The 56,508-nt window shown below is 69.9% G+C and carries 55 protein-coding genes and 1 riboswitch (1 of these 56 only partly in view); of the genes, 33 read left to right on the top strand and 22 right to left on the bottom strand.

Annotated features, from left to right (window positions below; translation table 11 throughout):
* Positions 1–123: the start of an iron-sulfur cluster insertion protein ErpA gene (erpA, locus tag LDL49_RS36995; protein WP_214637841.1), read on the bottom strand. It extends 231 nt beyond the left edge of the window; 123 of the gene's 354 nt are visible here — the first part of the coding sequence; its start codon is at positions 121–123; its stop codon lies off the left edge, out of view.
* Between the two features lie 157 nt (positions 124–280).
* Here erpA and nadA point away from each other — a divergent pair, with 157 nt between their 5' ends.
* A complete protein-coding gene (gene nadA / locus LDL49_RS36990; RefSeq protein ID WP_225298421.1) occupies positions 281–1,438 on the top strand; it encodes a quinolinate synthase NadA in 1,158 nt (385 codons plus the stop codon).
* A gap of 194 nt (positions 1,439–1,632) precedes the next feature.
* Here nadA and LDL49_RS36985 read toward each other — a convergent pair whose 3' ends face one another.
* From LDL49_RS36985 to LDL49_RS36955, 7 genes are all read right to left on the bottom strand, one after another.
* The gene (locus LDL49_RS36985) at positions 1,633–2,250 is read right to left on the bottom strand and encodes an SIMPL domain-containing protein (protein WP_225298419.1); all 618 of its coding nucleotides are present in this window, start codon (positions 2,248–2,250) and stop codon (positions 1,633–1,635) included.
* A 36-nt stretch (positions 2,251–2,286) separates the two neighbouring features.
* Entirely contained in the window at positions 2,287–4,443 is a 2,157-nt protein-coding gene (locus tag LDL49_RS36980; protein WP_225298417.1) for a serine/threonine-protein kinase, read from the bottom strand.
* Positions 4,444–4,551: 108 nt separating this feature from the next.
* A complete protein-coding gene (locus LDL49_RS36975; RefSeq protein ID WP_225298414.1) occupies positions 4,552–5,934 on the bottom strand; it encodes an alpha/beta fold hydrolase in 1,383 nt (460 codons plus the stop codon).
* 25 nt (positions 5,935–5,959) lie between these two features.
* Positions 5,960–6,517 carry a PspA-associated protein PspAB gene (gene pspAB, locus LDL49_RS36970; protein WP_225298413.1) on the bottom strand — a complete coding sequence of 186 codons (558 nt, stop codon included), beginning with the start codon at positions 6,515–6,517 and terminating at the stop codon, positions 5,960–5,962.
* Between the two features lie 4 nt (positions 6,518–6,521).
* Entirely contained in the window at positions 6,522–7,418 is an 897-nt protein-coding gene (gene htpX, locus LDL49_RS36965) for a zinc metalloprotease HtpX (RefSeq protein ID WP_225298411.1), read from the bottom strand.
* Positions 7,419–7,420: 2 nt separating this feature from the next.
* Positions 7,421–7,699 (bottom strand): PspA-associated protein PspAA, encoded by a 279-nt coding sequence (gene pspAA, locus LDL49_RS36960; RefSeq protein WP_225298409.1) that lies wholly within the window; start codon positions 7,697–7,699, stop codon positions 7,421–7,423.
* Positions 7,696–8,502, bottom strand: a complete 807-nt coding sequence (locus tag LDL49_RS36955; protein ID WP_225298407.1) for a PspA/IM30 family protein — start codon at positions 8,500–8,502, stop codon at positions 7,696–7,698. Before LDL49_RS36955 ends, pspAA begins: the two co-directional genes overlap by 4 nt.
* Positions 8,503–8,655: 153 nt before the next feature.
* On the opposite strand from LDL49_RS36955, the gene LDL49_RS36950 reads away from it, so the two are divergent.
* Positions 8,656–9,240, top strand: coding sequence for a DUF3043 domain-containing protein (locus LDL49_RS36950; RefSeq protein ID WP_225298405.1), 585 nt, complete (start codon positions 8,656–8,658; stop codon positions 9,238–9,240).
* 6 nt (positions 9,241–9,246) lie between these two features.
* Here the strand turns inward: LDL49_RS36950 and LDL49_RS57460 are convergent, their stop codons facing one another.
* Positions 9,247–10,284: an SMI1/KNR4 family protein gene (locus LDL49_RS57460; RefSeq protein WP_263655973.1), complete on the bottom strand. Its 1,038-nt coding sequence runs from the start codon at positions 10,282–10,284 to the stop codon at positions 9,247–9,249.
* Positions 10,285–10,341: 57 nt separating this feature from the next.
* Between LDL49_RS57460 and LDL49_RS36935 the strand changes: the two genes are divergently transcribed.
* Positions 10,342–11,343 carry an aldo/keto reductase family protein gene (locus tag LDL49_RS36935; protein WP_225298402.1) on the top strand — a complete coding sequence of 334 codons (1,002 nt, stop codon included), beginning with the start codon at positions 10,342–10,344 and terminating at the stop codon, positions 11,341–11,343.
* A 66-nt stretch (positions 11,344–11,409) separates the two neighbouring features.
* Here the strand turns inward: LDL49_RS36935 and LDL49_RS36930 are convergent, their stop codons facing one another.
* Positions 11,410–11,616, bottom strand: a complete 207-nt coding sequence (locus LDL49_RS36930; RefSeq protein WP_214637851.1) for a hypothetical protein — start codon at positions 11,614–11,616, stop codon at positions 11,410–11,412.
* Between the two features lie 82 nt (positions 11,617–11,698).
* Here LDL49_RS36930 and LDL49_RS36925 point away from each other — a divergent pair, with 82 nt between their 5' ends.
* Positions 11,699–12,325, top strand: a complete 627-nt coding sequence (locus LDL49_RS36925) for an SCO2322-related protein (protein ID WP_225298399.1) — start codon at positions 11,699–11,701, stop codon at positions 12,323–12,325.
* A gap of 152 nt (positions 12,326–12,477) precedes the next feature.
* Positions 12,478–13,563: a bifunctional adenosylcobinamide kinase/adenosylcobinamide-phosphate guanylyltransferase gene (locus tag LDL49_RS36920; RefSeq protein ID WP_225298398.1), complete on the top strand. Its 1,086-nt coding sequence runs from the start codon at positions 12,478–12,480 to the stop codon at positions 13,561–13,563.
* 143 nt (positions 13,564–13,706) lie between these two features.
* On the opposite strand, the gene LDL49_RS36915 is transcribed toward LDL49_RS36920, so the two are convergent.
* The gene (locus tag LDL49_RS36915; RefSeq protein WP_225298396.1) at positions 13,707–14,507 is read right to left on the bottom strand and encodes an ABC transporter ATP-binding protein; all 801 of its coding nucleotides are present in this window, start codon (positions 14,505–14,507) and stop codon (positions 13,707–13,709) included.
* Between the two features lie 291 nt (positions 14,508–14,798).
* On the opposite strand from LDL49_RS36915, the gene LDL49_RS36910 reads away from it, so the two are divergent.
* The gene (locus LDL49_RS36910) at positions 14,799–15,605 is read left to right on the top strand and encodes an adenosylcobinamide-GDP ribazoletransferase (RefSeq protein WP_225298394.1); all 807 of its coding nucleotides are present in this window, start codon (positions 14,799–14,801) and stop codon (positions 15,603–15,605) included.
* A gap of 263 nt (positions 15,606–15,868) precedes the next feature.
* Here the strand turns inward: LDL49_RS36910 and LDL49_RS36905 are convergent, their stop codons facing one another.
* Positions 15,869–16,216 (bottom strand): GntR family transcriptional regulator, encoded by a 348-nt coding sequence (locus LDL49_RS36905; RefSeq protein ID WP_225298392.1) that lies wholly within the window; start codon positions 16,214–16,216, stop codon positions 15,869–15,871.
* 105 nt (positions 16,217–16,321) lie between these two features.
* Here LDL49_RS36905 and LDL49_RS36900 point away from each other — a divergent pair, with 105 nt between their 5' ends.
* From LDL49_RS36900 to sucB, 3 genes are read left to right on the top strand one after another with little or no spacing between them, the layout of a single operon-like run.
* On the top strand, positions 16,322–17,821 hold the full coding sequence (locus LDL49_RS36900) for a leucyl aminopeptidase (protein ID WP_225298390.1): 1,500 nt from the start codon (positions 16,322–16,324) through the stop codon (positions 17,819–17,821).
* 51 nt (positions 17,822–17,872) lie between these two features.
* Positions 17,873–19,237 carry a dihydrolipoyl dehydrogenase gene (gene lpdA, locus LDL49_RS36895; RefSeq protein WP_225298388.1) on the top strand — a complete coding sequence of 455 codons (1,365 nt, stop codon included), beginning with the start codon at positions 17,873–17,875 and terminating at the stop codon, positions 19,235–19,237.
* A gap of 38 nt (positions 19,238–19,275) precedes the next feature.
* Complete coding sequence (gene sucB, locus LDL49_RS36890; RefSeq protein WP_225298386.1) at positions 19,276–20,754, top strand: 2-oxoglutarate dehydrogenase, E2 component, dihydrolipoamide succinyltransferase; 1,479 nt, start codon at positions 19,276–19,278, stop codon at positions 20,752–20,754.
* 52 nt (positions 20,755–20,806) lie between these two features.
* Here sucB and LDL49_RS36885 read toward each other — a convergent pair whose 3' ends face one another.
* A complete protein-coding gene (locus LDL49_RS36885; RefSeq protein WP_225298385.1) occupies positions 20,807–21,607 on the bottom strand; it encodes an NsdA family TPR-like regulatory protein in 801 nt (266 codons plus the stop codon).
* A gap of 560 nt (positions 21,608–22,167) precedes the next feature.
* Here LDL49_RS36885 and LDL49_RS36880 point away from each other — a divergent pair.
* The 3 genes from LDL49_RS36880 to LDL49_RS36870 are packed head-to-tail and all read left to right on the top strand — an operon-like array spanning position 22,168 to position 25,413.
* A complete protein-coding gene (locus tag LDL49_RS36880) occupies positions 22,168–22,836 on the top strand; it encodes a neutral zinc metallopeptidase (protein WP_225298383.1) in 669 nt (222 codons plus the stop codon).
* A gap of 54 nt (positions 22,837–22,890) precedes the next feature.
* Complete coding sequence (locus LDL49_RS36875) at positions 22,891–23,703, top strand: hypothetical protein (RefSeq protein ID WP_225298381.1); 813 nt, start codon at positions 22,891–22,893, stop codon at positions 23,701–23,703.
* A gap of 21 nt (positions 23,704–23,724) precedes the next feature.
* The gene (locus LDL49_RS36870) at positions 23,725–25,413 is read left to right on the top strand and encodes an outer membrane protein assembly factor BamB family protein (protein WP_225298705.1); all 1,689 of its coding nucleotides are present in this window, start codon (positions 23,725–23,727) and stop codon (positions 25,411–25,413) included.
* A gap of 39 nt (positions 25,414–25,452) precedes the next feature.
* On the opposite strand, the gene LDL49_RS36865 is transcribed toward LDL49_RS36870, so the two are convergent.
* Positions 25,453–25,683: a hypothetical protein gene (locus tag LDL49_RS36865; protein ID WP_225298379.1), complete on the bottom strand. Its 231-nt coding sequence runs from the start codon at positions 25,681–25,683 to the stop codon at positions 25,453–25,455.
* A 337-nt stretch (positions 25,684–26,020) separates the two neighbouring features.
* A riboswitch (cyclic di-AMP (ydaO/yuaA leader) is annotated at positions 26,021–26,162 on the top strand.
* Between the two features lie 27 nt (positions 26,163–26,189).
* Between LDL49_RS36865 and LDL49_RS36860 the strand changes: the two genes are divergently transcribed.
* The 8 genes from LDL49_RS36860 (at position 26,190) to LDL49_RS36825 (ending at position 34,410) form a co-directional block, all read left to right on the top strand.
* Positions 26,190–26,846 (top strand): CHAP domain-containing protein, encoded by a 657-nt coding sequence (locus LDL49_RS36860; RefSeq protein ID WP_225298377.1) that lies wholly within the window; start codon positions 26,190–26,192, stop codon positions 26,844–26,846.
* An 82-nt stretch (positions 26,847–26,928) separates the two neighbouring features.
* A complete protein-coding gene (locus LDL49_RS36855) occupies positions 26,929–27,558 on the top strand; it encodes a LysE family translocator (RefSeq protein WP_225298375.1) in 630 nt (209 codons plus the stop codon).
* Between the two features lie 176 nt (positions 27,559–27,734).
* Complete coding sequence (locus tag LDL49_RS36850) at positions 27,735–28,892, top strand: ROK family transcriptional regulator (RefSeq protein ID WP_225298371.1); 1,158 nt, start codon at positions 27,735–27,737, stop codon at positions 28,890–28,892.
* A gap of 67 nt (positions 28,893–28,959) precedes the next feature.
* Complete coding sequence (locus LDL49_RS36845; RefSeq protein ID WP_225298369.1) at positions 28,960–30,279, top strand: ABC transporter substrate-binding protein; 1,320 nt, start codon at positions 28,960–28,962, stop codon at positions 30,277–30,279.
* Positions 30,280–30,285: 6 nt separating this feature from the next.
* Positions 30,286–31,269 (top strand): carbohydrate ABC transporter permease, encoded by a 984-nt coding sequence (locus LDL49_RS36840; RefSeq protein WP_225298367.1) that lies wholly within the window; start codon positions 30,286–30,288, stop codon positions 31,267–31,269.
* Entirely contained in the window at positions 31,269–32,168 is a 900-nt protein-coding gene (locus tag LDL49_RS36835) for a carbohydrate ABC transporter permease (RefSeq protein WP_225298703.1), read from the top strand. Before LDL49_RS36840 ends, LDL49_RS36835 begins: the two co-directional genes overlap by 1 nt.
* Entirely contained in the window at positions 32,165–33,424 is a 1,260-nt protein-coding gene (locus tag LDL49_RS36830; RefSeq protein ID WP_225298365.1) for a 6-phospho-beta-glucosidase, read from the top strand. Before LDL49_RS36835 ends, LDL49_RS36830 begins: the two co-directional genes overlap by 4 nt.
* A complete protein-coding gene (locus LDL49_RS36825) occupies positions 33,421–34,410 on the top strand; it encodes an N-acetylglucosamine kinase (RefSeq protein WP_225298362.1) in 990 nt (329 codons plus the stop codon). The genes LDL49_RS36830 and LDL49_RS36825 overlap by 4 nt, the downstream gene beginning before the upstream one ends.
* A gap of 223 nt (positions 34,411–34,633) precedes the next feature.
* Here the strand turns inward: LDL49_RS36825 and LDL49_RS36815 are convergent, their stop codons facing one another.
* Entirely contained in the window at positions 34,634–35,962 is a 1,329-nt protein-coding gene (locus tag LDL49_RS36815) for an alpha/beta hydrolase (protein ID WP_225298360.1), read from the bottom strand.
* A 68-nt stretch (positions 35,963–36,030) separates the two neighbouring features.
* Between LDL49_RS36815 and LDL49_RS36810 the strand changes: the two genes are divergently transcribed.
* Positions 36,031–36,606: a TetR/AcrR family transcriptional regulator gene (locus LDL49_RS36810; protein WP_225298358.1), complete on the top strand. Its 576-nt coding sequence runs from the start codon at positions 36,031–36,033 to the stop codon at positions 36,604–36,606.
* 122 nt (positions 36,607–36,728) lie between these two features.
* On the opposite strand, the gene LDL49_RS36805 is transcribed toward LDL49_RS36810, so the two are convergent.
* On the bottom strand, positions 36,729–37,346 hold the full coding sequence (locus LDL49_RS36805) for a dihydrofolate reductase family protein (protein WP_225298356.1): 618 nt from the start codon (positions 37,344–37,346) through the stop codon (positions 36,729–36,731).
* Between the two features lie 648 nt (positions 37,347–37,994).
* Positions 37,995–38,282, bottom strand: a complete 288-nt coding sequence (locus LDL49_RS36800) for a type II toxin-antitoxin system Phd/YefM family antitoxin (RefSeq protein WP_225298354.1) — start codon at positions 38,280–38,282, stop codon at positions 37,995–37,997.
* Positions 38,283–38,577: 295 nt separating this feature from the next.
* Between LDL49_RS36800 and LDL49_RS36795 the strand changes: the two genes are divergently transcribed.
* From LDL49_RS36795 to LDL49_RS36765, 7 genes are all read left to right on the top strand, one after another.
* Positions 38,578–39,471, top strand: coding sequence for a TIGR01777 family oxidoreductase (locus LDL49_RS36795; RefSeq protein WP_225298352.1), 894 nt, complete (start codon positions 38,578–38,580; stop codon positions 39,469–39,471).
* A 50-nt stretch (positions 39,472–39,521) separates the two neighbouring features.
* On the top strand, positions 39,522–40,259 hold the full coding sequence (locus LDL49_RS36790; protein ID WP_225298350.1) for a Type 1 glutamine amidotransferase-like domain-containing protein: 738 nt from the start codon (positions 39,522–39,524) through the stop codon (positions 40,257–40,259).
* A gap of 38 nt (positions 40,260–40,297) precedes the next feature.
* Entirely contained in the window at positions 40,298–40,990 is a 693-nt protein-coding gene (gene lipB, locus LDL49_RS36785) for a lipoyl(octanoyl) transferase LipB (protein WP_225298348.1), read from the top strand.
* Positions 40,991–41,049: 59 nt separating this feature from the next.
* Positions 41,050–42,102, top strand: a complete 1,053-nt coding sequence (locus LDL49_RS36780; protein WP_225298346.1) for a hypothetical protein — start codon at positions 41,050–41,052, stop codon at positions 42,100–42,102.
* An 88-nt stretch (positions 42,103–42,190) separates the two neighbouring features.
* A complete protein-coding gene (gene lipA / locus LDL49_RS36775) occupies positions 42,191–43,120 on the top strand; it encodes a lipoyl synthase (protein WP_225298344.1) in 930 nt (309 codons plus the stop codon).
* Positions 43,121–43,393: 273 nt separating this feature from the next.
* A complete protein-coding gene (locus LDL49_RS36770; RefSeq protein ID WP_225298342.1) occupies positions 43,394–44,074 on the top strand; it encodes a DUF4191 domain-containing protein in 681 nt (226 codons plus the stop codon).
* On the top strand, positions 44,074–44,853 hold the full coding sequence (locus LDL49_RS36765; protein WP_225298340.1) for a class I SAM-dependent methyltransferase: 780 nt from the start codon (positions 44,074–44,076) through the stop codon (positions 44,851–44,853). The genes LDL49_RS36770 and LDL49_RS36765 overlap by 1 nt, the downstream gene beginning before the upstream one ends.
* A 97-nt stretch (positions 44,854–44,950) precedes the next feature.
* Here the strand turns inward: LDL49_RS36765 and LDL49_RS36760 are convergent, their stop codons facing one another.
* The 5 genes from LDL49_RS36760 to LDL49_RS36740 form a co-directional block, all read right to left on the bottom strand.
* Positions 44,951–45,283: a glycoside hydrolase family 113 protein gene (locus tag LDL49_RS36760; protein ID WP_225298338.1), complete on the bottom strand. Its 333-nt coding sequence runs from the start codon at positions 45,281–45,283 to the stop codon at positions 44,951–44,953.
* Positions 45,244–45,888, bottom strand: a complete 645-nt coding sequence (locus LDL49_RS36755) for a hypothetical protein (RefSeq protein ID WP_225298336.1) — start codon at positions 45,886–45,888, stop codon at positions 45,244–45,246. The genes LDL49_RS36760 and LDL49_RS36755 overlap by 40 nt, the downstream gene beginning before the upstream one ends.
* A gap of 11 nt (positions 45,889–45,899) precedes the next feature.
* The gene (locus tag LDL49_RS36750) at positions 45,900–46,520 is read right to left on the bottom strand and encodes a TetR/AcrR family transcriptional regulator (RefSeq protein ID WP_225298334.1); all 621 of its coding nucleotides are present in this window, start codon (positions 46,518–46,520) and stop codon (positions 45,900–45,902) included.
* Positions 46,521–46,579: 59 nt separating this feature from the next.
* Entirely contained in the window at positions 46,580–50,797 is a 4,218-nt protein-coding gene (locus tag LDL49_RS36745) for a GH92 family glycosyl hydrolase (RefSeq protein ID WP_225298332.1), read from the bottom strand.
* Positions 50,798–50,959: 162 nt separating this feature from the next.
* Positions 50,960–51,421, bottom strand: a complete 462-nt coding sequence (locus tag LDL49_RS36740; protein ID WP_225298330.1) for an RDD family protein — start codon at positions 51,419–51,421, stop codon at positions 50,960–50,962.
* A gap of 88 nt (positions 51,422–51,509) precedes the next feature.
* On the opposite strand from LDL49_RS36740, the gene LDL49_RS36735 reads away from it, so the two are divergent.
* From LDL49_RS36735 to LDL49_RS36715, 5 genes are all read left to right on the top strand, one after another.
* Entirely contained in the window at positions 51,510–52,595 is a 1,086-nt protein-coding gene (locus LDL49_RS36735; protein ID WP_225298328.1) for a hypothetical protein, read from the top strand.
* A 95-nt stretch (positions 52,596–52,690) separates the two neighbouring features.
* Positions 52,691–54,115 (top strand): type I glutamate--ammonia ligase, encoded by a 1,425-nt coding sequence (gene glnA, locus LDL49_RS36730; protein ID WP_225298326.1) that lies wholly within the window; start codon positions 52,691–52,693, stop codon positions 54,113–54,115.
* A 142-nt stretch (positions 54,116–54,257) separates the two neighbouring features.
* Positions 54,258–55,127 (top strand): RNA polymerase sigma-70 factor, encoded by an 870-nt coding sequence (locus LDL49_RS36725; RefSeq protein WP_225298324.1) that lies wholly within the window; start codon positions 54,258–54,260, stop codon positions 55,125–55,127.
* Between the two features lie 84 nt (positions 55,128–55,211).
* Positions 55,212–55,958: an SDR family oxidoreductase gene (locus LDL49_RS36720; protein WP_225298322.1), complete on the top strand. Its 747-nt coding sequence runs from the start codon at positions 55,212–55,214 to the stop codon at positions 55,956–55,958.
* The gene (locus LDL49_RS36715) at positions 55,955–56,353 is read left to right on the top strand and encodes a hypothetical protein (protein ID WP_225298320.1); all 399 of its coding nucleotides are present in this window, start codon (positions 55,955–55,957) and stop codon (positions 56,351–56,353) included. The genes LDL49_RS36720 and LDL49_RS36715 overlap by 4 nt, the downstream gene beginning before the upstream one ends.
* The last annotated feature ends 155 nt before the right edge of the window (positions 56,354–56,508 follow it).

The following is a 56,508-nucleotide window of genomic DNA, read 5'->3' as shown; positions in this document are numbered from 1 at the left end:
CACGGCCACGCGCAGCTGCAGGCCCTCTTCGCCCTGCTGCTCAAGCAGGGCCTTGACCTTGGCGGCGGCCGCGTCAGTCAGGATCAGGCCCTGCGTCGTGGTCTCGCTGCTCTCAACCGTCATCTGCTGACTCCCTAACCCGGCTGTCTGTTTACGACGTCCTACTTAGACGCTACCAACACATCCCCCGTGCTACACATTCCCAGCCCTCCGGACCCCCGGAATAAGTGCTACGGGCGATATGTCATGATGAGTATCGTCAGTTCGACGATAAGGGGGTATGGCCATGGCCACCCAGACTGGGCTGCCGCTCTTCGTACTCGGCCGGGACGCCGATCCGCACAGCGAGAAGGGGGTCGACTGCCCTGGTGAGCTGCCACCCGCCTCCGATCCGGACCTGGTGGAGCGGGCGCGCACGGCCAAGAAGGCGCTCGGTGACCGGCTGTTCGTGCTGGGCCACCACTATCAGCGTGACGAGGTCATCCAGTTCGCCGACGTCACCGGCGACTCCTTCAAACTCGCGCAGCAGGCCGCGGCCAGGCCGGAGGCGGAGTTCATCGTCTTCTGCGGCGTGCACTTCATGGCCGAGTCCGCCGACATCCTGACCGGCCAGGCGCAGAAGGTGATCCTGCCCGACCTGGCGGCGGGCTGCTCGATGGCGGACATGGCCACCTTCGACCAGGTGGAGGAGTGCTGGGAGTCGCTGGAGGACGCCGGTCTCGCCGATCAGGTGATTCCCGTCACGTACATGAACTCCAGCGCCGACATCAAGGCCTTCTGCGGCCGCAACGGCGGCGCTGTCTGCACCTCCTCCAACGCCAAGAGGGCCCTGGACTGGGCCTTCGAGCAGGGCGAGAAGGTGCTGTTCCTGCCCGATCAGCACCTGGGCCGCAACACCGCGGTGCTGGAGATGGGCATGTCGCTGGACGACTGCGTCGTCTGGAACCCCCACCGCCCGAACGGCGGCCTCACCCGCGAGCAGCTCGACCGCGCCAAGATGATCCTGTGGAAGGGCCACTGCTCGGTGCACGGCCGTTTCACGGCCGAGTCGGTCGATGACGTACGGCGGCGCATCCCGGGCGTCAACGTGCTCGTGCACCCGGAGTGCAAGCACGAGGTGGTGCTCAAGGCCGACCACGTCGGCTCGACCGAGCACATCATCAAGACGCTGGAGGCGGCTCCGGCGGGTTCGAGCTGGGCGATCGGCACCGAACTGAACCTGGTCAAGCGGCTCGCCGCGCAGTTCCCCGACAAGAACGTCTCTTTCCTGGACAGGACGGTCTGCTACTGCTCGACGATGAACCGGATCGACCTGCCGCACCTGGTGTGGGCACTGGAGTCACTGGCACTCGGGGAGGTCGTCAACCAGATCACGGTCGACGCCGACACCACCCACTGGGCCAAGGTCGCCCTGGACCGGATGCTGGCCCTCCCCTGACACCTCACGACCCCTGGGCTCCCCTGCCACGACGGACCGCCCTTATCCGCTCCCCCGCAGGGGGTATCCCTCCCAAGGGCCCCAGCCACAACGGACCGCCCTCATCCACTCCCCCGCAGGGGGTAATCCCCCCGAAGGACCCCAGCCCACAAGCGACCGTCACAGGGATCGAGACGGTCGCGTGACGAACCGAACTAGTCGCCGAAGGCGTACACGACCCGGACGCCGATCGACAAGGTCTGGCGTCCGGGGCTGATCGACGCCTTCTCCTCCGCCGCCAGCGCGGCGAACGCCATCGGCTGCGGGCCGCCCACCGACTCCTCGGTCACCGAGACGACCCCGCCCAGCGGGCGCCCGGCGAGTTCGGCGTACTGGGCGGCCTTGGCGGCGGCATCGCGGAACGCCCGTACCCTCGCCTCCGCCAGAGCCCTGGTGGGGTCGGACAGCTCGAACGAAACCCCGTTCAACCGCGCCTCCTCCCCCACCGCCGCCACGGTGTCGATCACCCGGTCGGCCCGCGAGAGGTCACGGACCAGCGCCTCGACGCCCTGCGCGGCTCTGTAGGCGGCCACCTTGGGATAGACCTCGTACTCGGGGCCGAGGGACAACTCGCTGGTACGCAGGTCCTCCGGGGCGATGCCGGCCCCGGTCAGGGCCTCCGTGAGCCGGACGGCGGCGGCCCTGACGGCGGCGAAGGCTTCGGCGGCCGAGGTTCTGCGCACCTCCACGCCCGCGTTCAGACGCATGACGTCGGGCGCGGCCGAGACCGCCCCCTCGCCGGCGACGGCGATCTGCTCGTGCTCCGTTTCCACGCGCACCCCCTTGGGTCCGTAGGATCGGCGGGTTGGTCAGGGCGTACCGCGGCTGAAGCGCATGCCCATCTTGTCGAACTCGGCCCGCTTGGCCGCGGTGGCCAGCACTCTGATGACCTGCCCCTTCAGATCGATCACAACCGCCTCGTATCCGGCACCCTTGACCCGCCACACGGCCAGATGCCGGTCATCCCACCAGCCGATGAGCCGGTTGGTGGCGAACGGGATGGTGACGGGCGTGCTCCCACTACCCGTCGTGGACCTGGCGCAGAGCGTGCCGCCCGCCGCGGTGCAGTGGGACAGGAACAACCCGCCCGACGGGGAGAGGTCGTCGCCCTCCACCCAGACGGGCGAGCCCGCGCCGGACAGCGTACGCAGCGCGTTGCCGTCCAGGTCGTAGAACTTCATCCGGCCGCCCACCCACGTGCCGACGGCCTGCCCGCCGGCGTCCCAGAAGAAGCGCCACTCGCCCGCGCCCTTCTCCTTGACCTGGTAGACCTTGCCCGTGCCCCGCGCGACGTCGATGACGCCGTAGCCGTACTCGACGCTCTCCCCACCCTTTCCCTTGAAGCCCGTGTCCTTGAAGAGCGTGACCAGGCCGAGCTTGCCGTCCGGCGACCAGCGCGGCGTCGTCGGGAACACCGGCTTGGTGCTGAGTTTCACCGTGCGCTTGGCGCCGGTCCGGTGGTCGATGATCGACACGAGGGCGTAGCCGTCGCTGCTGTAGTCGACGTCGGTGGCCAGCGCGCGGGTGCCGTCGGCGGCCAGGGCGTACTCGAAGTAGTGGTTGTCGAGCGTGAAGTCGTCGGACGCGGCCCGCCGGACGTAGACGCCCTTGCCGCCGTTCAGGCTGTAGGAGGCCAGCTTGATCGGGTCGGAGCCGTTCTCCCGGATCTCGACGGAGGTGCCGGGCAGCGCGATCGTCCGGGTGCTCTGGTCCGGGGTCGGGGTCGGGGTTGGGGTCGGGGTCGGGGTGTACGAGGCATCCGTGCTGTTCGTGTCCTCCGGTGTCGGCGAGGAGGCGCCGATCGGGCCGGGCAGGGACGCGAGCCGTACCGCGACGATGCCGCCGACCGTGGCCAGCGCCAGCGTGCACGCGACCGCTATGGCGACGATCCACCCGATGCCCCGCCTGCCACCCGTCCGGGCGGGCGGCTGGGTCAGCAGGAGTTGCTGTTGGTATAACGGCCGCGCGTACGGGGGCGGCGGAGGCTGCTGGTACGGCAGGTGCGTCGATGGCACCGGCCCGGAGCCCCCCGGCGCCCGAGGCGTGGAGCCCATCGCCGGGACCGGCCCTGAGGCGGCCACGGCGGTGCCCTGGCGCAGGAGGCTGGGTGCCGCGCCGCCGGGCTGGTCCAGGAGGCGGGGTGGGGCGCCGCCGGGCCCGTGGCCGAGCAGCCGCATCAGCGCCTCACTCGCCGTCGGCCGCCGCCCGGGATCCTTGGCCAGGCAGTCCGTCACCAGCGAGCGCAGCGCCGGATCCTGAATCGGTGTGACGTCGGCGTCGGTATGGATGATCCGGTTGACCACCGCCGGCAGGCTGTCCTGCCCGAACGGCGGCTGCCCGGAAGCGGCGAACAGCAGCGTGCACGCCCACGCGAACATGTCCGACTGAGGCCCGGGAGCCGCCTCCGTGAGCTGTTCGGGCGCCATGAACGACGGCGTGCCGATGGCGCTGGCCGTCAGCGACGAGGTCAGGTCGAGCGCCCTGGCGATGCCGAAGTCGATCACCCGGGGGCCGTCGGAGGCGAGCACGACGTTCGACGGCTTGAAGTCGCGGTGCACGATGCCGGCCTGGTGGATGGCGACGAGCGCGGTCACCGTACCGATCGCCAGGCGGTGCAGGGACGTCCCCGAGCGCGGGCCGTCCGTGCGCACCACGTCATCGAGCGTCGGGCCGTCGATGTACTCGCTGACGATGTACGGCAGGCCGCCGAACAACCCGGTCTCCATGACCTGAGCGGTACAGAAAGGGGCGACCCGCCGGGCCATCGCCACCTCGCGGACGAACCGTTCCGACGCCTCGTGATCCCCGGCCAGGTCCGCGCGGAGCAGCTTCACCGCGACCTGCGCGCCGTTGGCGGCGGTCGCGAGGTAGACGGTCCCCTGCCCGCCCTCGCCCAGCCGCCCCGACAGGGTGTACGCCCCCACCGACGCGGGATCCCCTGGCCTGAGGGCCACGAGGTCCGGCATTACAACCCCCATATATGGCGTCTTTTCCGCCATTCTGGTGGGTTACGCGGCTCCGCGTCAGCACATCGACGCACACACCAGCCAGAACAGGCCACGGGCGCGTCGTGATCACAGGCCGCGGACGGCGTCGATGATCACGCCAGCGGCGGCGAGATGGATGCGGCGGGTCGAGGAGGTCATGCGGACGAGGTCGGCGTTCAGGTCGCCGGCCAGCCGCTCCTGGCGCCGCGCCCTCCCGCCCGTGCCGATCACGGTCACCGGGCTGATCACGGTCACCGGTACGTCCGGGAAGGCGTGCCGCGCCCGCACGCGGCGCAGGTCGGCCGTCATCTCCCGCCGGGCCAGAAACTCCCCCACCGCCGCGGCGAGCACCCGGCCGGTACGGTACGCGCGCCCCCGGTCCGGCAGGCCGCTGACCAGCCGGTGGACGACCGGACCCGTCAGGAGGGCGAGCGCGGCGGCACCCCAGGCGCCGCCCAGCGCGGGCAGCCATCGGCCGACGGACCTGCCGAGCGACGAGGCGCGCCGGTGCCGGTCGGCCCGGCTCGGGTCGACCAGCACCAGCCGGGCCACGCACATCGGATGCAGCCTGACGAACGCCTCCGCGTGCCAGGCGGCCACCGAGTGGGCCACCACGGTGACCTGTTCGGGATGGGCGGGGGCCAGGGCGGCCAGGCGGGCCGCCTCCCCGTACAGAGTGGGTGGCGCCGGCGAGGCGGGACTGCGGCCGAGACCGGGCCGGTCGAAGCGGATCACCCGGTGGCTCCGGGCGAGTTCGGCGGCCACCCCGTCCCAGTGAGAGGACACACCGCCCAGCCCCGCGCTGATGAGCACGACCGGCCCCAAGCCCTGAACGACCACATGCGGCCCCGCACCCGGCACCAGCGGACGGTCGTCGGCCTCCAGCAGCCGTAGCGCGACGTACACCAGCCAAACCGCCACAAGCGTCGCCTGCCCCCGCTGCGCCAGCCCGGCCGGGTATCCGCCCGCGATGGCCGCCAGCGTCAGCGCGGTGACGCCCAGGGCCGCGCCGGTGATGAGCCAGGCGACGCAGGTGTCCCAGCATCGGCTCAGCAGGGCCATCGCGGCCAGCACGGCGGCCGTGGCCAGCACACCGGTCACGGCGTGGACGCGGTGCGAGAGCGACAGCGGGCCGAGCTCGCAGACGGGATCGCCCAGCGCGGCGCAGTCGAGCGGGAACAGCCCACCGGCGAGCACGAGAGCGCCGAAGGCCGCCACCCCGAGCCAGGCGAACCGCTCTCGCCGCACCCTGGGCGTCAGCGCCACCCCGAGCACGATCGCCAGGCCCGCCAGCACGTCGGCGGCCCTGAACAGGCGCGTGGCGGGCTGGTCGCGCGCCGCCAGCTCGCCGACCAGGCCGTCGGTCCGGTCGACCAGCGGGCTGGTGAACTGGCCGGGCATCCAGGCGCTGTACAGCACGGCCGCCACGACGAGGGCGGTGGCCGCGAGCACCAGCAGTCTTCGCTCCACGTGATCATTAGATCACCCGGTGCGATCAGAGGCCGGGGGCGCCCCATACCGGGAACCAGCGGCCGAGATCCTGTTCGAGCGGCAGCTCGCTCTCCAGCGCGCCTCTGGCCTGGAGTTCGAGCGCGTTGTCGCGGTGCTGGCCGGACAGCGGCGCGAACGGGTAGAACGTGCCACGTTTGTACAGGTAGACGACCGCCAGCCGCCGGCCGTTGGGATCGGTGAACGACACCAGCGAGCAGAGCAGCGAGGGGCCGAACCCGGCGCCCTCCAGCGAGGCGTTGACCGCGTGGAGCTCGGTGACCAGGTCGCTGACGTCGTCGGGCGATCGGCGCACCAGGAGCCAGGTGTAGCCGTAACTGTCGGACGACTTGTCGACGCGCTCGCCGAGCAGCGCCTGCACGTCGCTTTCCAGGGTGGCGAACGCGCCGCCCTCCGCCGCGCGGAAGGACACCGAGCCGAGACCGGTGGGAACGAGACCGGTGGCGGCCTGCAGCGTCACCGCCGCGGACGGCAGCGCGAACAGTGCGTCGAGGTTGGGCGGTGCAGGCTTCGACCGGCCTAGCAGGGTGTCGAGCCAGCCCATGCGGTCAGCCCCTTCCGAGTTGGGCGGAGATCCTGGCCAGCTGCTCCAGGCGGCGCTCCAGCGGTGGGTGAGTGGAGAACAGGGTGGCGATGGAGGTGCCCTTGGCCAGCGCGGGGGCGAAGTAGAAGGCGTTGAACGGCGCCGCCTCGCGCAGGTCCTGGTTCGGGATCCTGGCCATGTCGCCGGTGACCTTGGTCAGCGCGCTGGCCAGGGCCGACGGCCGCTGGGTGAGCAACGCGCCCGCCCGGTCCGCGGCCAGTTCGCGGTAGCGCGACAGGGCCCGGGTGAGCAGGAAGCTGATCGCGTACACGACGATCGAGACCAGCATGATGATCAGCCCGATCGGCAGGCCGCCGTTGTTGTCGCGGCTGCGGCCCAGACCCGTGTACAGGGCGAACCTGGTCATCAGACCGGCCACGATGCCGAGGAACGAGGCGATCGTCATGACCGCGACGTCACGGTGGGCAACGTGCGACAGCTCGTGTGCCAGCACGCCCTCCAGCTCCTGGGGCTCCAGGCGGCGCAGGATGCCGGTCGTCACGCAGAGGACGGAGTTGTTCTGGTTGCGGCCGGTGGCGAAGGCGTTGGGGACGTCGGAATCCGCTATCGCCACCCGCGGCTTGGGCATGTCGGCCATCGCGCACAGGCGGTCGACCATGCCGTGGAGCTCGGGAGCCTCTTGCGGCGAGACCTCCCGGCCGTGCATCGCGAACAGCGCGATGCGATCGGACAGGAAATACTGCGCGAGCAGCAGGCCCCCGGCGAGCACCAGCACGACCAGTCCTTGAACGCCCACGGCGATGAGGACACCCATGAAGGCCACATAGAGCAGCCCCAGCAGGAACATCGTCACGACCATGCGGGTGGTCAGACCGCGATCGGGCGCGAACCGCGTGTTCATGGCTAGCCCGGGATGAGGCCCTGGTCGCCCAGCATCTCCCGGACCTCCTCGATCGAGGCGTCCGCGGGGGGAAGGATCAGCTCTGACGGCTCAAGGCTGTCGTCGGGAAGCGACTTGCCCACGTGGCGCACCTTGTCGAGCAGGGCGTGCAACTTGACCCGGAAGCTCGCCTCGTCGTCGGACTCGATGGCCGACTCGAGCTCGCTGTCGAGCTGGTTGAGCACGGAGATGTCGTCGGCCGAGATCTCGACCTGCCCCTCGCCCATGATTCTGACGATCATGCGCCCTCCCCAGGCTGGCGCAGCTGCTGGGTGTTCTGAGGCTGAGCCTGCTGGGGCGCAGCCTGGCCCTGGCCCGGCTCGATGGCGCTCTTGGGCGCGGGACCCTGGCCGAGCTCGGCCTTCATCCGGGCCAGCTCCAGCTCCACGTCCATGCCGCCGCCCATGCGGTCGAGCTCGGCCTGGATGTCGTCGCCGCGGGTGCCGCTGTAGTCATCGAGCGCGCCGCTGGCGAGCAGCTCGTCGATGGCGCCGGCGCGGGCCTGCATCTGCGCGGTCTTGTCCTCGGCGCGCTGGATCGCGAGACCGACGTCGCCCATCTCCTCGGAGATGCCGGAGAAGGCCTCGTTGATGCGCGTCTGGGCCTCGGCCGCGGTGTAGGTGGCCTTGATCGTCTCCTTCTTCGTACGGAAGGAGTCGACCTTCGCCTGCAGCCGCTGGGAAGCCGTGGTCAGCTTCTCCTCCTCGGCCTGCAGGTTCTCATGCTGAATCTTCAGGTCGGCCATCTGCGACTGCAGATTGGACCGGCGCTGGAGAGCCTCACGTGCCAGGTCCTCGCGCCCGACGGACAGCGCCTTGCGGCCCTGCTCCTCATAACGCCTGGCCTGCTGTTCGAGGCCGTTGACCTGCAACTCCACCCGCTTGCGCGAGGTGGCGACGTCCGCCACGCCCCGGCGTACCTTCTGCAGCAACTCCAGTTGCCGCTGGTAGGAATAGTCGAGGGTCTCGCGCGGATCCTCCATTTTGTCCAGGGCCTTGTTGGCCTTGGACTTGAAGATCATCGAAAGTCTCTTCATCACGCTCATGCGCGTCGGCCGTCCCCTTCTTAGGTCGTGCTGGTGTTCACCCAGTGCAGCGCAGCCGCCTTGGGATTACCCTACGCATAACGCACGGGGGCGTCACTAAGTTGCCATCCAGGTAGGGTTGAGGTCGTGTTGCGACGCCGTTCCCAAACCTCCGTGGACGACACCCCCGTCCCCATTGACGATCCTAAGCCCCAGGGCAAGGGTCGTCCCACACCCAAGCGCCGGGACGCGGAAGGCAGACGGCGCCAGCCGGTCACCGCGCCCAAGGACCGCAAAGAGGCCTATCGACAGGCCCGCGCCAAGCAGACTGTCGAGCGCGAGCGGGCCCGTAAGGGCATGCTCGCGGGCGACGAACGCTATTTCCCGGCCCGCGACAAGGGCCCGGCGCGCAAGTTCGCGCGCGACTGGGTCGACTCGCGGCGGCTGCCGAGCCAATACTTCCTGCCGTTCTCGCTGGTGATCCTGCTGGCGACGTGGATCCCGTGGCCCGCCGACATCCGTCCGCTGGTGCTCGGCTACGTGATCACGATCGGCTGGCCGATCATGATGATCGGCGTGCTCTTCACCTCGATCTTCGTGGCCTGGCGGATCAAGAAGCTGGTGGCGGAGAAGTATCCCAAAGAGAACCTGCGCGGCGTCGGCTTCTATGCCGCGATGCGGGCTCTGCAGATCCGCAAGCTGCGCTTCCCGCCGCCCGCGGTCCTGCCGGGCGGCAAGCCGGTTCCGCCCAAGAAGTAGACCCGTTCATTCCGGCTTCTCCCAGCGCAGCACCCCTCGCGTGACCGTGGGCCGCCAGCCGTCGAACTCCGTACGGTTCTCCAGGCTGTCGGCGACGGTCCGCATCAGCGCGTAGTAGGAGGGCGGGCGCGGGCTCATGCCGGAGATCGTGCCGTCCCAGCCGACCTTGCCGCCGATGGAGTCGACCACGGCGTACTCGCCGTCCCCTCCCTCACGCTGACCGAAGGAGAGGAAGGGGATCGTCCGGCCGCTCCACCACTCGATCGCGGGGTCTCTGCCGTCGTTTGCGCAGAGAGTCCGCCAGGTGTCCCTGATGTCGCGGATGCCGAGGTTGACGGCGCCGTCGGACGAGGCGCCGAAGCCGAAGGCGCCGGCCCCTCTGGAGCCGTTGTGGCGCAGCAGCGAGGCGCGCAGGCTGTCGGGGAAGTCCACGCCCATCTGTGCTTCGGCGACGGCGATCGTCCTGGCGCGGCCCGGACGGCCCAGCGTCGCGTAGGTCTTGGGCGCGTTGGCCTTCAGCCACCGCTCGACGCGCCGCCACTGGCGGTCGACCGCGCGTTTCACCTTCGGGTCCAGCGGGCGGACGGTGACCGGCCGCGGCTCGGGGTGGCAGAACGGATCGGGTGCGGCGGGCGAAGGCGTCGAGGACACGTCGTCGATGGCGGTTTCGGCGGGCGTGGGCTCGCCGGTGGCGGGCTGGGCGGGAGCGGGGTCGGCGGTGGCGGCCATGGCCGAGCGCCTCGCGGCGTCACGGAACATCTCGCCGAGCGGGTCTTCCTCCCGGTCGTGGATCGGCATCCCCATGAGGGCGAACACCCCGAAGACGACCGCCGTCAGCGCGCCCACCCCGAGCAGCGCCACCACCGGCCGGGCCTTGCCACGCACCCGGTAACGCGCCAAGTTCGGCCTGGTGGGGCGGCCCGGGATCGGCTCGGGGCCGGTCGGCTCCGGCCCTTGCTCCGGCCCTCGGGCCCGGCGGCGCAGCCGTAGCGCTATCGCGGTCAGGATGGCCGCTGTCAGCGCGAACCGTACGAGCTTCAGCACGTCGCGCACCCTATCCCGATTTAGATCACCCCATGAGACGGGCCTAAGGTCGGATCTATGGAATTCCGTACCCTCGGTCGCAGCGGTCTCAAGGTCAGCGAGATCAGCTACGGCAACTGGCTCACCCATGGCTCCCAGGTCGAGGAGGACGCCGCCAAGCAGTGCGTGCAGGCGGCACTCGACGAGGGCATCACGACGTTCGACACCGCCGATGTCTATGCCGGCACCAAGGCCGAGTCGGTGCTCGGCCGGGCCCTGAAGGGCGTACGCAGGGAATCGCTGGAGATCTTCACCAAGGTCTACTGGCCGACGGGCCCCGGGCCGAACGACCGCGGCCTGTCCCGCAAGCACATCACCGAGTCCATCCACGGGTCGCTGCGGCGGCTGCAGACCGATTACGTCGATCTGTACCAGGCACACCGCTTCGACTTCGAGACGCCGCTGGAGGAGACGCTCAAGACCTTCGACGATCTCGTACGGCAGGGCAAGGTCCTCTACATCGGCGTCAGCGAGTGGACGGCCGACCAGATCGCCCAGGCGCTGAAGATCGCCGACGACATGGGCTTCGACCGGATCGTGTCCAGCCAGCCCCAATACTCGATGCTCTGGCGCGTCATCGAGTCGGAGGTCGTACCGCTCAGCGAGCGTGAGGGCATCGGCCAGATCGTCTGGTCGCCCATCGCGCAGGGCGTACTGACCGGCAAGTACCTGCCCGGCCAGGCCCCGCCGGAAGGCTCCAGGGCGACCGACACGGCCGGCGGCGCCGACATGATCGCCCGCTTCATGAACGACGACGTCCTCACCCGCGTACAGGAGCTCCAGCCGATCGCCGCCGACCTGGGCCTCACCATGGCCCAGCTCGCGGTCGCCTGGGTCCTGCAGAACCCGAACGTCTCCAGCGCCATCGTCGGCGCCTCCCGCCCCGAGCAGGTGCGCGACAACGTCAAGGCGGTCGGGGTCAAGCTCGACTCCGACGTACTGGAGCGGATCGACTCCGTGCTCGGCCCGGTCGTCGAGCGCGACCCCGCCAAGACGGCCAGCCCCCCGAAGCGCCCATAACATCCCGGGCAGCAAAAACCCCTTGAGCAACAATGACGCTCAAGGGGTTTTTCATTTCTCCTTGCTTCACTCCGGACGCAATGACAATCCCGTGTATTCGACCCGGTCCTCGTCGAGCAGCGCCACCTGCTCGACCCCGGATTCCAGCAGCTCACCCCAGTTCTCGCCAAGCCAGGACTCCGCGTCCGCCTGGCTCGGAAAAACTTCTCGCGGCAAAGGGCGATCCGTTACCTCACCACCATTTGCATTTTCATAACGCCATCGCCATGTCATGCCATACGCTCCTTTTCCGCGGGTTCGCCGACGCACCCACCGACGGCACTGGAACCTTACTCCCGAGCTTGGAGGTCGATCGATGCTGCGCGCGTATCGTGTGGCGACGGAAGTCGCCTTCGGCGTACCTCGTGTAGCGGGAGCCGCCTTCGGAGTGGCCCGTGCGGCGGAAGTCACGTGGCTCGCGGGCTCCCCCAAGGACGCCCCACCGGACGGCTCGGTGATCGGCTGGCGCTTCTCCGCCTCACCCGACGGCACCGCGACGGAGCCGCCCGGGGGCGACCTGCCGTCGTACCAGATGGTGTGCGGCAAGGACGCCGCGGCCACCGGCAGCAAGCGGGTCGTGGTCAGGGTGGACTTCGGCGACCCCGAGTCCGACGCCTTCCCCGGCGAGCAACCGCCCGCGGAGGGGCTGACGAAGTGCGTGACGGGCGCGGAGACCGCTTCCACGGCCCAACTACTGGCAACGGCCGCCAAGGCCCGTATGAACGCTCAGGGGGACGTGGTGGCGATCAACGCCTACCCGGCCAGGGCGACCGCCGGCACCAACCTTGGCACCCCCGCCTCACCCGCCGACGCCTCACCGGACGACGCCTCATCGAACGGCCCGCCACTCACGCTGATCCTGGGCGGCGCGACCGCCCTGGCCCTCCTCGTCAGCGGCGCCGTCGTAGCCACCCGCCGCCGCCCCCGAACCCCGTCCCACTGACCCACGCCTCACCGCCCCCGCCAAACCGCCGCACGTCTAACTGCCCCGCACTGCCTCACGTCTCGCTGCCTCACCACCTCGCCGCCCCCGCCTCGTCGCCTCACCGCCTCCGCTGCGGGTCGGGATGCCGAGGTCTATGTACGCTCGGGCCAGTGAAACTCCTTCTCGCCGGTACCGCGGGCCGCACGAGCTGGCCGGAGCCGGGTTGCCCGTGCGCCTCGTGTGCCGGGCTCGCCGCCGGCCACCGACGACCATTCGAGCTCGTCGTCGATGGTGTCACGCGCTTCCCGTTCGACGACGTGCCGCCCGGTTATCGGATCCTGGCCGACGGTCACGGCCTGGAGGGCCCCGACGGCACTCGCCTGCTGTACGTGCCCCCGGCCACGACGGCAGCCCTGGACGCCACCACGGCCCCGGAAGCGACAGCGTCCCCGAAAGCCGCCACGGCCCCGGAAGCGACAGCGCCCTCGGAGGCGACGGCGGCACCGGCTGGACTGTACGACATCGTGCTGGTCGATCCGCTCGATCGGCCCGAGCGGATCGGGCTCCTGCGGCAGGCGGGCCTGGTGGGCGTTGGCACCCAGGTGGTGACCGTGGGGCTGGATCACCGGGTCAGGTCCGAGGAGGAGTTGTCGCGGCGGCTCGCCCTGTGGGGCGTACGAGCCGTGCCGGACGGGACGACGCTCGACACCGCGCTCGCCGCCCCACCGGCACCCGCACAGCCGAAGAGGGCGCTGTTGCTGGGCGGTTCCCGTTCGGGCAAGTCGGCGGAGGCCGAGCTACGACTGGCCGCCGACCCGTACGTCACCTATGTCGCCACCGGCTCGCGCGGCGAAGGCGACGGTGAGTGGGCGGCGCGGGTACGGGCCCACCGGGAGCGCAGGCCCGCCCACTGGGCGACGGTGGAGACCACCGACCTCGCGGGAACGATCCGCTCGGCGACGACGCCGCTGCTGGTCGACGGGCTGGGCACGTGGCTGGCGGCGGTGTTCGACGAGTGTGGCGCCTGGGACGGCGATCGCGCGCCGGTCGCCGCGCGCTGCGATGAGCTGGTGGCGGCGTGGCGGGGTACGACCCAGCGGATCGTGGCCGTGTCGGACGAGGTGGGCATGGGCGTGGTGCCCGCGACGGCCAGCGGGCGGGCGTTCAGGGACGAGCTGGGGCGGCTCAACGAGCGCCTCGCCGACGAGTCCGAATATGTCGCCCTGGTGATCGCCGGCCGCCTTCTGCGCCTGTGACACCGGGGATACGCGACCCCCGCCTGCGGCCCGCCCCGGCGGAACCGCTCCCGCGCACGGCTGGGGCTGGTGGCGGACCGCTCCCGCGTCCGGCCGCGGACCGCTCCGGCGTACGCCCGCGGGCCGCTCCGGCGTACGGTCGGCTAGTGGCGGATCGCTCTGGCGTACCAGCGGCCCTCCATGCGGTCGACGTGCAGGGGGCGGCCGAAGCAGTCGGACAGGTTCGTCGGCGTGAGGACCTCCGTGACCGGCCCGGACGCCAGGGCGCGCGCGTCGCGCATGAGCATGGCGTGCGTGGTCGTGGCGGGTACCTCCTCCAGGCGGTGCGTCACCGTCACCGTGGTGAGCACCGGTCTGGTCGTCGCCAGGTCCTCCACCGCCTCGATGAGGTCCTCGCGGGCCGGCAGGTCGAGGCCGGCGAACGGCTCGTCGAGCAGCAGCACCGCCGGGTCCGCCATGAGCGACCTGGCCACCCTGATCCTGGCCCGCTCACCCTGGGAGCACACCCGGAACAGGCGCTCGGACAGGTCCTTGCAGCCCACGTCCCCCAGCAGGCGCAGGGCGCGGTCCCGCTCGACGTCGCCGTACTTGTCCCAGAGCGGGGCGCTCGTGCCCGTGTGGCCGGTGAGCACCACGGTGAGGGCGGTGGCGCTTTCCTCCTCCAGGAGTTCCTCGTCGATCAGCCGCTGGCTGGAGGCCACCAGGCCGATGTGGCGCCGCAGCGAGCGCACGTCGGCTCGCCCGAGCCGGTGGCCGAGGATGCTGACCGTGCCCTCCGTCGGGTGTCGTACGGCGGCGGCCAGCGAGAGCAGCGTCGTCTTGCCGGCACCGTTGGGCCCGAGCACGGCCCAGTGCTCGCCGTACTCCACTCGCCAGTCGACCGCACTCAGCAGCGACTTGCCGGCGACCCGGACTCCTACGCCTTCGAGTTCAACAACGTGCATCCGGCCACCCTAGTGGCCGCCCCCGGACTCCCTCAGCGTCCGATGGGTGGGTGTTATTGCTATTTTTACGGCCGGCCCGGTGAGCCCCACCCGCCATATGAGGCTGGGGTCTGTCCAGGGGCACGCTCCTCCGGTTCACCGGGCTGGGCGCCGTGACGTGCGCCTTCTTGGCCCCGGTCCGTGGACACGCCGACACCATAGGGACAGCGTGTGCGTCTTCTTGACTCCGGTCCATGGACCCGTCCGCGACCGTAGGAAGGTGGACGCGTCGGCAACCGTAGGGAGAGCGTGATGGACGGGGTGCGGTTCGCGATCGGGACGCTGAGCGTGTTCCCGGTCCGGGTGACACGCGTCGATCGCCAGGTGGCGGGGCGGGCGATGGTGCTGGCCCCGGCCGTCGGGCTGGTGCTGGGCGTCGTGGCCTGTCTGCCGTTGCTGCTCCCGGCGCCGCCGTTGCTGGGTGCGGCGCTCGCGGTCGGGCTCCTGGCCGTACTGACGCGAGGGCTGCATCTGGACGGCCTGGCGGATCTCGCGGACGGGCTGGGCAGCGGGAAGCCCGCCCCTCAGGCGCTCGACATCATGAAAAAGTCGGATATTGGGCCGTTCGGCGTGATCACCCTGGTGCTGACGCTGCTCATCCAGGTGACGGCCCTTGCCGGACTCGGGCCGGCAACCCCGGCGACCGCCCTCTCCAGGCTCGGGCCGGCAAGCCTGACGACCGCCCTTGCCGGGCTCGGGCCGTTCGTCCTGGTGGCCGCCTGCGTCACCGGCCGCCTGGCGCTCACCTGGGCCTGCCGGTCGGCCGTGCCCGCCGCCCGCCCCGACGGGCTCGGCGCGCTGGTCGCGGGCACGGTACGGCCGGGCGCCGCCTGGGTGGCCACCGCCCTGGCCCTGGCGGGGGCAGCGGGCCTCGGCCTGGTGGCGGGACAAAGGATGGTCTACGTCCTTCCCCTCGGCGTCGCGGCCGGGCTCGTGGCGGCGTTGCTCCTGCTCCGCCATGCCAGGCGGCGCCTGGGCGGGGTCACGGGCGACGTGCTGGGGGCGCTCGTCGAGACCGCCACGGCCACCACACTCACGGTCTGCGCCGTGCTCGGCTGACCGACGCCGCCCTTCGTACCACTTGAAAGAGCGTCATGCCTGTACGGCGGGCCGCTCCGCGATGAAGGCGTTGAGCAGGGCCGCGCCCCACGTCACCACGCTCACGACCAGGAAGGCAGTGAACGACCGCGCGCCGTCGGGCACCAGACCCGATCACCAGTGCGCGGCCAGCGGGTCGGGCAGCCGGCCGCGCAGGGCGAGCGGAGCCGCGACCAGCGCGGCGGCGACACTCAGCCCCCAAGCGGCGGCGGCGAATCGCGCGATCATGGCAGCTCCGCCAGCATCGTGATGAGGTCTTCCCGGCGGTAGCCGAGCCTCGTGGCCTCTTCCAGCAGCTCGCGGGCCCGCTGCAGGAGCAGCGCCCGCCCGTCGGCGCGGCCCGCGACGCTGACGCCGCGCCCCCGCCTGAACTCCAGCAGGCCCTCGTCACGCAGGTCACGCAGGGCGCGCAGCACCGTGTTGGGGTTGATGCCGAGCGCCTCGGCCAGGTCGCGGGCGGGTGGCAGCCGGTCGCCCGGCGCGTACGAGCCCTCGCCGATGGCCCGGCGGATCGCGCCGGCCACCTGCTCGTGGAGGGGACGCGCGTCGTGGAGGTCCAGAGCCAGCAACATGGTGCTAATGAAACTAGCACCAAGTCGCCTCGGGCGCGCGTCGGCGAATGGTAGGATGAACCCCTGTTTGTGAGTACCTCTAAACCCTGGATAGCATCGGTTTACGTGACCACTGTGCGGCTGAACTCAGCAGATCCAGTCTCTTTCGACACCGACGCGCTGATCGTCGGTTTCCGGTCCGGCCCCGAAGGCCCTCGCCCCGCCACGGGCGCCGAGTCCCTCGACGCGGCCTTCGGCGGCAAGCTCGCCGCCACGCTCACCGCCGTCGGCTTCTCCGGCAAGCCCGGAGAGCTCGCCAAGGTGCCCGTGTTCGGCGCCATCGCCGCTCCGCTGCTGGTCGCGGTCGGCCTCGGTGACTCCGCCAAAGCCGACGCCACGGCCGACGCCGAGGCCCTGCGCCGCGCCGCGGGCGCCGCCGTACGGTCCATCGCCGGCACCGCCCGCGCCGCGCTCCTCCTGCCCGCCGAATCGGCCGACCAGGCCGAGGCTGTGGCGCTGGGCGCGCTGCTGGGCGCCTACGGGTTCTCCCGCTACCGCACCAACGGCGAGGTGAAGGAGCCCGTGGGCGACCTCACCGTACTGTCGGCGAATGGAGCGGATGGATCCGACGGGATCGCCGGCCGCGCCTCCGTGCTCGCCGAGTCGGTCACGCTCGTCCGCGACCTGGTCAACACGCCGCCCTCCGACCTGTGGCCGGCCAAGTTCGCCGAGATCGCCGAGCAGCGCGGCGGCGAGGCCGGGCTGAGCGTCGAGGTGCTCGACGACAAGCAGCTCAAGGACGGCGGCTACGGCGGCCTCATCGGCGTCGGCCAGGGCTCGGCCAACCCGCCGCGCCTGGTCCGCCTCTCCTACACCCACCCCGAGGCCACCAAGACGCTGGCGTACGTGGGCAAGGGCATCACGTTCGACTCCGGCGGCCTGTCGCTCAAGCCGTCCGCCTCCATGGACTGGATGAAATCCGACATGGGCGGCGCGGGCGCGGTCCTGGGCGCCCTGATCGGCATCGCCCGCCTCGCCCCGAAGGTCAACGTCGTCGGCTACCTCTGCCTGGCCGAGAACCTGCCCAGCGGCACCGCGCAGCGCCCCTCCGACGTCATCCACAGCTACAGCGGCAAGACCGTCGAGGTGCTCGACACCGACGCCGAAGGCCGCCTGGTCCTCATGGACGGCATCGCCCGCGCCGCCGAGGACTCCCCCGACCTGATCGTCGACGTGGCCACCCTCACCGGCGCGCAGATCGTCGCACTCGGCTGGCGCACGGCCGGCGTCATGGCCAACGACGACGCCGTACGCGAGCTGGTCGTCGAGGTGGCCGGCGCCGCGGGCGAGGGCGCCTGGGGCATGCCACTGCCGGAGGAGCTGCGCAAGGGCCTCGACTCCCCGATCGCCGACATCGCCAACCTCCAGCCCGAACGCTGGGGCAGCATGCTGGCCGCGGGCATCTTCCTGAAGGAGTTCGTGCCCGACGGAGTGCGCTGGGCGCACATCGACATGGCCGGACCCGCGTACAACAAGGGCGAGCCGCACGGCTACACGCCGAAGGGCGGCACCGGGGCCATCACCCGCACGCTCATCGGACTGGCCGAGCGGCACGCGAGCATCTGAAACAAATGAAAAGATGACGGCATCACGAACACCCCGACAAGGAGCCTGACTGTGGCCTACGACATCGTCGTCCTGGGAGGCGGCAGCGGCGGATACGCCTGCGCGCTACGGGCGGCTGAGCTGGGCAAGACGGTCGCCCTGATCGAGAAGGACAAGATCGGCGGCACCTGCCTGCACAGGGGATGCATCCCCACCAAGGCCCTGCTGCACTCGGCCGAGGTCGCCGACGAGACCCGCGAGAGCGAGACGTTCGGCGTCAAGGCCCGCTTCGACGGCATCGACGTGCCGGCCGTCCACGCGTTCAAGGACAAGATCGTCACCCGCGCCTGGAAGGGCGTGCAGGGCCTGCTCAAGGGCGCCGGCGTGACGATCGTCGAAGGCGAGGGCCGCCTGGTCGGACCGCACCGGATCCAGGTGGGCTCCGAGGTCTACGAGGGCCGCAACATCGTCCTGGCCACCGGCTCCGCGCCCAAGTCGCTGCCCGGCCTGGACATCGACGGCGAGCGCGTCATCACCAGCGAGCACACGCTGAGGATGGACCGCGTGCCCTCCTCGGTGATCGTGCTGGGCGGCGGCGTCATCGGCGTCGAGCTGGCCAGCGTCTACCGCTCGTTCGGCGCCGAGGTCACGATCGTCGAGGCGCTGCCCCACCTGCTGCCGACCGAGGAGGAGTCGAGCTCCAAGCTGCTGGAGCGCGCCTTCCGCCGCCGCGGCATCAAGTACGAGCTGGGCGTCTTCTTCGAGGGCGTCAAGACCACCGACACCGGCGTGGTCGTCACGCTCGCCAACGGCAAGACCATCGACGCCGAGCTGCTGCTGGTCGCGGTCGGCCGCGGCGCCGTCTCGGCCGGAATGGGCTTCGAGGAGCAGGGCATCACGGTCGAGCGCGGCGCGGTCGTGGTCGACGAGCACTGCCAGACCTCGGTCCCCGGCGTCTACGCCATCGGCGACCTGATCCCGACCCTCCAGCTGGCCCACGCCGGGTTCGCCGAGGGCATCATGGTGGCCGAGCACATCGCCGGACTCAACCCGCCCGCCATCGACTACGCGGGCGTGCCGCGGATCACCTACTCCGACCCCGAGGTCGCCTCCGTGGGCATCACGTCCGCGCAGGCCGCCGAGCGAGGCATCGAGATCGTCGAACAGGTCTACGACCTCGCGGGCAACCCCAAGAGCCAGATCCTCGGCACCGCGGGTGCCGTCAAGGTCATCGCCCAGAAGGACGGACCCGTCGTGGGCGTCCACATGGTGGGCCGCCGCATCGGCGAGCTCGTGACCGAGGGTCAGCTGATCTACAACTGGGAGGCGCTGCCCGCGGAGGTCGCCCAGCTCATCCACGCCCACCCGACCCAGTCCGAGGCCGTCGGTGAGGCGATGCTGGCCCTGGCCGGCAAGCCGTTGCACGTACACAACTAATTCAAGCCCTCGAAATCAGAACGCGAGAGAAGATAACGATGCCGGTCTCTGTACAGATGCCCCAGCTCGGCGAGAGCGTCACCGAGGGCACGGTGACCCGTTGGCTGAAGAAGGAGGGCGAGCGCGTCGAGGCCGACGAGCCGCTCCTCGAAGTGTCGACCGACAAGGTCGACACCGAGATCCCGTCGCCGTCCGCCGGCGTCCTCACCAAGATCGTCGTCGCTGAGGACGAGACCGTCGAGGTCGGCGCCGAGCTCGCCGTCATCGACGAGAACGGCCAGGCCGGCGGCGCCGCCACGCAGGAGGCCGCGCCGGCCCCCGCCGCGCAGCCCGAGCCGCAGCCGGAGCCCGAGCCGGCCCCCGCTCCCGCGCCGGCCTCCTCGATCCCGCAGCCCGCCCCTGCCCAGGCTCAGGCCCCCGCGCCAGCGCCCGCTCCGGCTCCCGCGCCCGCTCCGGCCCAGCAGGCTCCGGCCGCTCCGGCGCCCGCCCAGCAGGCCCCGGCCGCCTCGGAGCCGACCCCGCTGCCGTCCTCGGGCGACAGCCCCTACGTGACGCCGCTGGTGCGCAAGCTCGCCAACGAGCACGGTGTCGACCTCGAGGCGATCACCGGCACCGGCGTGGGCGGTCGCATCCGCAAGCAGGACGTCCTGGAGGCCGCCAAGTCGCAGCGCGAGCAGGCCGCCGCCCCGGCTCCCGCCGCCGCCCAGGCCGCTCCGGCTCCCGCCGCCGCGCCCGCTCAGGCCGCGCCGGCTGCGGTCGCCGCCGCTCCCGAGCCCGTCGAGGTCGACACCACGCTGCGCGGCCGTACGGAGAAGATGTCGCGACTGCGGCAGACCATGTCCAAGCGTCTGGTCGAGTCGCTGCAGACCGCGGCGCAGCTCACCACGGTCGTCGAGGTCGACGTCACCAAGATCTCCCGGCTGCGCGACCAGGCGAAGGCCGACTTCCTGCGCCGCGAGGGCGTCAAGCTGTCGTTCATGCCGTTCTTCGAGATGGCGGCCATCGAGGCGCTCAAGCAGCACCCGAAGCTCAACGCCACGATCAACAACGAGACGATGGAGGTCACCTACTTCGACGTCGAGCACCTGGGCATCGCGGTCGACACCGAGCGCGGCCTGATCGCGGCGGTCATCAAGAACGCCGGCGACCTCAACCTGGCCGGCCTCGCCCGCAAGACCGCCGACCTGGCCGAGCGCACCCGCGCCAACAAGGTGACGCCCGACGAGATCACCGGCGGCACGTTCACGCTGACCAACACGGGCAGCCGCGGCGCCCTGTTCGACACGCCGATCCTGAACCAGCCGCAGGTCGGCATGCTCGGCACCGGCGCCGTCGTGAAGCGTCCCGTCGTGATCGACACCGCCGAGGGTGAGGTCATCGCCGTTCGGTCGATGGTGTACTTGGCGCTGACGTACGACCACCGTCTCGTGGACGGCGCTGACGCGGCCCGCTTCCTGACCACCGTGAAGCGGCGCCTCGAAGAGGGTCGTTTCGAGGCCCAGCTGGGACTCGCGTAGTTCATGCGCGCCAGGGCCGGGGATCACCTTCCCCGGCCCTGGCTACGCCTCGTCACGCTCCAAGCGGGTAGCTCGCCAGAAGCTCGCGTACCTCCGGAACGCTGTCATACGGCTCAAGCCTGTCCAGAACCACCCGCGCCCGGTCGGCCGTGCGGTCGCTGGCCACGTCTGCCGACAGCTCCAGCATCCGCCGCGCGGTTTTCGCCGCTTCCTCCGGCTCGTTCGCGTCTGTGAGAGCCACGGCCAGCCACGACAGGTAGAGCGCGAGTTCCCGCGTGTGAGCGGTGTCGTACTGGGAGAGCACCTCAGTCAGCAACGGCACTGCCCGCAACGGCCGTCGCAACTCCGTCTGGACACGCGCCTCCATGATCTGGAGCTCCCTGGTGTCCACCCAATACAAATAGGCGGGACCGTACTGCCCACGGTCGGCGGCCAACGCGTCACCGGCCTCCCCCAGGGCCCGGATCGCCGCTTGGGCGTCCTCCTCGCGGGTGCGCGCCCAAGCCAGCCGATCCCACGCCAGCGCGCGGGCACGAGCCGGAGCGTGCGGCCCCGCGGCTTCTACGGCAGCGGTGGCCAGCGCCGCGGCTTCGCTCGGGTCACCGATGTTCGCCAGCTGGTAGGCGAGTGAGCCGACGAGGTTGGACTCCAACGTGGTGTCGCCCGCCTCACGGGCCGCGCTCATGCCAAGCCCGTACGTCTGTGCGGCCTCTTGGTGCCGACCGGCGTCGGAGGCGATCCATCCGGCGATCTGCGCGTATTCGCCGATGACAGTCAGCAGCTTCCGGCCGGTCTCCTCGGTGTGGGTGGATTCCCGGTAGATGCGTGGGGGCTCTCCGCTTCTCTCCTCCATTCTCTCCTGTGCGCATACGGCTACGCAGGGTTGTGATGGATCCATGCAGTCGGACATGGATGGTTTCTACTCGTGGCACGCCCGAGACCACCGGGGTGAGGGCTCATGCGGTGTGACCGGCAAGGAAGAACGAGCGGCTGAGCTGTTGGTGGGAGCTCTGGAGACGCTCTCGCCGGGCGCGACCCGCTTGATACGGATAGTGCACCTTGATCGCTACGCCCGTCACCCCTCGTATCGGCACGGCAAGGTCCTGCTGCGCGCCCAGCGTGACAGGGCAACCACGCACGTGGTGATTTCACCGGATGCCTGCTTTCCCGTCGCTCACCCGCTGATGCGTCGATCCCTTGCGTGGGGCCGTTTCCCTGATCAGTAAGACGCTCGGAGAGGAAAGCCCGCCGCATCTGGCTATTTCCGCGGAATGCCGCGAACCCGGTATTCCTAACATCTGAAATGGCAATCAAGCAGACGATCATGTCAAATCCATGACAGATCTTCTCGTGGCCGGGAAACGCGAGGTATAACGTGGGGAGGGACCAGGTCACCAAGGGGAGGGATCGCCGGTGCGGCGATTATTGACCTGGCTGGTTGCCGTCGTGCTGGCCGCCACCTCGCTCGTGGCGTCAGGCGGCCCTGGCTTGGCAGCCGGCCGAAACCAGCAGCAACGTGGCGGCGACGGCATGGACGGGGACATCGCCACCGCCGTCACCGTGGTCGACCGATTCTGGGCGACCCACTGGAACGAGTTCTTCATGGGGAGATATTCGAAGCCGGCGGTATTCGGCGGCTATTCCAGCAAGGGGCGAAAAGCTCCGTATTGTGGGATCAAGCGAGTTGATCTCAACAACGCGCATTACTGCCCGGCCGGTGACTACATCGCCTGGGACGTCGACTTCATGCGCCGCGGCTACCGCTATGGGGATTCCTGGGTCTACCAGGTCGTCGCCCACGAGTGGGGGCACGCCGTCCAGCGGCGGCTCATCCGCTCGCTGGTGTGGAACGCCTACGAGCTGCAGGCCGACTGCCTGGCGGGAGCGACGCTCTACGGGGCGGCCGAGGACGGCATCCTGCGGTTCGAGAAGGGTGACGTCGACGAGCTGGCCACGGCGTACGACCGCCTCGGCGACAGAACACCGTGGACGAACACGAGCGACCACGGGACCACGGCGCAACGCCTGTCCGCCTTCAACCGCGGCGCCGGCGGCGGCGTGCGCGCCTGCCTGCCCAGGTAGGGCGGCGCGGCCGCCACCCGGCATCGGCGCCGCGCGCGAAAGGAGCCATCGGCTGTGAGCAGCTCCACCGAGACGACGGACCCGCCACCGAGCCGGCTGCGCGCGTTCCTCCGCAGCCGGACGACCTGGGCGGCGGGCGTCGCCAGCGCCGTCGTCGCGGCGCTGCTCATCGCCTGGCTCCCCGGAGAGGGGCGCAACCTGGTGGACCGGGTCATCGCGGCCGATCCCGTCCGCTTCCTCCTCATCGACGGCCCGTACGAGAGCGACGTCGCCGTGGAACACCCGATCGACGACCCGGCGGACCGGGCGGCACTGCTGACCGAGCCGGACAGGTTCCCCGCCCTCGTCGCCAAGTACGGCGGCGGCCCCGTCGGACGGCTCGACATCGTCATCGTCGCCGAGGGCGGCCGCAGCCAGACCCGCATCGTCGACATCCGGCCGCGTGTGCTGAAGACCCTGCCCCTGCTCACCGGCACCTACTTCCACCCCGTCACCGCCGGCCAGGGGGACGTCATCGCCCTCCACGCGAACCTGGACGGGACCGACAGGCTGCTGCGCGGCACCGACCGCAAGCCGTACTTCACCGCCAAGCAGATCCTGCTGAATCGCGGCGAACAGGAGACGCTGCGCCTGAGCTTCACGGCTGCGAAGGCCGCCTACGAGTTCGAGCTCGTCGCGACGATCGTCGCCGACGGCCGCCGCTACGAGCAGGTCGTCCGCCGCCCGGACGGCGCCGGCTTCCGGGTCACCGGCGCGGCCCGCGACCACCGCCGCTACCCGCGCGTCTACGTGGGTGGCGGGACCACGTGGCGGCTGGGCGGCCGGGCGGACAAGTGCGAGATCTTCCCCCGCTCGAAGGGCTGCTGAACGGTGCGCCGGGTGACGGTGATGGCCGCCGCACTCGTCCTGGCGGCGCTCCTCGCCGCCGACGCCGCCCCCGGCACCGCCAGACCGGGGCCCACACCAGGCCTGCGGCCCCAGCGGCTGGTGGCCGCCTGGTCCGTGCCCAGCGACCGGCCTGTGCAGGCGTTCGAGACCGGACCGTACGCCTTCAGCGATGCCGCCGTCGTCATGCCGGGCGCCTCGGGCGTCGATCTGCGCGATCCCCGTACAGGTGCGGTCAGGGCGGCCATCCCCGCGCCGCCCGGGCACCGGGTGGCGGACGCCGGCTTCGTCCAGGGCGTCCTCGTCCTGCACCATGAGGACAAGCGCTCAGCCAGGCGCGTTCTCGCCGGATACGACCCGCGCACGGGAGCGGAACTGTGGCGAACCGCCGTACCCGACCCCCAAGGGGAAGCGACGGGCGACAACATCATCAGCTCCGGCGTCATGCTCACGCCGCTCACGGTCACCGCCGTGACCGCCGACAAGCGGCAGCTCGTCGGGTTCGACCCGCTCACGGGGCGGGAACGCTGGCGTCACACGCTGGCGGCCGGCTGCGACATCTTCGTGGACGCGGGACCGGTGACACAGCTCGGGCGCCGCTGCGCGGACGGCCACTGGAACTTCACCACGATCGACGCCGCCACCGGCCGCGTCATCTGGCAGCGCGCCGTCACCGCCCATCCGGATGACCCCGTCGCCTCCTCTGCCATCGCCGCCGACGACGGCAGGACGCTGGTCACCACGGGCGACGTCTCCCGCCTCTACGCGCCGGGCGGCCGCCTCCTGCGGGAGTTCCACCTCAAGGGGGAGGCGTTCGGCATCGACGGGAACGCCATCGCCGTCGATGCCGGCGAGAACCGGCTCGCCGCGGTCGACGCCGCCACCGGCGCGCCCCTGTGGGCCGGGGACGGGTCGCAGGCGTCCGGCAGCGCCGAGCGCGGCATCCTGCTGCCGTTGCGGCGGAATTTCCCCAGGACGGCGGACTGGTACGGCCGTGACCCCCAATGGCCCATGCCGTACTTCGTCACCCTCGTGAACCCCGGCGACGGCAGCATGCGCAGCCTGCCCATCGCCGCCGGGGATGGGGGTACGGATCTCCTCGGAATGGCCCAGGACGTGGTCTTCGCCTACCACCACACCCAAACGGGCGGGCGCGTCACCGCCTACCGGCTGACGCCCCCGGCGGGGCCCGGCCCGGAGGAACTGGCCGGGGTCCCGGCGGCGGCCTGGCCGGACGCGTGCGCTCCGCTGCCGCTCGCCGCCGGCCCGCTGGCCGGCCTCGGCTACCGGGCCTATCCGCGTACGCGCCGGCTGGACGCGACGGCCTTTCCCCATCCGGTCAGCTGCGACCTCGTACCGCCCGGCGATCACGACCCGGTGATCACGCTGCGGATCGACTGGGTGGCCCCCTCGGAGGAGGAGGCGGTGGCCGTGCTCGACAGCGTGCTCGCCGGGTATCGGTCGGACCAATGGCCGGTCAAGCGGCTCGCGGAAGGGCTCTACCAGGTCCCCGGCTTCGCGCTGGACCTTACGCCGGACACCGTCCTGATCCGCTCTGGGCCGGTGCTGGCACGGCTCATCACCGCCGACGACCCCCGGCTGGTCAGGCGGCTCGCGCCGCTGGTCCAGGCAGCGATCGCGGATATTCGTCAAGCGTCTTCGGCCGATCCCGCTCGAACGCGCTCTCCGTGACAACTCGCCGCGCTGACCTGCGCGGACCGGGCTTGTCCCTTACGTGGGGCCGTCCCCCTGATCAGTAAGACGCCCGGCGAGGAAGGCCCGCTCGACCTCGTTGCCGGTCAGCTCCAGCGCCTGCCGGTACGCGGCCGCCGCCTCGTCCGTGCGGCCGAGGCGCCGCAGCAGGACTGCCTTGATCGCCGGCAGGTACTGGTAGCGGGAGAGCCGACCGTCCTGCTCCAGCGCCTCGACCAGCGCCAGTGCGACCGCCGGTCCATGGACCATCGACACCGGCACGGTCCGGTTCAGCGCGACGACCGGTGAGGGAGCGAGCGGTCCTGCTCGTCAATTCAAGCCGCAGCAGTGGGCCGTCGGCGCCGGTAGACCGTACGCGAACCTTTGTCAGATGCGCCCGGGCGTGACTTCAACAAGGCACCCCCGCCGCTTGACGGATCGACGAGCCGGCCGGGCCGGGCGTGGCGATTTCATTGTGATGGAATTACCCAGGTCAGGGGTGCGTTGTACCCGTCTGTGCGCCTGGCCTAGACCGTGAGTATCCCTCTGGCCGCGCCGCCAAAGTCCGAGTACGGACGTCATACCCATTACACGCATCACAGGACCTCACCTGTGACCGCTGAACCCGCCTGTGCGCGGGACCGGGGACCCATGTCTCGATCGGGGCTAATCGGCACGTCAACGTGCCGTAGGGCAGCTTCCACGCCCGAGCCCGTCAGCTAACCCGGCAAGCGGTATGGAAGCAAGGAGCAATCATCATTATCCGCACCCCCAAGATGAGCTATGCCAAGATCGCGCTCGGCGCGACCCTCACCGCCGCCGCCCTCGGCGCCCACACCGCGGCGAACGCCGCCACGGCCCCCACCGGGCACACCCCCATCGCGGCTCAGGCCGCCCCCGCCTCCGCGCAGGGCGGCAGGAACGGCGAGGCCAAGGTGAACGTCACCGCCCAGCAGGTCCTGAACCTGGCCAAGGCCCAGGTCGGCACGACCGAGGACGCCAACGGCGGCGGCACCAAGTTCCAGCAGTGGTACGTGAACTCACCCCGCGCCGCCGAGACCGTCCAGCGTGACGGCGGCAGCAGGCAGGACTACCTGAACGCCGCCTGGTGCTCGATGTTCGTCTCCTGGGTCGGCGAGGAGAGCGGCGCCCGCTCCCAGGTCGGCTGGGACGCCTACACCGTCGCCCACGCCAAGTGGTTCGCCGCCAACCATCGCTGGGGCACCGTGGCCAAGCCCGGCGCCGTGGTCTTCTACTCCTGGAGCGGCAGCAAGGACCTCAGCTCCATCAGCCACGTCGGCTTCGTGGTCAAGGACAACGGCAACGGCACGATCTCCACGATCGAGGGCAACACCGGCAACGGTAAGGTCGAGCAGCGCGTCCGTCCCACCTCCCAGGTCGTCGGCTACGGCTACCCGCAGTACGCCGCCTGACAGCTGATCGGGCGCCTCTGGCACCCCCCGAGCCGCGTCCCCCGGAGCGGTGCGCCGGCACCAGAGGTGGAAAGATCATCGCATGCCGATCGATCCGCACCTGCTCGCCGTTTTCACCGCGACCACCATCGTGGCTCTGATCACCCCCGGGCCCGACATGCTGTTCGTGCTGGGATGCGGTCTGCGGGGCGGCCCGCGCGCCGGGCTACTGGCCACGGTCGGCGTGATCACGGGTGACGCGTTGTACATCGCCGCGGCCGCCGCCGGGCTCGCCGTGCTGCTGACGACGTTCCCGGTCGTGTTCACGGTGCTACGGTTCGCCGGCGCCGCGTACCTGATCTATCTCGGCGTCCAGATGATCCGCAACCGCAAGAACAGCCCGGCCGACGATCCGGCCGGCCGCGGGATGTCCGGCCGGCGTGCCTTCCTCAACGGCGTGGTCTCCTCCATGGCCAATCCGCAGACGTTCACGTTCATGGTCGCCTTCCTTCCGCAGTTCATCGATCCCGCGGCGGGGCCGGTCTGGCTGCAGTTCGCCGTCCTCGGCGCCATCCTGATCGTCCTGGAGTTCCTGGCCGACGCGACGGTCGGCGTGCTGGCCGGGCGGATCGGCGGCTGGCTGCACGGCCGTCAGGCGGTGCGCCGCCGGATCGACGCCGCGACCGGGAGCGTGTTCATCGGTTTGGGCGTCACCCTGGCGGCCGAACGCTGACCGACCGCGCCACGGTCAGCGGCCCTGAACGTCTGATCCACTGACGCTCGACGGCGTCTTTCGACAGCGCTCGCTGTTCGATTCTCTTGCTATGGCCTCTTGACGTGGGCCGATGTGCGTGAGGTACATTCCTCGGCAATAGTCTGGGAAGTTCCCAGATAGTAAGGGAGTCCCACGTGGAACAGCGAGGGGGAAGCCCTCAGCTGCTGCGCCGGATCAACGACCGCGCGGCGCTGCTGGCTCTGCTCGATCGAGGGCCGCTGACCCGATTGGAGCTGGAAGCCCACATCGGCCTGTCGAAACCGGCGACAGCCGACCTCCTGCTTCGGCTGGCGGAAAGTGGTCACGTACGGCGTGCGGGGCTCCGGGAGGGCGGAAAAGGGCCGCGCGCGCAACGCTGGGCGGTCAACGGCGCGCTGGCCTACGTGGCGGCGGTCGACCTCACCCCGCGCGCGCTGGACATAGCGGTGTCCGACATCTGCGGGGAGATCGTCGCCGAGCACCGATACCGCCCCGGCGAGGAGGCGGACCTCGACGTCGAGGATCTGTGCCGTGCGCTCTCCGTCGCCACCGCCGAGGTCGGCCTGACCACTGGGCAGCTACGCCGAGTCGTTGTGGGAGTGCCCGGCTCGGTGGACGCGCGCACCGGGCACCTGGGCTTCGCCCCGCACCTGCCGCCGTGGCAGGGCTTCGACGTCCTGGACCGGCTGTCAGGATCGCTCGACACGTCGGTGGCCGTCGAGAACGACGTCAACCTGGTCGCCCTCGACGAGATGGCGGTCGGCCAAGCCGTCGGGGTCGACGACTTCGTGCTGATCTGGATGGGGCGAGGGATCGGTGCGGCGGTGGTCTCGGGCGGGCGTTTGTTACGGGGCGCGTCCGGTGGCGCCGGCGAGATCGACTGGATGCCCTGCCCGCCCTCCGGCGTGAGCGGTGGCCGGCGAATCGGTGACGTGCTCGGCATCAGGGCGGTGATGGAGCTGGCCCGCGCGCACGGGCTCGCCGGAGACGATCTGGAGAAGCTGCTCGCGGAGGATCTCGGCACGGACCCGGTCGCCCGGTCGGCCTTTCTCCGTGACCTGGCGCGCCGGGTGGCGCTGGCCGTGGCGGGTGTGGTGTCAGTGGTCGATCCCGAGCTGGTGGTCCTCACCGGCGACGTCGGCAGGGCCGGCGGCAGCGTCCTGTGCGGCCTGGTCACCGAGGAACTGGGCGAACTCGTCCTCCCCCGGCCGACGATTCGACCAAGCCTGCTGACCGGTAACCCGGTTCGCTCAGGCGCGCTGCGGCTGGCATTGGCCGGGGCGCGCGAAGAGGTGTTCGCCATCCATTCCTGACGACAGCCTCAACCCCTTGACCTGACCATGGCGGCGGGTCAGCAGTTCACCCCCTTGGAGGGTTTCGATGCGACGAATCGGTGTCGCGGCGGCGTGTGCGGCATTCGCGCTCCTGGCGAGTGCGTGTGGCCCGGAGACCAGCTCATCGGGTACGGCCAACGCGCCGAGCGCCGACGAGAAGGTCTCCCTCAGCGTCTGGAGCAAGTTCAGCGGTCGCGAGCTGGGCGTGCTCCAGAAGGTGCTGGACGGCTTCCAGGCCAAGCACCCGAACATCACTGTCAAGAACCAGGGCAGCCAGGACGACGACAAGGTCGCCCAGGCGATCAGAGGAGGAAACCCTCCAGACGTCGCCATCTCCTTCTCCACCGACAACATCGGCCAGTTCTGTTCCGGCGGCGCCTGGCAGGACCTCAAGGCCTACATCGCCCGCGACAAAGTGGACCTGAACCAGCTCCCCGCCGCCACCCGCGCGTACACCGAATTCAAGGGCACGCGCTGCGCGATGCCGCTGCTCGCCGACGTGTACGGCCTCTACTACAACAAGGCGATGTTCGCCAAGGCCGGCATCAGCGCGCCCCCGAAGACGATGTCGGAGCTGTTCGAGTACGCCAAGAAGCTGACGGTGCTCAATCCCGACGGGTCCATCAAGGTCGCCGGCTTCGTGCCCACGATCGGCTTCTACGCCAACCACGTGCAGATGTGGGCGGCCAACTGGGGCGCCCAGTGGGCGGGCCAGGACGGAAAGTCGGCTCTCGGCACCGACCCCCAGTGGCAGGCGATGCTCGAGTGGGGGAAGAAGTTCACCGACTTCTACGGGCGCGACAAGCTGGCGAAGTTCACGGCCGGTCTCGGCCAGGAGTATTCACCGGACCATGCCTTTGAAAAGGGGCAGATCGCCATGGTGATGGACGGCGAGTTCCGCACCGCCTTCATCGAGGCCGAGGCGCCCAAGCTGGACTACGCCACGGCTCCGTTCCCGGTCGCGGACAACAAGCCTGAGCTCTATGGGGGTGGCTACACCACCGGCACGATCATCGGGATTCCCAAGGGCGCCAAGAACGCCGGCGCCGGCTGGGAACTGCTCAAGTATCTGTCGACGGATTCCGGTGCTCTGCAGGAACTGGCCCATGGCCTCAAGAACGTCCCGTCCACGGTCCCCGCGCTGCAGGATCCGACGTTGCAGAAGGATGCCCACTTCAAGACCTTCCTCGACATCTTCGCCAACCCGAACCTGGCCACGAACCCGGCCAGCGCGAACGGCGGCGCCTACCTCAAGTCCGCCGAGGACTTCTCCATCTCTTATCAGGGCGGTGGCGTCCCCGATCTGAAGGCGGGGCTGGCCAAGACGGGCGCGCAGATCGACGCCGACGCGCAACTCGGCAGCTGACCGCTGATGACCGCCGCACCGCGCACCACGCATGTGGCCGGATCCACCTTCACCAGGTGGATCCGGCCGCGGCCGGGACACTGGATACGGCCGCTGGCTTTCATGGCGCCGGCGCTGGCCGGATTGGCGCTGTTCGTCGCCTACCCGCTCCTCGCGCTGGTCTACTACTCCTTCACCCGCTACGACCTGCTCAACACCCCGGTGTGGGTCGGGCTGCGCAACTACGTCTTCCTTCTCTGGGGCGATCCGCTGGCCCGGAAGGCGGCCTTCAACACCGTGTGGCTGGTCGTCATCATCACCGTGCTGCGCCTGGTCTTCGCCACCGGGGTCGCGGCCGTGCTGGTGCGGGTCAGAAACGGCGCGGGGTTGTTCCGGACGCTGATCTACCTGCCCGCGCTGGCTCCGCCGGTAGCGGCCACCCTGGCCTTCACCTTCCTGTTCAATCCTGGCACCGGGCCGGTGAACACGGTGCTGAGCTGGTTCGGCGTCTCCGGGCCGCTGTGGTTCAGCGACCCCGCCTGGGCCAAACCCGCGCTGACCCTGCTCACCCTGTGGGCCTCGGGCGAGCTGATCATCATCATCATGGCGGGGATGCTCGACGTGCCCGGTGAGCTCTACGAAGCGGCGTCCCTGGACGGCGCGGGCTCGGTACGCCGCTTCTGGCACGTCACGCTTCCGGCGATCACGCCCGTGCTCGTCTTCGGAGTGATCAACTCCATCATCCTCGGGCTGCAGTACTTCACCCAGGCGGTGGTCGCGGCCTCGGTGGCCTCCGGGTCGGCCGACATCGCCGGCAGCAGGCGGGCCATCGGCTATCCGGACAACTCGACGCTGACCTTCCCCGTCTGGCTCTACCAGCAGGGGTTCCACTACTACAACATGGGCTACGCGTCAGCCATGTCCATCGCCCTTTTCGTGGTCTCGACGGTGTTCACCGTGTTCTTCGTGCACCGTCTGCGCCGTGCTTCCCATGCTGAGGAGGTGGCGTGATGGCCACCGTGACCACCCCTGCCGACGTCGCCTCCGGCTCGACGTCCCGGCCCGGCCCGGCGCACCGCCGGTCGAACCGGCGCGGCGTCATGCGCTGGATCGCGGTGCACAGCATCGCGCTGGCCCTCGGGCTGATGTTCGTCCTGCCACTGGTCTTCGTCGCGCTCACCGCGTTCATGTCGGACGGGCAGGCGTTGACGGCCGATCTGTGGCCACGGTCCTGGCATCCGGCGAACTTCGCGGAGGTGTTCCGCACCGCGCCGCTGCTGAGGTATCTGGGCAACAGCATGATGTACTCGCTGCTCGCCGTAGCCGGGATGCTGCTGTCCAGCGTGCCGGCCGCCTATGCCCTGGCCCGGATGCGCTGGCGCGGCCGCCAGGCGGTGTTCCTGGTGATCATCGCCGCCATGATGATCCCGCCGCAGGTCCTGTCGGTCCCGCTCTACATCCTGTGGGCCCGCCTCCACCTCACCGGCACCCTGTGGCCGCTGATCCTGCCGTACTTCCTGATCGACGCGTTCAGCATCTTCCTGCTGCGGCAGTTCTTCCTCACGGTCCCGCAGTCCTACCTCGACGCCGCCCGCGTTGACGGCTGTGGCGACCTGCGGACGCTGCTGCGCGTCCTGCTCCCGATGACCCGGCCCGGTATCGCGGCGATCTCCCTGTTCTGCTTCATGTACACCTGGAACGACTATTTCGGGCCACTGCTGTACGCCGGGGAGAACCCGGACGAGTGGACCCTGTCGCTGGCCCTGGCCTCGTTCCGGGGCGCGCACCAGGTGCAGTGGAACCTCACGATGGCCGCCACGGTCGTGGTCATGCTGCCGGTCATCCTCCTCTTCGTACTCGCTCAGAAATCCTTCGTCCGAGGCATCACTTTCACAGGAGTCAAGGGTTGAAACTCACCATCGTCGGAGGCGGCTCCACCTACACCCCGGAACTGGTCAGCGGGATCGCCGATCGGCACGCCGCCCTCGACATCGAGGAGATCGCGCTGGTCGACCCTGACACCGAGCGGCTCGAGGTCGTGGGCGAGTTCGCGCGCCGCCTCCTCGATCACGCGGGCCATCCGGCCAAGGTACGCCTCACCGCCGATCTCGAGTCCGGTGCCGACGGGGCCGCCGCCGTACTGCTCCAACTACGCGTCGGCGGCCAGGCCGCCCGCGTGACGGACGAGAGCGTGCCGCTGGAATGCGGGTGCGTCGGTCAGGAGACCACGGGTGCGGGGGGCCTGGCCAAGGCGCTGCGCACGGTGCCGGTGGTCCTCGACATCGCCGAGCGGGTACGGCGGATCGCCGGCGAGAAGACCTGGATCGTCGACTTCACCAACCCGGTCGGCATCGTCACTCGCGCGCTGCTCAACGCCGGTCACCGTGCGGTGGGACTCTGCAACGTCGCCATCACCTTCGAGCGCTGGGTGGCGGAGCGACTGGGCGTCGCGCCGGAGACGATCACGCTGGAACACGCCGGGCTCAACCATCTGACCTGGGTGCGTGCCGTACGCGTCGACGGGGTGGATGTGCTTCCCCGGCTGCTGTCCGATCATGCCGACCAGCTCGCCGACCACGTCGGGCTCCCGGTCGCCGTGATGCGCCGGCTCGGCGCCATACCGTCTTACTACCTGAAGTATTACTACCGTCACGACGCGATCGTGGCCGACCGGCAGGGCCCGTCACGAGCCGAGACGGTGAGCGAGATCGAGCACCGCCTCCTTCAGATGTACCGCGATCCCAGCCTGGTCGCCAAACCGGCGTTGCTGGAGCAACGGGGTGGCGCCTACTACTCGGAGGCGGCGGTGCGGCTGGTGGCCTCCCTCCTGGGCGACAAGGGAGACGTGCAGGTGGTGAACACCCGCAACGGCTCCACCCTGCCGTTCCTGCCCGAGGACGCCGTGGTCGAGGTCCCCGCCCGGATCACCGGCACCGGCCCGGCGCCACTGCCGGTGGCCCCGCTGCCGCCGGCCATCAGGGGGCTGGTCGCCCACGTCAGCGCGTACGAGAGTCTCGCCCTGGAGGCGGCGCTGCACGGCGGCCGTGACCGGGTGTTCGACGCGCTGATGGCGCACCCGCTCATCGGGCAGATCGACCAGGCGGCGACCCTGGCCGACCGGCTGGTCTCCGTCAACCGTGACTTCCTGCCCTGGGCGGCGGCGTGATCGACGGAGTGCTGGCGATCGACGGCGGCAACTCGAAGACGGACGTCCTCCTCGTCGCCGCCGACGGCACGGTGCTGTCGCGGGTGCGCGGTCCCGGAGCGTCGGCGCAAAGCGTAGGGGTCGCCGCCAGTGCCGCCGCTCTCGACGCGCTGGTCCGGCAGGCGGCCCGGCAGTTCGATCCAGCGGCTCGCCCCCCGTACGCCCGGCACACCGCGGCCTACCTCGCCGGAGTCGACTTCAGCCGGGAACAGCAGGCGCTGACGCGAGAGCTGGCCGAGCTGGGCTGGTCGCAGGAGATCACCGTCGACAACGACATCTTCGCGCTGCTGCGCGCCGGCACCCCCGGGCACGGGGTCGCCGTGGTCTGCGGGGCAGGCATCAACTGCGTCGGCGTGGCGCCGGACGGCAGGACCTTGCGCTTCCCCGCGATCGGCCGACTGTCCGGCGACTGGGGCGGGGGTTCGTTCCTTGGCGACGAGACGTTGTGGCGGGCGGTACGGGCCGAAGACGGCCGCGGCCCTGACACCGCGCTGCGACGGGTGGTGACCGATCACTTCGCCGTGTCCTCCGTGGCCGACCTCGTCGAGCGGCTCCACTTCGGAGAGGTCGGCCGCGCCCGGCTCCAGGAGCTCAATCCGCTGCTGCTGGCGACCGCGGGGGCCGGCGACACCGTGGCCAGAAAGGTGGTCGACCGGCTGGCCGAGGAGGTGGTGTTGCTCGCGTCGGCGGCGCTGCGCCGGTTGGACCTGCTCCACATTCCCGTGGACATCGTGCTGGGGGGCGGCGTCCTCGCGGGTGGCGATGAGTACCTGCTCGACCGCGTCCACGCCGGTTGTCACCGGGTGGCGCCGAAGGCGACGGCCCGTGTGGTGGATGTGCCCCCGGCCGTGGGCGCCGCGTTGCTGGGCCTGGACAAGCTCGGCGTGAGCGCCGACGCCGAACACCGCCTGCGCGACAGCTACCGTGCCGGCGCCACCTGCGGGTAGAGCTCTGAGATCGACCGGCCGGTGGGCTCGCGCCTCTGTGCCTGCTCGCGGGCGCTCCCGCCGCGGGAAAGACGACCCTGCTGCCGTACCTGCTGCGGGCGGCGAACGGGCTGGTCGTGATGGACATGGATGAGCTGCTCGAAATCGAGGGCGCGATGGCCGACGCCGCGCAGGCACGCGCGCTGATCCCAGTGTCGGCACCCATCCGCGTATTCCTCAGACTTCACCTGTGGTCGCGGAGGAAGGCGGAGATGTCGGCGCGGGTCGGGTAGTTCCGCAGGGGCGACGGCTCGCCCTGGAGGAACGCCGTGATGACGGCGGCGGCGCGCTCGTTGTTGTCGTCGAGGCCGTTCCACATGTGGTGTCCGACACCGGGCATGTATTGGGTTCGCTCCATGGCGGGGTCGGCGGCGAGGATGGCGGTAGCCCATTGGCGTACCTGTGACGAGCATTCGGCGATCATCAGCATCGCGGGGGTGCGGGAGCGTTTCAGCTCGGAGACGATGGAGGGTGAGTCCTTGATCGTCTGCCTGATGCGGAGGCTCGCGGCGGCGCTGAAGGAGAAGTTCTCCGCGGTGTCCTCGGCAGGAATGCGGCCGGCGTCCCGCGCGCAGTAGGCGGAGGCGGTGTCGCCGCCGAGATCGGCGGCCTTGAAGGCGTTGACGCCTTCGGCCTGCGTGATCAGGCCGGTGTCGGGCGGGAGGAGCCCGAGCTGGATGAGGCCGAGCGCGACGGCGTACCGGGGGACGCTCGTCGCCCGGGGTCCGGTCGGGGCCGGAGCGAGGCCGCGCGCGGACGGTCGTCCCTGTTGCCCGCTGATCAGCGCGGTGGGGCCGTCCATGGGGCCGGGCTCGGCGATGATCGCCCGGTGCACGTGGACGGCGACGTCCGCGGTGGCCAGGGCCCGGGTGAGCACGACCGCGCCCGCGGAGAATCCGAGGACGTCGACCGGGCCCTTGTCCAGGCGATCGATGAAGGCGGCGAGGTCGCGTACGGACCTGGAGATCGTGTACTGCTCCATGGGCAGCAGGTCGCTCCGTCCGCCGCCGGGCTGCTCGTAGGCGTACACGTCGTAGCCCTGTCCGGCCAGGCTTCGCAGGAATCGGTGGTCGAGCACGGAGATGTTACGGACGGGCCCTCCGTGGAGGTACACGAGCGGCGTGGGGTGCCGGGGGACGCCGGCGGCGGGGGGATAGTGGTAGACGGCGACCCGGCTGCCCGTGCTCAGGCTCCAGTGTCTCGTCGCGACGAATGACAGGTCGGGCGGATACTGCCGGGTCGTGGGGGCGGTGGGGATGCAGACCGACGCCGTGAGCGCAGCGGCGACGATCACCGGCGCGAAGGGCCACAGCCGTCCCGGCCAGGTACGGCCGCGGCCTCGCCACAGTGCGGCGATGACTCCGGCACCAAAGGCGGTCAGCCAGGCGGCGAGCCCCGCGCGCACGCCATCCGTCAGAACGATGAGGGCGAGGAACAGCCCGGCCAGCCCCACGGCGGCGAGCACGGCGAGGATCAGGCGGCCGATGAGGCGGAGGGGGACAGTGAGAGGCACTTACGTTTTCCAAACGTTGTTCCAGAACGACGTTTGGAAACGCTACCAGCTCGGCTAGGCTGGTCGTCGTGGGAAGACCGAGAACCAACGACGAGACCGTGAAGGACCGCCTCATCGAGTCCGCGACCCAGATGTTCGCGACCCGTCCACGGGAATCGATCACCATCCGCGCCCTGGCCGCCGCCGCCGGGACCGCGACCGCCGCCGTCTACTCGCTGTTCGACGGCAAGGACGGGCTGATCGCCGAAGTGCGCGGCAGAGCGGTCGCCGGGCTGTCCCAGGAACTGTCGGCGGTGGCGGCCTCCGATGACCCCCTCGCCGACCTCTACGCGCTCGCGGTCGCGTACCGGCGGTGGGGACTCGAGCACCGCCACCTCTACACGGTGTTGTTCGGCGGCGTGCAGAGCTTCGACCCATCCGGTGACGTGGGGGCCGGCGATCCCGTCAGGCCGCTCATCGAGGCGATAGACCGCGCTCTGGCGGCCTCCGCGCTCTCGGGCGATGCGACCTCCATCGCGCTCTCACTCTGGGTGACCCTGCACGGGCTGGTGACCCTCGAATTGGCCGGGGCGCTCGACACCGCCACGGCCGAGACCACGTTCCGCTCGACGATCCCCGCCGCGCTACGCGGCTGGAGGGCTTGACTTCGCAGCATCCGCCTACGCAGTGCTCTCAGACCGTCCCTCGCCTGACGGAGCCACGCGGCCGTCATCCGGCGGGGATGGCGGCAACAGAAGCGCATCTCTTCGAAAGGCGTCGTAGCTCGCTAGCGGCGGACTCGATAGAGCAGGTGCAACACCCGGTTGCCCTGGATCACCGTGTGCGGGTCCTCGAGCAGATGCCGGGAATCGACCGATCCGAAGTACCGCTTGCCGGAGCCGAACACCACCGGCACGACGTCCATCGCCACCTCGTCCACCAGGCCGAGGGCGAGTGCCTGCCCGCCGACCTCGCCCGCCGCCACGGCGACGGTGCGTTCCCCCGCGAGTTCCTTGGCCTTCGCGATCGCCTGCGCCACGTCGTCGACGAAGTGGTACGACGCCTCGGGGTGCCACCCGTCGGGCTTGGGCCGGTGCGACACCACGACCACGTGTTCGCCCGCCGGCGGCGACCCCTCCCAGCCGTTGGTGATATCGAACAGGTGACGCCCGATCACCGTCGACCCGATGCTCGCCCACATCGGCTGGACGTACGCGGCCGAGACCTGGGAGATCTTCCCCGTGTCACCTTTTCCGAGTACGACGTCGCCGTTGGAGTACCAGTCGAACAGCGGACCGACCTGATCCTGTGCGTCGGCGATGAAGCCGTCCACCGACACGACGCTGTGCATCACCACGGTGCTCATGACATCTCCCAGGTGTTCCGAGGGCTTGATCTTGCTCATGTCGTGCTCTTACCAACGCGTCGAGCTGAGGGAGAGCGGATCGACATCCCGCGCGAAGAACTTTCAAGCGATCCGAAGATGCCTCGCACGGCTTCGGCTCGGCAGCTCCTGGGCGCGTCTGTAGCCCGACCAACCCGGCGGCGTCCAGGGAATCCTCTACCGCGGATCATCAGCCTCAGCTGGGAGAGTGGCGAGAAAACCGAGTGTCTGGGCGCGCTACGGCGCCGGTGCTGTCCCTACTGAGAGCGGACGAGGAGGCCGTCGTCGGGACATCGCGCTCGCCAGGTCGGCCGGCGGCCGACTGATCGCCAACTGGCTTGGGCACATCCCGACCGGAGGCTGAAGTGGCCGGGGGTTGGACAGCGACGCTGTACGATCCGGCTGCGACCGCCCTGCACACCATCCACGGCGAGCCAGGATGGGCAGACCGGCGGCCCTGTCTCACGCGGCCTTTGCCCGGCGGTTCCACGACCCTGGTCCACCCGCACCCTTGACATATCTCATGTGGCGGCGCGATCTCCGCCGGCCACCTGACGCGCACCGACAGGAAGGGTGGGCAGCAGCGGGCTCTATGGGCGGTAGACGTCTCGGCGGTGTTTGATGGACTGGATCGTCACGGTGTGTTTGTCTTCGTCGATGCGCGGTCGCTCACGCACTCGCCTTACCGAGGCGAGCCGCCATGATGGCGGTCATCTCCTCCTCGGTGGTAACGTCGCCGCCCGCCTCGGCGGCAGCGGCCTCGACCAGGTCGGCACGCATTTCCGCGTCAGTGAGGATCTCGAGCGTCTCCTGCAGGGACTCCCACTCGGCCACGGACACGATAACGGCATGCGGCCGTCCGTTCCGGGTGAGCGTGAAGTGATCATGCTCGCGGGCGGCCCGGTCGGCAAGCTCAGTCAGCCGGTCCTTGGCTTCGCTGATCGGAATGACCTCCATGGATCCATGGTCGCTCCTTGGCTTGGATATCGGCCAAGGCATCACCTGCCCCATCTGGACAACAATCGAAGCCGTGGGCGAAGCGCGCGGCGGAGCCGCGTCTCAGGAAGACGCCCGAGCGGAGCGAGGCCCTCCAGGGGTCGGGCCCCCGGCCCGACTGGAAGCTACGCCTGAGCTCCCAAAGCGCGAAGCGCCGACCCGCGAAGACCGTTGTGGCCGGGTGGGCATCAGACGGTCGACACTCCAGGCGGGTAACGGGTGGGTGGCGGGAGGTCCCCGGCGTAGTGTGGAGGGTATGGCGATCATCGTTACGGGGGCGTCCGGGCTGCTCGGGGGGCCGTTGGTGCACGCGCTTCAACGGCAGGGGCAGCGGGTTGTCAGGATGGTGCGGCGGCCTCCCGAGAGCGATGAGGAGGCCTACTGGGAGCCTCGGGAGGATGTGATCGATCTTTCGGTGCTCGAAGGGGCCGAAGGAGTCGTACATCTGGCCGGAGCGCCCATCGCCGACAAGCGCTGGAGCGAGGCGTACAAGCGGGAGCTGGTGCAGAGTCGGGTCGACGGGACTCGGGTGCTGGTCGACGCGTTGCGGCAGCTGTCCCGGCCGCCTGAGGTGCTCGTGTCGGCCTCCGGGGTGGACTTCTACGGCGATACCGGGGATCGGGTCATCGACGAGTCACAGGGGAAGGGCACCGGGTTTCTGGCTGATCTGTGCGAGCTCTGGGAAGGGGCGGCCAGGGCCGCCGGGGAGGTCGGTGTCCGGACCGCGCAGTTGCGTACCGGGCTCGTGTTGAGTGGGCGCGGTGGGGCGCTTGGGCGGATGCTGCCCATTTTCAAGATGGGGCTCGGCGCGCCGCTCGGGAGTGGGAAGCAGTACTGGTCCTGGATATCCGAGGACGACTGGGTTCAGGCAGTACTACATATCCTGAAAAATCGGGAATTGGTGGGGGCGGTTAATCTGACATCGCCCAATCCTGTCAGCAATGCGGAGTTCACCACCACGCTCGGGAAAGCCCTGCGTAAGGGCACCGTGCCGATGCCCGTCCCCGCCTTCGCGCTGAGCATCGGCCTGGGAGAGTTCGCACGGGAAGGGCTCTTGCCCAGTCACCGGATTCTGCCCGCGAAACTGTCCGGCAGCGGCTACGGATTCACCCATAGCCACCTCGACGAGGCCTTGAGCGACATAATCTAGCGCCATATTCTAAGGTGCTGTTCATCCTTTACCACGCGGGAGATACCAACATGACCAGGTCGGGCCAGTCGCACATTCTTGCCATCGGCGGTGGGTCGTTCCGCCCGACGGCGCGTCACGGTTTTCTGGAGGCGAGCCCGCTGCTGCGCTACGGCCTCGACCTGACCGGCCAGGACCGGCCGAAGCTCGGGCTGCTCGCCACCGCGATGGGCGACGACGCCGACTGGCTGCTGAAGATGTACGGGGCCTTCGCCGGATGGGACGTCGAGCTGAGCCATCTGACGGTGTTTCCGATGCCCAATGTCAAGGATCCACGGGCCTGGATGCTCGAGCAGGACATGATCTATGTCAGCGGTGGCAGCGTGGCCAACCTGGCGGCCCTGTGGCGGCTGCACGGCTACGACGAGGCCTTCGAGGAGGCGTGGCGGTCGGGCGTCGTGCTGTCCGGGCAGAGCGCGGGCGCGCTGTGCTGGCACGTCGGCGGCAACACCGACTCCTTCGGCCCCGAGCTCAACGTGTGGGCCGACGGCCTGGCCTTCCTGCCCTACTCGTGCGGAGTCCACTACAACTCCGAGCCGCAACGCCGGCGGCTGCTGCACCAGTCGGTGGCCAGCGGCGAGCTGCCCGAGGGCTACGCCGCCGACGAGGGCGTGGCGCTGCACTACGTGGGCACCGATTTCATTCAGGCCGTAACCACCGATCCGGCCGGATACGCCTACAAAGTCGAGCATGACGGGGCCGACGGGGCAAAGGAGTTCCGGATCGAGCCTCGACTGCTGACTACCTGAATTACCCTGGATGGGTGAGGGAACGGCACAATGGACCCATGCGCCCCAAGCACGGGGTCGAACCCCACGCATTGGCCATCGTCCGTCTCGGTGTCGACGTCCCCTACGAGCAGGCTTGGCAGCTGCAACGCTGGGTGCACGGCAAACGGGTGGCCCGGGAGCTGACCGACACGGTCCTGCTCCTGGAGCACGCGCCCGTCTACACGGCGGGCAAGCGCACCGCCCCGCACGAACGCCCCTCCGACGGCACCCCCGTGATCGACGTCGACCGCGGGGGCCGCATCACCTGGCACGGTCCCGGCCAGCTGGTCGCCTACCCGATCGTCGAGATCGACGACGTGACCGGCTACATCTGCCGGCTCGAAGACACGATGATCCAGATCTGTGCCGACTTCGGCGTCACGGCCCGGCGGATACCGGGCTGGGCCGGGGTCTGGGCCGCGGGCGACACCAGCCTCGGCCTGCCCGACCGCCAGCTCGGCGCCGTGGCCATCCGCGTCTCGCGCGGCGTCACGATGCACGGCTTCGCGCTCAACTGTGCCAATGATCCGCGGTGGTTCAGCCGGATCGTCCCGTGCGGCATCCCGGACGTGGGCGTCTCCTCGCTGTCCGCCGAGACGGGCAGGCGGATCGTGGTCGAGGAGGTCATGCCGATCGCCGAGAAACGGCTGGCCGAAGCGCTGGGCCTGGAGCCGTACGACCTGCACGAGGAAGACCTCCTCCGCCGCTGACCCATGGCCGGTCACCGAATTGCCGTGAAATACGGCATTCGCCTGTTTACGATCAGCCTGTGAAGCGGTCTGTGAAGCGGTCCGCGACGTGGCTCGCGGCTCTGGTCCTCGCTCTCGTCGTGCACACCCTGACGCTGGCCTTCGTCGTGCTGGGCGGGTGGACGATCGTGGTCAACGCCCAGCTCGCCCCGGCGTGGGCGCTCGGCGCCCTGCTGATCGCCATCGGGTGGATGCTGCGGCCACGCCTCGGCCGCCTGCCCGCCGACGCCGAGGTCCTCGACCCCTCCTCCGCCCGGCAGGTGTACGGCATGGCGGAGCGGGTGGCCGACCGGATCGGCGTCAAGCGTCCCCAGAAGGTGGCGGTCAGGGACCTGGTCCTGGGCACCACGTACGCGCGCACCGGCCTGCTCAGGGTGCCCGTGCTGGTCATCGGGCTGCCCTCATGGCTGGCTATGTCGCCGCGGCAGCGGGTCGCGCTGCTGGTCAGGGCGTACGCGGAGCTGCCGACCGGCGGCGAGCTCATCGTGGACGGCGCGCTGTCGACGCTGGGCGAGTGGCGGGAGGCGCTCATCGGAGCGGCACCGCTGCGTGCGCGCGAGGCGGCCCACACGCAGATGGCCTCCTCGCTCGGCGTCCTGGACACCAGCAGCACCGGCTACGAGGCGGTCAGCTTCCTGGGCCGGATCGTCGGGCGGGTGCTCGGCGGCCCGGTGCTGCTCACCGAGTACTGCCTGAAACGGCTGGCCCGCTCCGACGACGCCCGCAGGCAAGAACGACGGCAGGCGCGGGCCATGCGCGTCCTCACGGCCGAGGAACTGGCCGAGATCGACGGACTGCTGGCCGGCGGCAGGTACGTCGCCCCCATGCAGGCGGCGGCCCTGCGCGGCGAGAGCGTGGCGTCGATCAGGCAGACCGCGCTGCTGGCCCCCGACGGCGTCCGCACCGCCGCATCCGGCTCCCCGCTGTCCACCTTGAAGCCGTCCGACTTGAAGCTGTCCGGATCCGCGCTGTCCGGCTCGGAGCTGCTCGGCTCGGCCGAGTCGGACCGGATCGACGACGAACTGCTCCGCCACTACACCCGCGCCATCCGCAGCTTCGGCCTGGTCATCTGAGCTGGCCGAGTCGGCCGAATCATCCGATGACCCTGGGAATGACCGCCCTGGGCATGGGGCAGGGCGGGGCGAGACGTAAGCTGGGTCGGTGACCGTTGCTCCTGAAGGCCGAAAGCTCCTCCGCCTGGAGGTGCGCAACGCCGAAACCCCTATCGAGCGCAAGCCCCCGTGGATCAAGACCAAGCTGAAGACGGGCCCCGAATACACCGAGCTCAAATCGCTCGTGCGCCGGGAGGGCCTGCACACGGTCTGTGAAGAGGCGGGCTGCCCCAATATCTACGAGTGCTGGGAAGACCGCGAGGCGACGTTCCTCATCGGCGGCGACCAGTGCACGCGCCGCTGCGACTTCTGCCAGATCGACACCGGCAAGCCCAAGGAGTACGACCGGGACGAGCCACGCCGCGTGGCCGAGTCGGTCGAGCAGATGGGCCTGCGCTACGCCACGGTGACCGGTGTGGCCCGCGACGACCTGCCCGACGGCGGCGCCTGGCTCTACGCCGAGACCGCGCGGCAGATCCACGCGCTGCTGCCCGGCTGCGGGGTCGAGCTGCTGGTGCCCGACTTCAACGGTGACCGCGGGCAGCTGGAAGAGGTGTTCTCGGCCAAGCCCGAGGTGTTCGCGCACAATGTCGAGACCGTGCCGCGGATCTTCAAGCGCATCCGGCCCGCGTTCCGCTATGACCGCTCGCTGGGCGTGATCACGATGGCCCGTGAGGCCGGTCTGGTCACCAAGTCCAACCTGATCCTGGGCATGGGCGAGACGCGCGAGGAGGTCGTGGAGGCGATGCGCGACCTGCACGCCGCCGGCACCGACCTGCTGACGATCACCCAATACCTGCGCCCGACGCCCCGCCACCACCCGGTCGAGCGCTGGGTCAAGCCGGAGGAGTTCGTCGAGCTCCAGGCGGAGGCCGAGGCGATCGGCTTCGCGGGCGTCCTTTCAGGCCCGCTCGTCCGCTCCTCCTACCGCGCGGGCAAGCTCTACAAGCAGGCCATCGAGGCTCGCCAGAGCGCCTGACGTTCCACTGGGCCGCCTCCACCACGGAGGCGGCCTGGCTTCGCTGTGGAGGCGACCGGGCTTCGCGCAATACCGGTTTGGTAACGCACGTAGGCCGGGGTCTCACCGTCTCGTCACGGCGCCCGGCCCCGCATCACCGGAGGAGCGTGCCCCTGGACAGGGCCCGGCCCTGTGCGGCGGGTGGGGCCCACCGTGCTCTGCCGTAAAAGAAAAACCCCCGAACGACCAGAGGCGTTTTCGTATCCCGCTCGGTTGGTTTGTATTCTTCGGAGCATGGCAAAGTCCGAGGACCCAGAGAAGCCGGGACGCATCAAGCAGTTCCGCATGATCGCGCAGATCATCAAGCAGGCCAACCCCAAGGGGTTGCCGATCGTCTTCCTTTCGGCGGTCGGCACGCTGGCTGTGATCGTCGTGATCGGGCTGGTCACGGACTATCTGTGGTATTCGGTGTTCCTCGGCGTGCTCGCCGCGCTCACCGTCGGCCTCGTGGTGTTCGGGCAGCTGGCGCAGCGCGCCCAATATTCCATCCTGCACGGCCAGACCGGCGCCGCCGCCGCGGTGCTGCAGGGCATGCGGGGCAACTGGCAGGTCACCCCGGCCATCGCGGTCAACCGTGACCAGGACCTGATCCACCTCGTGATCGGGTTCCCGGGGGTCGTGCTGGTGTCCGAAGGGCCCGGCAACCGGGTGGCGAAGATGCTCGCGGCCGAGAAGAAGCGGGTCGCGCGGGTGGTGCTGGGCGTCGAGATCTACGACATCCAGTGCGGTGACGGCGAGGGGCAGGTGCCGCTGGGCAAGCTCCAGCGCCACATCATGAAGCTGCCACGCAACCTCAAGAAGCCCGCGGTCAACGAGGTCAAGGACCGCCTGCGCTCGCTCCCCAAGAACATGCCGATGCCCAAGGGCCCGATGCCCAGGGGCGCTCGCGTTCCGCGCGGCCCCAAGATGCGCTAGTGCCTCCAGGGAACGCGCTGTCGGATTCCTCGCGGGCCAACCGCGGCTGGTGGGACGGCAACGCCGACGACTACCAGGTCGAACACGGCGAGTTCCTGCGGGATACCGGCTTCGTCTGGTGCCCGGAGGGCGTCGACGAGGCCGAGGCGCACCTGCTGGGCGACGTAAGCGGCCGGCGGGTGCTGGAGATGGGCTGTGGCGCGGCCCAGTGCGCTCGGTGGCTGGTCGGGCAGGGGGCCCAGGTCGCCGCGTTCGACCTGTCGCACCGGCAGTTGCGCCACTCGCAACGGATCGACCTCGACACCGGCCTGCACGTCCCTGTGGTGCAGGCCGACGCCGAGGTGCTCCCGTTCGCCGATCGGTCGTTCGATCTGGCGTGCTCGGCGTTCGGGGCGTTGCCGTTCGTGGCCGATCCGCCGGCGGTGTTCCGGGAGGTGGGCAGGGTGCTCAGGCCGGGCGGGCGGTTCGTGTTCTCGGTCAGCCATCCGATCCGGTGGGCGTTCCCCGACGATCCGGGGCCGCGCGGGCTGACGTCCGACCGGTCCTACTTCGACCGTTCGCCCTATGTCGAGACGGACGAGTACGGCACACCCACCTACGTCGAGCACCATCGGACGATGGGCGACTGGATCGGCCTGATCGTCGCCTCGGGGCTGAGCGTGACGGGCCTGCTGGAGCCCGAATGGCCGGCGGGCCACGAGCGGGTGTGGGGCGGCTGGAGCCCGCTGCGCGGCAAGCACATACCGGGCACCGCCATCTTCACTTGCACACGCCCCTGACCCACCGCGCCCCGGCCGGCACATGCGGACCTCACGCGACCGACCGACCGCCCAGCCGGGCACGCGGACCTCACGCGACCGACCGGCCGCGCGGGGTTCAGGCGCGCCCGTACCGGGCCGCCATCGCGTGGAAGGCCGCCTTGGTCTCCCAGCGGGTCTCGTCGAGCATCCGGACCACCCCGTACGCGCCGAGGTCGGCGTCGCCGGGCCGGTTGTAGGAGGCGAAGGTGAACCACAGGGCCGTCTCGACGCCCTCCTGCTCGAAGACGTCGAGCAGCTCGTTCAGGTAACGGACCTGCTCGCCCTCGTCGCGTACGGAGCCGTCGGGCACCTCCCAGGCCATGCCCCCGAGCTCCCCCGCCCCCTTATAGGCACAGGTGCCGAACTCGGTCACCGCCACGGGCTTGCCGTGCTTGAAGTGGCCGCGCACCTCCTCCACGAAGCCCCGGCGTTGTACGCGGCCCGGTAGGCGTCCACACCGACCAGGTCGAACGGCGTCCAGTCGACGAACTCCCACGGCCCGGAGGCGTACGTGATCCGCCCCCCGAACAGCGGCCGCACCGTCTCGGCCGCCTCCCCCAGGAAGCCGTTGAAACGGCCCATGATCGTGCCCAGCGACTGCCACCACTCCAGGTCGGCCGACATCATCGCCCGCAGGCGCTCCATGTAGTCGGCACCGGGCATGAACCCGTCGCAGAAGGCGCTGGTCTCACAGCCGGTGACCAGCACCACCTCGGCGCCGCCGCGCCGGACGGCCTCGGCTCGCCCGGCGCAGTCGGCGTAGAGGGGGATCACCTGCTCCGGCGTGAGGTCAACGGGGAACGGCGCGAACCAGACCTCCAGCCCGGCCGCCGCGGCCTGCTCGGCCGCCACGCTCAGCCGCTCCGGGTCGCCACCGGAGACGCGTACGGCCGCGCAGTGCAGCTCGTCGGCGATCACCCGCATCTCACGCCCGACCGTCTCGGCGTCGAACACCGTCCGGGACAGGCTCTCGCCCGGCAGAAACCCGGTGTCATAGTTGATGCCTTTTTTCACGAAATATCCCCTTATTCTCCGGTGAAGCCGTGCTCTAGGAGGTCGAAGGCGAGCTCGACGTCGTCCGCCAGTCGGCCGCCCGCCTCAGCGATGGGCGTCCCCTCGACGAGCCGCTGGAAGAACCCCTCCTGCACCGTCGTGAGCACGGCCGTGATCTGCGCGGCCATCAGCTGGTCCCGCAGCTCGCACGACCCGTCCGGCACCCCACGCGCACTAGCCAGAGCGGCGGCCAGCGCGTACCGCTGCCCCGCCTGGGTCTGGTGCAGCCCCGCCATCAGCGCCGGGCTGGCCGAGATCACCCAGGCACGGGTGAGCAGGCCCTCGACGTCGACCCCCTCCGTGCCCTCGGCGGCGAACGCCCGGTAGTGCTCGCGCAGCGCTTCGAGCGGCGCCTGTCCCGGCTGCCGCTCGTTGACGATCTTCGCCGTGTCCTCCTTGACCACGTCGAGGACCAGGCTCTCCTTGGTCGGGAAGTAGGTGAACAGCGTGACCTTCGCGACCCCGGCCGCCTCGGCGATCTCGTTGACCGTCACGGCCTCGTAGCCCCGCTCGGCGAACATCCGCAGCGCCACCTCGGCGATCCGCCGCCGGGTCTGCTCCTTCTTCTTCTCCCTGAGCCCCGCCATCATCATGGGGAAAGCATAAACCTTACCGGGTTCAATATCGAACCCGGTAAGGTTTTATTGTCGCCCTAGAGACCCTTGCACTGCCCGACCGACGGTCCCGAGACCGCGTTGGGCAGGCCGTTCGCCGTCGGTGCCGGGGTGTTGCCCGTGCAGGTCAGCGGCCCCTTGACCGTGCTGGCGGCGATCAGCGGCCCGCTGTCGCCGACCAGCGTGACCGGTCCGCCCACCACCGATTTCTCCACGGACAGCTCCTTCACCGAGGTCGCCGTGAGCGGGCCGCCCACGGAGGTGTCCACCAGGACCAACCGTCCGGCGCCCACCGAGGTGATCGGTCCGCCGACCGTGGCGGCCCGCGCGATCAGCGAGGCGCCCTGCCGGACGACGACGGGGCCGGTCACGTTCGCGCCCGCCGCCAGGCAGGTCACGCCGGAGCCGACCGTGAGCGGGCCGCTGTGGGTGCCGCTGACGGTTCGGGTGCAGGCCGGATCCGGCACTGCCAGCAGCTCCAGCTCGGCCAGCGTGCCGGAGACGGTGAGGCGGTACTGGGCGTACCGTCCGGGGCGGGCGACCTTGAACGGCCGCGTCTGCCTCGCCTGGTCGAACGTCTGGCCGTCCCGCTGGTCGATGACCGTCCAGGCCGTACCGTCGTAGGAGCCCTCGAGCTTCCACGACGTGGGCCCGGTGGCCGCCGAGGTGAGGGTGTAGAAGCCCACCTTGTCCCGCGTCCCAGCCTGAAGAGTGATATTTCCGGAAACGGTGGCTGTTGTCGTCGAGGTGTCGTCCGACAGTGCCGCCGGGCCGCCGGTGACCGGGATGTCGCGCATCGGGCGCGGCGTCTCGCCGTCGGGCGTGATCGACTCCGGCGGCTCGCCCCACGCGGACGGCTTGGGTCCCATCGCGAAGTCCAGTACGGCCCCACCGGCCAGCACGTCGTGCGGCAGCGCCGTGGACGTCCACGCCTTGCCGTTCACCTTGAGCCCCTGGACGTAGACGTTCTCGGCGCTGTTGGCCGGCGCCTTGATCACCAGGTCCTTGCCGCTGAGCAGGTGCACGGTGGCCTTGGTGAACAGCGGCGAGCCGATCGCGTAGTCCTGGCTGCCGGCCTGGAGCGGGTAGAAGCCGAGGGCGCTGAAGACGTACCAGGCGGACATCTCACCGTTGTCCTCGTCGCCCGGATAGCCCTGGCCGATCTCGCTGCCCAGGTAGAGCCGCGACAGCGCCTCCCTGACCTTGGCCTGCGCCTTCCACGGCTGCCCCGCGTGGTCGTACATGTAAATGATGTGGTGCGAGGGCTGGTTGCTGTGGCCGTACTGGCCCATGCGGACGTCCCTGGTCTCGCGCATCTCGTGGATCACGCCGTTGTACGAACCGGGGAACGTGGCCGTCTCCTGGTCGGCGAAGAAGGCGTCAAGCTTCTTGGCCAGGCCCGCGCGCCCGCCGTAGAGGGCGGCGAGCCCGGTGCCGTCCTGGGGCGCGTGGAAGGCCATGTTCCAGCCGTCGGTCTCGGTGTAGTCGTAGCCCCAGACGCGGGGGTCGTAGTCGGCCTTGGTACGGCGCCACTTGCCCGTGGAGTCGCGGCCCTGGAAGAAGCCCACCTCCGGGTCGAACATGTTGACGTAGTTCAGGGCCCTGTTACGGAAATATTCGGACTCCTCCAGGTAGCGGGCCTTCTCCGCGCCGGTGGCGTCCTTGGCCAGGGCCGCGGCCATGGTCGAGATGCCGAAGTCGTTGATATATCCGTCCATGGCCCAGGACAGGCCCTCGCCTACCTCGTTCAGGGCGGTGTACCCGCGGAAGATCGAGGTCTGCAGCCCCTTGCGCCCGACGGCCGGGTTCGCCGGCACCACGGTGGCGTTCTTCACCGCCGCCGCGTACGCCGACTTGGCGTCGAAGCCGCGCACGCCCTTGCTGTAGGCGTCGGCGAAGGCCACGTCCGAGCTGGTGCCCACCATGAGGTCGGCGTAGCCGGGCGAGGACCAGCGGGCGATCCAGCCGCCGTCGCGATACTGCTGGACGAACCCGTCGATCAGCTCGCCCGCCTCGGGGGCCAGCAGCGAGTAGGCGGGCCAGGTCGTCCGGTAGGTGTCCCAGAAGCCGTTGTTGACGTAGATCTTGCCGTCCACGATCTTGGCCCCGGTCTGGGTGGGGGTGTCCGGTCCGCTCCTGGCCGATACCGGGCTGGCGTACTTGTAGGCGGGGGCGGCGGCCGTACCGGTGTTCTCGAAGCCCGCGTTCGGATAGAGGAACAGCCGGTACAGGTTCGAGTACAGCGTCGTGAGCTGGTCGGGCGTGGCGCCCTCGACCTCGACGGTGCCCAGCTTGTCCTCCCAGGCGCGCTGGGCGCGCGCCTTGACCTCCTCGAACGTGCCGTTCTCCAGCTCCAGGTTGCGCTTGGCCTGCGCCACGCCGAGGAAGGAGGTGGCGATGCGCATCGTGACCTGCTTGGCGGAGAAGGCGACATAGCCCGTCACGTTGTCGCGCCCGGCGCCGGTCAGCTTGCCGCCGCCGGTGGGCTGCTGGTCGAAGACCGCGTAGACGTACATCCGGGTGGCGCCCGCCGACAGGCCGCTGCGCGTGTCGGTGTAGCCGGTCACGACGCCCTGGTCGATGGTCAGCCCGCCGTCGTTGTTGTAGTTGTCGAAGATCAGGCTGCCGCCGTCGCCGGGGAAGGTGAAGCGGAACACGGCCGCGTGGTCGGCGGGCGCGATCTCCGTACGGATGCCGTTGAGCAGGTCGACCCCGTAGTAGTACGGCCTGGCGGTCTCGCCCGAGTGCAGGAACGGGGTGGCCCTGGCGACCCGGTCGGGGTTCGGCGTGGCCAGCAGCGACGGCATGACCTGGAAGGACTGCCTGTCCCCCATCCAGGGGCTCGGCTCGTGGCTGGCGGCGAACGCCTGGATGGTCGGGACGTTGTCGGCGTTGCCGTTGCGGTGATACTCGTACAGCCACGAGTTCGACCCGGAGCCGGTCATCGGCGTCCAGAAGTTGAACCCGTGCGGCACGGCCGTGGCCGGGAAGTTGTTGCCCCGCGAGAAGCCGCCGGTCGACTGGGTGCCGCGCGTCGTCACCACATGGTCGGCCAGGCTCTTGACCTGCTGCGGCTTGGCGTTGACGAGCATGATGTCGTCCACCCAGCCCTTGAACGGCAGCGGCCCGGCCGGCGCGTCGAAGGCGATCAGGATGCGCTTGATCCGCTTGCCCTTGGCCACCTCGCCGATGCGGGAGCGCTGGAAGTTCCACTGGTCGGCGTAGAGGGTCTTGGACTCGCCCTGCGCCCGCGGCGTCAGCCTGATCCCGTGCTGGTCCTCGGCCTTGAGGTCGCTCAGGTAGGTGCCGTCGGCGAAAGCCAGGTCCACACTCGCGTACGTGCTGGGGTAGCTCAGCGCGGCGCCGGTGAACTCGGGGAACAGCACGTACGACAGCTCGGTGTCGGCAGTGACCTCGATGTCGGTCTCGAACACCTTGTTGGCCGAGTGGCCGCCGCCGCTCGTGGTGGTGCTGCCGGAGTAGCGCAGCGCCTTGAGGCCCGTGTAGCCGGCCCGGGGCTTGGCGGTGTAGCCGCTGCCGGGGCCGGGACCGATCAGGCTGCGCATGTCGGAGAGCGGCTTCGGGGCGGTGTCGCCGTCCGAGAGCTGCAGCTCGGCGAGCTGGACGATCGCGCCCGAGCCGATCCGCGTGATGTTGAGCCGGTAGTAGAGATAGGAGCCCGGGTGGGCGACGTCGAACTCGCGGGTCTTCAGCCGGGCGTCGAACACCTCCCCCGCCCGCGTGTCCACGGCCGTCCAGGTCTGCCCGTCCGCCGACCCCTCAAGGGCCCAGTCGCGCGGGTCGCGCTGGGCGGCGTCGTTGGCGGAGGCCATGGCGTATCGGGTGACCGCGATGGGCTTGGACAGCTTCACCGACACCCAGCCCGTGCCGGTGAACGCCAGCCACTTGGTGTTGACGTCCCCGTCGAACAGGTTCTCCTTCACCTCGCCCGAGGCGGCGTTCTCGCCGCTGGCCGCGATGTCGACGACCTCGTCGGCGATGTTGCCCGGGATGCCGCCGGTGGTGCTACCGGTGATCCCCTCGGCCTTCCTGCCCTCATCGACCATGTTGAGCCAGGCCGGCTGCGGGTCGCCGGTCTCGAAGGAGGAGTAGAAGAGCGCCCCTGGCGGGGCGGTCCGCACGGCGGCCTCCCGCTTCGCGCCCGGGGGCGGCGTCACCTGTTCGATGGGCGCCGGCTGCGTGGGCGCCGCCGAAGGCGCGTCCGACGGCAGCGGTGACGGAGGTGGATCGGTCACTGTTGGTGACGTCGGCGGGTCAGCCGTCGCCACCCCGGATAACCCGGCGAATCCCAGTACAGCCGCGGCCGCCACGACCGCAAGACGTGCTCTCCGCATGTCGCCCTCCTGACAACGTTGTCAACAGCAGACTCCGCGAAGACAACGTTGTCAATGGACGTTTCACATGCGCACGACGACCGTGTTGGAGGCGCGGTCGTGCAGCCCCCTGTGGTCGCGATCCCAGATGAGCGCGGGCACGGCCAGGCAGAGCAGCACCGTGCGCGCCAGCACGGGCACCAGCCGGGGATTGCCACCGTCCATCGCGGCCACCCTGATCCCCGCGAGCCGGTGCCCGAACGTCTGCCCCATGAACCCGACGAGCAGGATGTACTGGATCGCGAACACCACCACGGGCGCCCACGGCGACTCCGCCGGGTTCATCCGCAGCACGAGCTGGACCACGACCCAGGTGCAGATCATCCAGTCGATGACCAGCCCGGCGATGCGCCGCCCCCACCCGGCGACGGCGCCGCTCCCCTGCTCAGGCAGCCCCAGGCGCTCACCCGGGTAGCCGAGATCGACCCCCGCCGCCCTCACACCGCCCAGCCAGGTCTGCGTCCACCGAGGCTCGTTCCCGCTCATACCCCCAACGGTATCCGGCGGGGGGCTCGGTCGGGATCGTGACCCAACCGCGCCACAAAGATCACCTTTCTCCCTCATCATGTACGCCATGCCGAACGGGGATGACTTAGACGCGCGCTTCAACGAGCTCGTCGCGCAGATCGACGAGAACGAGCGGCGAAGGATGCGTGCGGCGGCCACCAGGGGAGCCAGGGCGCCGCGCTCGGACAAGGCCACCCGGCCGCGGCGAGCGGGGCGGGGCCTGCTCGCGGCCGGTCTGGTGGCCGCGGTGATCGGCGGGGCGACCGTGATCGTCGCCGCCCGCCCCGACCTGCTGACACCGCAGGTGGGGAGTCCAGGGCCGGTCCCGGAGGAGACCCAACCGGTCATGGCGGCCCCGGAGCCGACCGGCGCCGAGACCGCGGCCCCGCAGCCGGAGCCGGCCGGCACGGAGGCGGCGGCCCTGGGAGAGGGGACCGCGACGGACCCGTTCGCGGGCTCCCCTGCCGAGAAGTACGCCGAGGGGACGGCGGGCTTCGTGATGCCGAAGGCGAAGGCGCTGGGCCGGCTGTCGAAGAAGGAGGTCGCGAAGGCACTGGACCGTACTCGCGATCTCCTGGCCGCGGCCTATCTCGACCGTAAGACGCTCGTGGGCGGCAAGCCGAAGGCGTTCATCGAGCGCCTCGACGCGCGTCAGCGCGGCTGGTACCGGGACCAGCTCGACGTCGAACAGACGAAGAAGCCGCGCTTCGACGGCCGCTACTGGGTCAACAGCTTCGCCCCGAAGACGGCCGAGCTGGCCACCGGCGTCATCAAGGTGCGCGGCGGGAGCACCGTCAAGAAGCTGGCGAAGTACGGTCGTGAGGGCGCCGAGGTAAAGGTCAAGTACCTCGTCGTCTACGCCGTGCAGCGGCCAGGCCAGCCCGGAACGGTCTTGCGCTTCGTCTCCCGCGTCGAGGGCCAGGTGCTGGTCTACCGCGAGTCGGGGCGGCTGGTCACGTGGGTCAGGAACTGGGGCAGGCAGACCGGGACGCCCGGGCGATGCGACGTGAAGGATGCCTTCATCCACCCGGCCTACCGGGACTCGGCGCCGGACGAAACGTCGGTGCGAGCCACCGACCCGCCCACCGATCCCTACGATCTCGACCGCGATCTTCCGCGAGACAAGAAATGTCACCGGTCGAGACGGACCTGAGCCCGCTTAACATGTGCGAAACAATCGAGACACCGATCGGAAACGGCCGCGACCTAACCTCGGCCTGATAGTCATGTCCCCAGGGAGGTTCGAGAGTGTTCAACTCCGCCGACGACGTCCTGAAGTTCATCAGTGACGAAGGGGTGCAGTTCGTCGATGTCAGGTTCACCGACCTGCCGGGGACGACGCACCACTTCACCTTCCCGGTAGAGAACTTCGGCGCCAGTGTCTTCACCGATGGGCTCATGTTCGACGGCTCGTCGATCCGGGGCTTCCAGGCCATCCACGAGTCGGACATGCTGCTGCTGCCCGACCCGTCCAGCGCCGTGCTCGACCCGTTCCGCCAGCACAAGACGCTCAACATAAACTTCTTCGTGCACGACCCGCTGACCGGCGAGGCCTACAGCCGCGACCCGCGCAACGTCGCCCGCAAGGCGGAGGAATACCTCAAGGGCACCGGCATCGCCGACACCGTCTACTTCGGGCCGGAGGCGGAGTTCTACATCTTCGACGACGTCCGCTTCGAGACGCGGCAGAACGCCGGCTATTACTACATCGACTCCATCGAGGGCGCCTGGAACACCGGCAAGGCCACCGAAGGCGGCAACCTCGGCTACAAGCCCCGTTACAAGGGCGGATACTTCCCGGTCCCGCCGATGGACCACTTCACGGACCTGCGCTCGGAGATGGTGCGCAACCTCATCGAGGCCGGCATCGACGTCGAGATGCAGCACCACGAGGTCGGCACGGCCGGCCAGGCGGAGATCGACTTCAGGTTCGGCACGCTGCTCAAGACGGCCGACAACCTGATGCTCTACAAGTACGTCATCAAGAGCACGGCCCTCGAATACGGCCACACGGTCACGTTCATGCCCAAGCCGATCTTCGGCGACAACGGCTCCGGCATGCACTGCCACCAGTCGCTGTGGAAGGACGGCTCCCCGCTCTTCTACGACGAGGTCGGCTACGCGGGCCTGTCCGACACGGCCCGCTACTACATCGGCGGCCTGCTCAGGCACGCCCCGTCGCTGCTGGCGTTCACCAACCCGACGGTCAACTCCTACCACCGTCTGGTGCCCGGCTATGAGGCCCCGGTCAACCTGGTCTACTCGCAGCGCAACCGCTCGGCCTGCGTCCGCATCCCGATCACGGGGTCCAACCCGAAGGCCAAGCGCATCGAGTTCCGCGTGCCGGACCCGTCGTGCAACCCGTACTTCGCCTTCTCGGCCATGCTGATGGCCGGCCTCGACGGCATCCGCAACAAGATCGAGCCGCCGGAGCCCGTCGACAAGGACCTCTACGAGCTGCCTCCAGAGGAGGCCCGCCAGGTGCCGCAGGTGCCCGGCTCGCTCCCCGAGGTACTCGCCGCGCTGGAGGCCGACCACGACTACCTGCTGGAGGGCGGCGTCTTCACGCCTGACCTGATCGAGACGTGGGTGGCGTACAAGCGCGAGAACGAGGTCGACCCGATCCGGCTGCGCCCGCACCCGCACGAGTTCGAGCTCTATTACGATATTTAGTCAGACCGAAACAGCCCGGAACCGACCACCGGTTCCGGGCTGTTCCGCCTCCACGCCCACTCAGCCGGGTGATCGTCTGGGCGCTAGCGGCGTACGGAGGTCGAATATCGGCCCGGCTCGGTGGCCTGGAAGGCTGGCGGGCGTGACGGGTGACGCGGTTGAGGAGTTCGAGCGGCACCGCTCGAGGCTGTTCGGGCTGGCCTATCGGATGCTGGGTTCGGCCGAGGAGGCCGAGGACGTGGTCCAGGACACCTTTCTTCGCTGGCATCACCGGTCGGCTGTCGAATCGCCGTGGGCCTGGCTGGCCAAGGTGGCGACCAACCTGTGCGTGAACCGGTTGACGTCGGCGCGTGCGCGCCGGGTGAGCTATGTCGGTCCGTGGCTGCCTGAGCCGGTGCTGACCGCGGACGGCGCCCTGGGACCGCTGGACAGTGCCGAACAGCGAGACTTCGTCTCCCTGGCCTTCCTGACCTTGCTGGAACGGCTCAACCCCGTGGAGCGCGCGGTGTTCGTGCTCCGTGAAGCCTTCGACTACAGCCATCGCCAGGTGGCCGAGGTCATCGACTCCTCTGAGGCGAATTCCCGGCAGCTGTATCGGCGTGCTCGCCGGCGACTCACCGACGCTCCTGGGAGCGCCGAGCGCCCGGTGGACCGGGCCCACCACCGTGACCTGGTGAAAGGTTTCCTGGCGGCCGCGGAGGAGGGGGATCTTCCAGGGCTGGAGAAGCTGCTGGCCCACGACGTGACCGTGTGGGTGGACAGCGGCGGCAGGATCAGCGCTGCCAGGCGACCTGTCTTCGGCGCCAACCGGGTGGCGCGCTATCTGGTTGGCGCGTCGCGGACCACCGGTCAGCGGATCCGGCTGTCGATCGCGGAGCTGAACGGCGCTCCCGGCCTGCTGGCCCTGGCCGGTGAGGAGCTGATCGGCGTGCTGGTGCCGGAGACGGCGGGCGGCCTGATCAGCGAGATTCGCATCATCGCCAATCCCGCCAAACTTCGGTTGTCACGTTGAGAAGGTCTGACCGGTTCTTAATGGGTGCACCTGACAGCCGCGCGCGGCCATCGGCCTCGCGCTCTTCCACGAGAGTTGCCACCCATGACAGATCCGATCCTGGTGACGGGCGGTACCGGCCGGCTCGGCCGTAGGTTGGTTCCACGGCTTCTGGCCGCCGGCCACGCCGTACGCGTGCTGAGCCGCAAGCCGCCGCGCGACGAGATGACGCACCGCGGCGACCTGATCACGGGTGAGGGGCTCGAGGATGCGGTCGCCGAGACCGGCACGATCATTCACTGCGCGACCGGTAACGGCCACGCGGACCAAGACGCCACTCGCAGTCTCGTCCGGGCGGCCATGCGAACCGGTCGCCCGCACCTGATCTACGTGTCCATCGTCGGCATCGATCGAGTTGATATCTCCTACTATCGGGCGAAGCTGGCGTGTGAGCGGCTCCTGGAAGAGTCCGGGCTGCCGTTGACGATCCAGCGCACCACCCAGTTCCACGAGCTCATCGCCTGGATGTGCGCGATCCAGCGACGGCTGCCGGTGATCATGATGCCCGCCGGGATCAGCTTTCAGCCCGTCGACACCGGCGAGGTGGCCGCCCGCTTGACCGACCTGGCCGAGGCGCCACCGGCGGGCCGGGCGCCGGACATGGGCGGGCCCGAGGTGCGTGCCGCGGCCGACCTGGCCCGCGCCTATGCTCACACGCGGTCCAGCCACCGGCCGGTGGTGCCGGTGCCGCTGCCTGGCATCGGTGGAATGCGCGGCTTTCGGGAAGGAAGCCACCTGGCTCCCGACCATGCCGACGGGCAGATCACCTTCGAGCAGTTCCTCACCGCATGAGCGCGCGCATCTGGCTCCGCGCGGGCCTGGCGTTCCTGGCCGCGACACAGTTCGCCGTGGGCTGCTGGGCGCTGTTCTTCCCCCGCTCGTTCTTCGACATCCCGTTCGTGGGGATGCGCATGCCGTACAACGCGCATCTGATGATGGACTACGGCGCGATGAGCCTGGCGACGGCGGTGGCGCTGGGGGTGAGCTTCTTCGTCGTACGGCGCAGCATGGTCCGCACGGCGCTTGCCGTGTACGTGGTGTTCGCCGTGCCGCACCTGGCGATCCACGTGCGACTGCTGCACCATCTGACGCCCGGAGAGCGCGTGCCGTTGCTGCTCGCGCTTTCGGCGGCGGCCGTGATCCCACTGGTCCTGTGGCCGCTCAGCAGCAGGCTCCAAGAGGCCTGAATCACGAGTTCGAGCTCTACGACGGCATCTAGTGCTGTGACCGGAAACGATCGCCGGGTTGGATGACGAGGCTTCAGGCTGCGGAAGTCAGAGGTCGGCCGCCCCAGCGGATGCCTTTCTCGCTTCGGATGCGGGCGCGTTCGCGGCGTTGGGCG

Origin of the sequence: Nonomuraea aurantiaca (genome assembly GCF_020215705.1) — a bacterium.
GTDB lineage: Bacteria > Actinomycetota > Actinomycetes > Streptosporangiales > Streptosporangiaceae > Nonomuraea > Nonomuraea aurantiaca.
This window is presented reverse-complemented; position numbering and strand designations above follow the sequence as displayed.

What these genes read in the sequence shown, in the direction of transcription:
- LDL49_RS36845 (WP_225298369.1), top strand. Translation starts at nt 28,960, where the DNA reads ATGCGACGAATCGGTGTCGCGGCGGCGTGTGCGGCATTCGCGCTCCTG.
- LDL49_RS36750 (WP_225298334.1), bottom strand. Translation starts at nt 46,520, where the DNA reads ATGATGATGGCGGGGCTCAGGGAGAAGAAGAAGGAGCAGACCCGGCGG.
- LDL49_RS36840 (WP_225298367.1), top strand. Translation starts at nt 30,286, where the DNA reads ATGACCGCCGCACCGCGCACCACGCATGTGGCCGGATCCACCTTCACC.
- sucB (WP_225298386.1), top strand. Translation starts at nt 19,276, where the DNA reads ATGCCGGTCTCTGTACAGATGCCCCAGCTCGGCGAGAGCGTCACCGAG.
- nadA (WP_225298421.1), top strand. Translation starts at nt 281, where the DNA reads ATGGCCATGGCCACCCAGACTGGGCTGCCGCTCTTCGTACTCGGCCGG.
- LDL49_RS36865 (WP_225298379.1), bottom strand. Translation starts at nt 25,683, where the DNA reads ATGGTCCATGGACCGGCGGTCGCACTGGCGCTGGTCGAGGCGCTGGAG.
- LDL49_RS36805 (WP_225298356.1), bottom strand. Translation starts at nt 37,346, where the DNA reads ATGAGCAAGATCAAGCCCTCGGAACACCTGGGAGATGTCATGAGCACC.
- LDL49_RS36930 (WP_214637851.1), bottom strand. Translation starts at nt 11,616, where the DNA reads ATGACATGGCGATGGCGTTATGAAAATGCAAATGGTGGTGAGGTAACG.
- pspAB (WP_225298413.1), bottom strand. Translation starts at nt 6,517, where the DNA reads ATGGGCTGGCTCGACACCCTGCTAGGCCGGTCGAAGCCTGCACCGCCC.
- LDL49_RS36800 (WP_225298354.1), bottom strand. Translation starts at nt 38,282, where the DNA reads ATGGAGGTCATTCCGATCAGCGAAGCCAAGGACCGGCTGACTGAGCTT.
- LDL49_RS36915 (WP_225298396.1), bottom strand. Translation starts at nt 14,507, where the DNA reads ATGCACGTTGTTGAACTCGAAGGCGTAGGAGTCCGGGTCGCCGGCAAG.
- LDL49_RS36955 (WP_225298407.1), bottom strand. Translation starts at nt 8,502, where the DNA reads ATGAGCGTGATGAAGAGACTTTCGATGATCTTCAAGTCCAAGGCCAAC.
- LDL49_RS36835 (WP_225298703.1), top strand. Translation starts at nt 31,269, where the DNA reads ATGGCCACCGTGACCACCCCTGCCGACGTCGCCTCCGGCTCGACGTCC.
- LDL49_RS36770 (WP_225298342.1), top strand. Translation starts at nt 43,394, where the DNA reads ATGGCAAAGTCCGAGGACCCAGAGAAGCCGGGACGCATCAAGCAGTTC.
- LDL49_RS36855 (WP_225298375.1), top strand. Translation starts at nt 26,929, where the DNA reads ATGCCGATCGATCCGCACCTGCTCGCCGTTTTCACCGCGACCACCATC.
- LDL49_RS36905 (WP_225298392.1), bottom strand. Translation starts at nt 16,216, where the DNA reads ATGTTGCTGGCTCTGGACCTCCACGACGCGCGTCCCCTCCACGAGCAG.
- lipB (WP_225298348.1), top strand. Translation starts at nt 40,298, where the DNA reads ATGCGCCCCAAGCACGGGGTCGAACCCCACGCATTGGCCATCGTCCGT.
- htpX (WP_225298411.1), bottom strand. Translation starts at nt 7,418, where the DNA reads ATGAACACGCGGTTCGCGCCCGATCGCGGTCTGACCACCCGCATGGTC.
- LDL49_RS36740 (WP_225298330.1), bottom strand. Translation starts at nt 51,421, where the DNA reads ATGAGCGGGAACGAGCCTCGGTGGACGCAGACCTGGCTGGGCGGTGTG.
- pspAA (WP_225298409.1), bottom strand. Translation starts at nt 7,699, where the DNA reads ATGATCGTCAGAATCATGGGCGAGGGGCAGGTCGAGATCTCGGCCGAC.
- LDL49_RS36795 (WP_225298352.1), top strand. Translation starts at nt 38,578, where the DNA reads ATGGCGATCATCGTTACGGGGGCGTCCGGGCTGCTCGGGGGGCCGTTG.
- LDL49_RS36715 (WP_225298320.1), top strand. Translation starts at nt 55,955, where the DNA reads ATGAGCGCGCGCATCTGGCTCCGCGCGGGCCTGGCGTTCCTGGCCGCG.
- LDL49_RS36935 (WP_225298402.1), top strand. Translation starts at nt 10,342, where the DNA reads ATGGAATTCCGTACCCTCGGTCGCAGCGGTCTCAAGGTCAGCGAGATC.
- LDL49_RS36980 (WP_225298417.1), bottom strand. Translation starts at nt 4,443, where the DNA reads ATGCCGGACCTCGTGGCCCTCAGGCCAGGGGATCCCGCGTCGGTGGGG.
- LDL49_RS36735 (WP_225298328.1), top strand. Translation starts at nt 51,510, where the DNA reads ATGCCGAACGGGGATGACTTAGACGCGCGCTTCAACGAGCTCGTCGCG.
- LDL49_RS36885 (WP_225298385.1), bottom strand. Translation starts at nt 21,607, where the DNA reads ATGGAGGAGAGAAGCGGAGAGCCCCCACGCATCTACCGGGAATCCACC.
- LDL49_RS36870 (WP_225298705.1), top strand. Translation starts at nt 23,725, where the DNA reads ATGGCCGCCGCACTCGTCCTGGCGGCGCTCCTCGCCGCCGACGCCGCC.
- LDL49_RS36720 (WP_225298322.1), top strand. Translation starts at nt 55,212, where the DNA reads ATGACAGATCCGATCCTGGTGACGGGCGGTACCGGCCGGCTCGGCCGT.
- LDL49_RS36925 (WP_225298399.1), top strand. Translation starts at nt 11,699, where the DNA reads ATGCTGCGCGCGTATCGTGTGGCGACGGAAGTCGCCTTCGGCGTACCT.
- LDL49_RS36910 (WP_225298394.1), top strand. Translation starts at nt 14,799, where the DNA reads ATGGACGGGGTGCGGTTCGCGATCGGGACGCTGAGCGTGTTCCCGGTC.
- LDL49_RS36790 (WP_225298350.1), top strand. Translation starts at nt 39,522, where the DNA reads ATGACCAGGTCGGGCCAGTCGCACATTCTTGCCATCGGCGGTGGGTCG.
- LDL49_RS36860 (WP_225298377.1), top strand. Translation starts at nt 26,190, where the DNA reads ATGAGCTATGCCAAGATCGCGCTCGGCGCGACCCTCACCGCCGCCGCC.